General features: G+C 33.9%; 56 protein-coding genes and 1 other RNA gene (2 of these 57 cut by a window edge). 23 read left to right on the forward strand and 34 right to left on the reverse strand.

The window, feature by feature from the left end; translation table 11 throughout:
• The 7 genes in view from miaA to ACRHOC_RS05120 are tightly spaced (at most 36 nt apart) and all read right to left on the reverse strand, a layout consistent with a single transcriptional unit that may run on beyond the window.
• A protein-coding gene (gene miaA / locus ACRHOC_RS05090; RefSeq protein ID WP_431157511.1) for a tRNA (adenosine(37)-N6)-dimethylallyltransferase MiaA crosses the window boundary here: on the reverse strand, nucleotides 1–850 show its 5' portion. 71 nt of this gene lie to the left of the window's left edge; the window shows 850 of its 921 coding nt (coding positions 1–850); the start codon lies at nucleotides 848–850; the stop codon falls past the left edge of the window.
• A complete protein-coding gene (locus tag ACRHOC_RS05095; RefSeq protein ID WP_431157512.1) occupies nucleotides 843–1712 on the reverse strand; it encodes an ion transporter in 870 nt (289 codons plus the stop codon). The genes miaA and ACRHOC_RS05095 overlap by 8 nt, the downstream gene beginning before the upstream one ends.
• 23 nt (nucleotides 1713–1735) lie before the next feature.
• Complete coding sequence (locus tag ACRHOC_RS05100) at nucleotides 1736–3103, reverse strand: exonuclease domain-containing protein (protein ID WP_431157952.1); 1368 nt, start codon at nucleotides 3101–3103, stop codon at nucleotides 1736–1738.
• Between the two features lie 24 nt (nucleotides 3104–3127).
• On the reverse strand, nucleotides 3128–3793 hold the full coding sequence (locus ACRHOC_RS05105; RefSeq protein ID WP_431157953.1) for a YggS family pyridoxal phosphate-dependent enzyme: 666 nt from the start codon (nucleotides 3791–3793) through the stop codon (nucleotides 3128–3130).
• Complete coding sequence (locus ACRHOC_RS05110) at nucleotides 3783–5021, reverse strand: DUF1015 domain-containing protein (RefSeq protein WP_431157513.1); 1239 nt, start codon at nucleotides 5019–5021, stop codon at nucleotides 3783–3785. Before ACRHOC_RS05110 ends, ACRHOC_RS05105 begins: the two co-directional genes overlap by 11 nt.
• Nucleotides 5022–5026: 5 nt before the next feature.
• On the reverse strand, nucleotides 5027–5914 hold the full coding sequence (locus ACRHOC_RS05115; RefSeq protein ID WP_431157514.1) for a 3-hydroxybutyryl-CoA dehydrogenase: 888 nt from the start codon (nucleotides 5912–5914) through the stop codon (nucleotides 5027–5029).
• A 36-nt stretch (nucleotides 5915–5950) separates the two neighbouring features.
• Complete coding sequence (locus tag ACRHOC_RS05120) at nucleotides 5951–6910, reverse strand: Gfo/Idh/MocA family protein (protein WP_431157954.1); 960 nt, start codon at nucleotides 6908–6910, stop codon at nucleotides 5951–5953.
• Between the two features lie 151 nt (nucleotides 6911–7061).
• Between ACRHOC_RS05120 and ACRHOC_RS05125 the strand changes: the two genes are divergently transcribed.
• Nucleotides 7062–7703 (forward strand): protein-L-isoaspartate(D-aspartate) O-methyltransferase, encoded by a 642-nt coding sequence (locus ACRHOC_RS05125; protein WP_431157515.1) that lies wholly within the window; start codon nucleotides 7062–7064, stop codon nucleotides 7701–7703.
• Here ACRHOC_RS05125 and ACRHOC_RS05130 read toward each other — a convergent pair.
• The 3 genes from ACRHOC_RS05130 to smpB form a co-directional block, all read right to left on the reverse strand.
• The gene (locus ACRHOC_RS05130) at nucleotides 7700–8224 is read right to left on the reverse strand and encodes a hypothetical protein (protein WP_431157516.1); all 525 of its coding nucleotides are present in this window, start codon (nucleotides 8222–8224) and stop codon (nucleotides 7700–7702) included. The genes ACRHOC_RS05125 and ACRHOC_RS05130 overlap by 4 nt on opposite strands.
• A gap of 9 nt (nucleotides 8225–8233) precedes the next feature.
• Complete coding sequence (locus tag ACRHOC_RS05135; protein WP_431157517.1) at nucleotides 8234–10699, reverse strand: DUF5686 and carboxypeptidase regulatory-like domain-containing protein; 2466 nt, start codon at nucleotides 10697–10699, stop codon at nucleotides 8234–8236.
• A gap of 114 nt (nucleotides 10700–10813) precedes the next feature.
• The gene (smpB, locus tag ACRHOC_RS05140) at nucleotides 10814–11272 is read right to left on the reverse strand and encodes an SsrA-binding protein SmpB (RefSeq protein ID WP_431157518.1); all 459 of its coding nucleotides are present in this window, start codon (nucleotides 11270–11272) and stop codon (nucleotides 10814–10816) included.
• A gap of 109 nt (nucleotides 11273–11381) precedes the next feature.
• Between smpB and ACRHOC_RS05145 the strand changes: the two genes are divergently transcribed.
• On the forward strand, nucleotides 11382–12131 hold the full coding sequence (locus ACRHOC_RS05145) for a DUF6503 family protein (protein ID WP_431157519.1): 750 nt from the start codon (nucleotides 11382–11384) through the stop codon (nucleotides 12129–12131).
• Here ACRHOC_RS05145 and ACRHOC_RS05150 read toward each other — a convergent pair whose 3' ends face one another.
• The 10 genes from ACRHOC_RS05150 to clpB all read right to left on the reverse strand — a co-directional run bounded on the left by ACRHOC_RS05150 (nucleotide 12132) and on the right by clpB (nucleotide 23564).
• The gene (locus ACRHOC_RS05150; protein ID WP_431157520.1) at nucleotides 12132–12905 is read right to left on the reverse strand and encodes an SDR family oxidoreductase; all 774 of its coding nucleotides are present in this window, start codon (nucleotides 12903–12905) and stop codon (nucleotides 12132–12134) included.
• Between the two features lie 77 nt (nucleotides 12906–12982).
• Nucleotides 12983–14278, reverse strand: a complete 1296-nt coding sequence (locus ACRHOC_RS05155) for an ATP-grasp domain-containing protein (protein WP_431157521.1) — start codon at nucleotides 14276–14278, stop codon at nucleotides 12983–12985.
• A 12-nt stretch (nucleotides 14279–14290) separates the two neighbouring features.
• A complete protein-coding gene (locus ACRHOC_RS05160) occupies nucleotides 14291–15538 on the reverse strand; it encodes a glycosyltransferase family 2 protein (RefSeq protein ID WP_431157522.1) in 1248 nt (415 codons plus the stop codon).
• The gene (locus ACRHOC_RS05165) at nucleotides 15535–16362 is read right to left on the reverse strand and encodes an SMP-30/gluconolactonase/LRE family protein (RefSeq protein ID WP_431157523.1); all 828 of its coding nucleotides are present in this window, start codon (nucleotides 16360–16362) and stop codon (nucleotides 15535–15537) included. Before ACRHOC_RS05165 ends, ACRHOC_RS05160 begins: the two co-directional genes overlap by 4 nt.
• A gap of 4 nt (nucleotides 16363–16366) precedes the next feature.
• Nucleotides 16367–17113, reverse strand: coding sequence for an SDR family NAD(P)-dependent oxidoreductase (locus ACRHOC_RS05170; protein ID WP_431157524.1), 747 nt, complete (start codon nucleotides 17111–17113; stop codon nucleotides 16367–16369).
• A gap of 166 nt (nucleotides 17114–17279) precedes the next feature.
• Complete coding sequence (locus tag ACRHOC_RS05175; RefSeq protein ID WP_431157525.1) at nucleotides 17280–18167, reverse strand: histidine phosphatase family protein; 888 nt, start codon at nucleotides 18165–18167, stop codon at nucleotides 17280–17282.
• Between the two features lie 64 nt (nucleotides 18168–18231).
• Nucleotides 18232–18930 (reverse strand): purine-nucleoside phosphorylase, encoded by a 699-nt coding sequence (gene deoD / locus ACRHOC_RS05180; RefSeq protein ID WP_431157526.1) that lies wholly within the window; start codon nucleotides 18928–18930, stop codon nucleotides 18232–18234.
• A gap of 30 nt (nucleotides 18931–18960) precedes the next feature.
• Entirely contained in the window at nucleotides 18961–19623 is a 663-nt protein-coding gene (gene deoC, locus ACRHOC_RS05185) for a deoxyribose-phosphate aldolase (RefSeq protein WP_431157527.1), read from the reverse strand.
• A gap of 295 nt (nucleotides 19624–19918) precedes the next feature.
• The gene (locus ACRHOC_RS05190; protein ID WP_431157528.1) at nucleotides 19919–20791 is read right to left on the reverse strand and encodes a TraB/GumN family protein; all 873 of its coding nucleotides are present in this window, start codon (nucleotides 20789–20791) and stop codon (nucleotides 19919–19921) included.
• A gap of 166 nt (nucleotides 20792–20957) precedes the next feature.
• Complete coding sequence (clpB, locus tag ACRHOC_RS05195) at nucleotides 20958–23564, reverse strand: ATP-dependent chaperone ClpB (RefSeq protein ID WP_431157529.1); 2607 nt, start codon at nucleotides 23562–23564, stop codon at nucleotides 20958–20960.
• Between the two features lie 172 nt (nucleotides 23565–23736).
• On the opposite strand from clpB, the gene ytxJ reads away from it, so the two are divergent.
• Nucleotides 23737–24120 (forward strand): bacillithiol system redox-active protein YtxJ, encoded by a 384-nt coding sequence (ytxJ, locus tag ACRHOC_RS05200; RefSeq protein ID WP_431157530.1) that lies wholly within the window; start codon nucleotides 23737–23739, stop codon nucleotides 24118–24120.
• 29 nt (nucleotides 24121–24149) lie between these two features.
• Here ytxJ and ACRHOC_RS05205 read toward each other — a convergent pair whose 3' ends face one another.
• Nucleotides 24150–25334: a hypothetical protein gene (locus ACRHOC_RS05205; protein ID WP_431157531.1), complete on the reverse strand. Its 1185-nt coding sequence runs from the start codon at nucleotides 25332–25334 to the stop codon at nucleotides 24150–24152.
• A gap of 105 nt (nucleotides 25335–25439) precedes the next feature.
• Here ACRHOC_RS05205 and ACRHOC_RS05210 point away from each other — a divergent pair, with 105 nt between their 5' ends.
• A complete protein-coding gene (locus ACRHOC_RS05210; protein WP_431157532.1) occupies nucleotides 25440–27125 on the forward strand; it encodes a pseudouridine synthase in 1686 nt (561 codons plus the stop codon).
• A gap of 8 nt (nucleotides 27126–27133) precedes the next feature.
• On the opposite strand, the gene fahA is transcribed toward ACRHOC_RS05210, so the two are convergent.
• Nucleotides 27134–28426 (reverse strand): fumarylacetoacetase, encoded by a 1293-nt coding sequence (fahA, locus tag ACRHOC_RS05215; protein ID WP_431157533.1) that lies wholly within the window; start codon nucleotides 28424–28426, stop codon nucleotides 27134–27136.
• Between the two features lie 113 nt (nucleotides 28427–28539).
• On the opposite strand from fahA, the gene glyA reads away from it, so the two are divergent.
• Nucleotides 28540–29814 carry a serine hydroxymethyltransferase gene (gene glyA / locus ACRHOC_RS05220; protein WP_431157534.1) on the forward strand — a complete coding sequence of 425 codons (1275 nt, stop codon included), beginning with the start codon at nucleotides 28540–28542 and terminating at the stop codon, nucleotides 29812–29814.
• A gap of 52 nt (nucleotides 29815–29866) precedes the next feature.
• Here glyA and ACRHOC_RS05225 read toward each other — a convergent pair whose 3' ends face one another.
• The 4 genes from ACRHOC_RS05225 to ACRHOC_RS05240 form a co-directional block, all read right to left on the reverse strand.
• Nucleotides 29867–31441: a hypothetical protein gene (locus ACRHOC_RS05225; protein WP_431157535.1), complete on the reverse strand. Its 1575-nt coding sequence runs from the start codon at nucleotides 31439–31441 to the stop codon at nucleotides 29867–29869.
• A gap of 77 nt (nucleotides 31442–31518) precedes the next feature.
• The gene (locus ACRHOC_RS05230; RefSeq protein ID WP_431157536.1) at nucleotides 31519–32289 is read right to left on the reverse strand and encodes a hypothetical protein; all 771 of its coding nucleotides are present in this window, start codon (nucleotides 32287–32289) and stop codon (nucleotides 31519–31521) included.
• An 81-nt stretch (nucleotides 32290–32370) separates the two neighbouring features.
• Nucleotides 32371–32760, reverse strand: a complete 390-nt coding sequence (locus tag ACRHOC_RS05235) for an acyl-CoA thioesterase (protein ID WP_431157537.1) — start codon at nucleotides 32758–32760, stop codon at nucleotides 32371–32373.
• Between the two features lie 17 nt (nucleotides 32761–32777).
• Nucleotides 32778–33809, reverse strand: a complete 1032-nt coding sequence (locus tag ACRHOC_RS05240; RefSeq protein ID WP_431157538.1) for a glutaminyl-peptide cyclotransferase — start codon at nucleotides 33807–33809, stop codon at nucleotides 32778–32780.
• Nucleotides 33810–33897: 88 nt separating this feature from the next.
• Here ACRHOC_RS05240 and ffs point away from each other — a divergent pair.
• The 4 genes from ffs (at nucleotide 33898) to fsa (ending at nucleotide 36080) form a co-directional block, all read left to right on the forward strand.
• Nucleotides 33898–33996: signal recognition particle sRNA small type (ffs, locus tag ACRHOC_RS05245), an RNA gene on the forward strand.
• A gap of 60 nt (nucleotides 33997–34056) precedes the next feature.
• Complete coding sequence (locus ACRHOC_RS05250) at nucleotides 34057–34860, forward strand: SDR family oxidoreductase (RefSeq protein WP_431157539.1); 804 nt, start codon at nucleotides 34057–34059, stop codon at nucleotides 34858–34860.
• Between the two features lie 45 nt (nucleotides 34861–34905).
• Nucleotides 34906–35313 carry a hypothetical protein gene (locus ACRHOC_RS05255; protein ID WP_431157540.1) on the forward strand — a complete coding sequence of 136 codons (408 nt, stop codon included), beginning with the start codon at nucleotides 34906–34908 and terminating at the stop codon, nucleotides 35311–35313.
• A gap of 113 nt (nucleotides 35314–35426) precedes the next feature.
• Nucleotides 35427–36080, forward strand: coding sequence for a fructose-6-phosphate aldolase (fsa, locus tag ACRHOC_RS05260; protein ID WP_431157541.1), 654 nt, complete (start codon nucleotides 35427–35429; stop codon nucleotides 36078–36080).
• A 35-nt stretch (nucleotides 36081–36115) separates the two neighbouring features.
• Here the strand turns inward: fsa and ACRHOC_RS05265 are convergent, their stop codons facing one another.
• A complete protein-coding gene (locus ACRHOC_RS05265) occupies nucleotides 36116–37576 on the reverse strand; it encodes a TlpA family protein disulfide reductase (RefSeq protein WP_431157542.1) in 1461 nt (486 codons plus the stop codon).
• A 133-nt stretch (nucleotides 37577–37709) separates the two neighbouring features.
• Between ACRHOC_RS05265 and ACRHOC_RS05270 the strand changes: the two genes are divergently transcribed.
• Entirely contained in the window at nucleotides 37710–39335 is a 1626-nt protein-coding gene (locus tag ACRHOC_RS05270; RefSeq protein WP_431157543.1) for an ABC-F family ATP-binding cassette domain-containing protein, read from the forward strand.
• A 28-nt stretch (nucleotides 39336–39363) separates the two neighbouring features.
• On the opposite strand, the gene ACRHOC_RS05275 is transcribed toward ACRHOC_RS05270, so the two are convergent.
• Together ACRHOC_RS05275 and ACRHOC_RS05280 are read right to left on the reverse strand one after the other, a co-directional pair.
• Nucleotides 39364–39606 carry a putative signal transducing protein gene (locus tag ACRHOC_RS05275; protein ID WP_431157544.1) on the reverse strand — a complete coding sequence of 81 codons (243 nt, stop codon included), beginning with the start codon at nucleotides 39604–39606 and terminating at the stop codon, nucleotides 39364–39366.
• A 65-nt stretch (nucleotides 39607–39671) separates the two neighbouring features.
• Nucleotides 39672–40391, reverse strand: coding sequence for a hypothetical protein (locus tag ACRHOC_RS05280; RefSeq protein ID WP_431157545.1), 720 nt, complete (start codon nucleotides 40389–40391; stop codon nucleotides 39672–39674).
• Nucleotides 40392–40665: 274 nt separating this feature from the next.
• On the opposite strand from ACRHOC_RS05280, the gene katG reads away from it, so the two are divergent.
• On the forward strand, nucleotides 40666–42867 hold the full coding sequence (gene katG, locus ACRHOC_RS05285) for a catalase/peroxidase HPI (RefSeq protein ID WP_431157546.1): 2202 nt from the start codon (nucleotides 40666–40668) through the stop codon (nucleotides 42865–42867).
• Between the two features lie 77 nt (nucleotides 42868–42944).
• Nucleotides 42945–43418, forward strand: a complete 474-nt coding sequence (locus ACRHOC_RS05290) for an ankyrin repeat domain-containing protein (RefSeq protein WP_431157547.1) — start codon at nucleotides 42945–42947, stop codon at nucleotides 43416–43418.
• Here ACRHOC_RS05290 and nhaC read toward each other — a convergent pair.
• Nucleotides 43415–44908, reverse strand: coding sequence for a Na+/H+ antiporter NhaC (gene nhaC / locus ACRHOC_RS05295; RefSeq protein WP_431157548.1), 1494 nt, complete (start codon nucleotides 44906–44908; stop codon nucleotides 43415–43417). The genes ACRHOC_RS05290 and nhaC overlap by 4 nt on opposite strands.
• Before the next feature lie 83 nt (nucleotides 44909–44991).
• Here nhaC and ACRHOC_RS05300 point away from each other — a divergent pair, with 83 nt between their 5' ends.
• Nucleotides 44992–46026: a metal-dependent hydrolase gene (locus tag ACRHOC_RS05300; RefSeq protein ID WP_431157549.1), complete on the forward strand. Its 1035-nt coding sequence runs from the start codon at nucleotides 44992–44994 to the stop codon at nucleotides 46024–46026.
• 45 nt (nucleotides 46027–46071) lie between these two features.
• Here the strand turns inward: ACRHOC_RS05300 and ACRHOC_RS05305 are convergent, their stop codons facing one another.
• Entirely contained in the window at nucleotides 46072–47286 is a 1215-nt protein-coding gene (locus ACRHOC_RS05305; protein WP_431157550.1) for an aminotransferase class I/II-fold pyridoxal phosphate-dependent enzyme, read from the reverse strand.
• 159 nt (nucleotides 47287–47445) lie between these two features.
• Between ACRHOC_RS05305 and ACRHOC_RS05310 the strand changes: the two genes are divergently transcribed.
• The 5 genes from ACRHOC_RS05310 (at nucleotide 47446) to ACRHOC_RS05330 (ending at nucleotide 51875) form a co-directional block, all read left to right on the forward strand.
• The gene (locus ACRHOC_RS05310) at nucleotides 47446–47901 is read left to right on the forward strand and encodes an Lrp/AsnC family transcriptional regulator (RefSeq protein WP_431157551.1); all 456 of its coding nucleotides are present in this window, start codon (nucleotides 47446–47448) and stop codon (nucleotides 47899–47901) included.
• A 1-nt stretch (nucleotide 47902) separates the two neighbouring features.
• The gene (locus ACRHOC_RS05315) at nucleotides 47903–48532 is read left to right on the forward strand and encodes a CPBP family intramembrane glutamic endopeptidase (protein ID WP_431157552.1); all 630 of its coding nucleotides are present in this window, start codon (nucleotides 47903–47905) and stop codon (nucleotides 48530–48532) included.
• A gap of 31 nt (nucleotides 48533–48563) precedes the next feature.
• A complete protein-coding gene (locus tag ACRHOC_RS05320; protein WP_431157553.1) occupies nucleotides 48564–49334 on the forward strand; it encodes a LuxR C-terminal-related transcriptional regulator in 771 nt (256 codons plus the stop codon).
• Nucleotides 49335–49583: 249 nt separating this feature from the next.
• Entirely contained in the window at nucleotides 49584–50984 is a 1401-nt protein-coding gene (lpdA, locus tag ACRHOC_RS05325; RefSeq protein WP_431157554.1) for a dihydrolipoyl dehydrogenase, read from the forward strand.
• A 57-nt stretch (nucleotides 50985–51041) separates the two neighbouring features.
• Nucleotides 51042–51875 carry a DUF922 domain-containing protein gene (locus tag ACRHOC_RS05330; protein ID WP_431157555.1) on the forward strand — a complete coding sequence of 278 codons (834 nt, stop codon included), beginning with the start codon at nucleotides 51042–51044 and terminating at the stop codon, nucleotides 51873–51875.
• A 2-nt stretch (nucleotides 51876–51877) separates the two neighbouring features.
• Here the strand turns inward: ACRHOC_RS05330 and ACRHOC_RS05335 are convergent, their stop codons facing one another.
• The gene (locus ACRHOC_RS05335; protein WP_431157556.1) at nucleotides 51878–52474 is read right to left on the reverse strand and encodes a hypothetical protein; all 597 of its coding nucleotides are present in this window, start codon (nucleotides 52472–52474) and stop codon (nucleotides 51878–51880) included.
• A 239-nt stretch (nucleotides 52475–52713) separates the two neighbouring features.
• On the opposite strand from ACRHOC_RS05335, the gene ACRHOC_RS05340 reads away from it, so the two are divergent.
• The 4 genes from ACRHOC_RS05340 to ACRHOC_RS05355 all read left to right on the forward strand — a co-directional run bounded on the left by ACRHOC_RS05340 (nucleotide 52714) and on the right by ACRHOC_RS05355 (nucleotide 54803).
• Entirely contained in the window at nucleotides 52714–53118 is a 405-nt protein-coding gene (locus ACRHOC_RS05340) for a DUF2721 domain-containing protein (protein WP_431157557.1), read from the forward strand.
• A 79-nt stretch (nucleotides 53119–53197) separates the two neighbouring features.
• Nucleotides 53198–53776: an RNA polymerase sigma factor gene (locus ACRHOC_RS05345; protein WP_431157558.1), complete on the forward strand. Its 579-nt coding sequence runs from the start codon at nucleotides 53198–53200 to the stop codon at nucleotides 53774–53776.
• Entirely contained in the window at nucleotides 53769–53942 is a 174-nt protein-coding gene (locus ACRHOC_RS05350; RefSeq protein ID WP_431157559.1) for a hypothetical protein, read from the forward strand. The genes ACRHOC_RS05345 and ACRHOC_RS05350 overlap by 8 nt, the downstream gene beginning before the upstream one ends.
• A gap of 33 nt (nucleotides 53943–53975) precedes the next feature.
• The gene (locus ACRHOC_RS05355; protein ID WP_431157560.1) at nucleotides 53976–54803 is read left to right on the forward strand and encodes a mechanosensitive ion channel family protein; all 828 of its coding nucleotides are present in this window, start codon (nucleotides 53976–53978) and stop codon (nucleotides 54801–54803) included.
• Between the two features lie 94 nt (nucleotides 54804–54897).
• Here ACRHOC_RS05355 and ACRHOC_RS05360 read toward each other — a convergent pair whose 3' ends face one another.
• Nucleotides 54898–56253: a DEAD/DEAH box helicase gene (locus tag ACRHOC_RS05360; protein ID WP_431157561.1), complete on the reverse strand. Its 1356-nt coding sequence runs from the start codon at nucleotides 56251–56253 to the stop codon at nucleotides 54898–54900.
• A 45-nt stretch (nucleotides 56254–56298) separates the two neighbouring features.
• Complete coding sequence (locus tag ACRHOC_RS05365; protein ID WP_431157562.1) at nucleotides 56299–57189, reverse strand: aldose 1-epimerase family protein; 891 nt, start codon at nucleotides 57187–57189, stop codon at nucleotides 56299–56301.
• Between the two features lie 69 nt (nucleotides 57190–57258).
• Here ACRHOC_RS05365 and ACRHOC_RS05370 point away from each other — a divergent pair, with 69 nt between their 5' ends.
• A protein-coding gene (locus tag ACRHOC_RS05370; protein ID WP_431157563.1) for an anthranilate synthase component I family protein crosses the window boundary here: on the forward strand, nucleotides 57259–57671 show its start. It continues 880 nt past the right edge of the window; the window shows 413 of its 1293 coding nt (coding positions 1–413); its start codon is at nucleotides 57259–57261; its stop codon lies beyond the right edge, outside the window.

Consider the following 57671-nt stretch of genomic DNA (forward strand, 5'->3'; position numbering starts at 1 on the left):
ACCAATGAATACCTTTGTCTTTTCTGAACCAAGTTAGTTGACGCTTGGCAAAGCGTCTTGTATTTTTCTTTATTTCTGAAATTGCAAAATCAAGACTTATTTCACCATCAAAGAATCGAAAAAGTTCTTTGTAACCAACCGTATTTAGTGCATTAAAGGTTCTGAAAGGGTAGAGTGTCTTAGCTTCTTGCACTAGACCATCATTTATCATTATATCTACGCGTTGATTTATTCTATCATAGATAATTTCTCTTTCAGCTATTAGTCCTATTGATATAGTTCTAAAAAAACGTTGTTCTTTGTCTTTCTTTAGATAGGAGCTGTATGGATTACCAGTACCTAAGCATATTTCTAGTGCTCTTATAACTCTATGCGGATTGTCAATAGAGATTGTTGAATAGGCTACTGGGTCTAATACTTTTAATTGGTCTTGTAAGATCTCTAAACCTTCATCATTTAATTTTGTATTCAATGATTCCCTTATCTGTGGATCTACATTAGGAAATTCATCAAGACCTTTGACTAGTGCATCGACATATAGACCAGAACCACCTACTAATACAGCAATATCTTTTTTAGAAAATAGATTTTTCAATGTTTTAAGTGCTTTTTTTTCAAAGTCACCAACACTAAAATTTTGTTTAATGGATATATCTTGAATCAAATGATGCTTTGCAGAGGCCAATTCAGATTCTGTAGGCACTGCCGTGCCAATACTCATTTCTTTATAGAATTGTCGAGAATCAGCAGATAATATTTCTGTATTGAAATGGTTGGCAAGTTTAACACTTAAAGAGGTCTTTCCAATACCTGTCGGACCTACAATAGATATTAAGATTGGCTTATTCATACTTCAACTCACAACCACACTTATGGCAATATTTTGCACCATCTTGATGATATTCGGTGAGGCAATTAACACAACATTGTGTGTTTAAGTTCAAATTTGATAATTGCTCTAATTCTTCGTCACTGTATTTTTTCTTTCCTCCACTAGCTTTTGTATATTCTGCAGATACGATTCCTGTAGGAACAGCTATAATACCATATCCCAATATCATAATAAATGTCGCGATTAATTGACCTAAAGGTGTCGCTGGAGCTATATCACCAAATCCTACCGTAGTTAAAGTAACAATACACCAATACACACTTTTTGGGATATTGGTAAAGCCATTTTCTTCACCTTCTACGAGATACATAATGGTTCCAAATATCACAGAAGCAATAAGTACAGCAAAAAGGAAAACAGCAATTTTTGCTCTACTCGCTTTAATAGCATTTGCCAATTGGTTGGACGCACCTAAATATCTCGCAAGTTTTAATATTCTAAAAACACGTAGCAGTCTCAAGGCACGAAGTGCGGCTAATGCTTGTGCACCACCTAACATTAGAGAAATATATTTTGGAATTGTAGATAATAGATCAACAATACCATAGAAACTAAGTATATACTTAACAGGTCGTTTTACAGATATTATTCTTGCTATATATTCAATAGAAAATAAAATAGTTATAACCCACTCAGAAACATCTAAAAAGGTGTGGTATTTATCATCAAAACTCTTGACGCTTTCCAACATTACAAGAACTATACTGGCTAATATGGCAATAAGAAGGATTACATCAAATAACTTACCAGCAGGTGTATCTGCCTCATAAATCACTTCATGTAATTTTGTACGCCAAGTATGTTTTGTAGTAGGTTCCATTATTCAAATCTACAAAAAGGAAATTATTTAGTCAGTTGAACGACTTTAAGTCTCTTGTTTCTGCGCATGTAGCTTTGAATAATGTGTTGTGTATCACGATTATTTTGCATTGGTGTAATTAGAGAGGAGAGGATTTCTCTATTGTTTATCTGATGATTCAAGTCAAAAAAACCAATGCCCCGGAAAGTTCCGTTTTCAATTAAAACAACACTTTTTTCATCTATATATCGACCACGATCAATTAAGATCATATCCTTTTTATCATAGCTGTTTAAATCAATTACGGCCTGGGCTCTTTCATTATAAGTTTCGACCTCTTCTTCGTTTATACAGGCACCCTCACATTCTTTAATTCCATATCTAAAACAGCTAGACTCTGATTTTTCGAGACCTGTAAGCTTCTCGCATAAATTGAACTTTTCTACCATTCTGTTCATAAAAGATATACCACTTTGTCTATTGGTAAAGGTGGTTATTGGTTTTTCATCTTTTTTGATCTGACTAATTCTAAGATTGATATAACCATTACTGTCGACATGACTATAAAGACCCTGTGAGAACCGGTTTTGCTTTAAAGCTCTGTTTAAAATTGGTCTATTAGTTTTTATTTCTTCACTTTCCTTCAACAACGCAACTAGCTCGCTCCCTGTACGTTCATAAGTAACTGAGGCGACCTGAATTTGAATCTTTTTAGATTTTGAATTACCATTTGTAAAGTGTTGCGTAATGCGTTTCTTTATATTATTACTCTTTCCAATATAGATAATTACACCTTCTGAATTATGGATATAATACACACCAGTTTCGCTTGGCAATTCTTCAATTATCGCTCTTAAATTTGAGGCTAATTTTGATTTCTTTTCGACGCGAACCGTACTTTTTATAATCTGCTTTTTTGAATCCTTGCTTAGTAGTAGTTTAAATAATTTAAGCGTCGCAAGTGCATCACCATTAGCACGATGTCTCTCACTTATTGGGATACCAAGTGACCTTGTGAGTTTACCTAAGCTGTAAGATTCCATATCTGGAATTAATTGCTTTGATAGTTCTACAGTACAAAGAGATTTTCTTTTAAATTTAAATCCAAGTCTATTGAATTCTGTTTTTAAAATACGATAATCAAACTCTGCATTATGAGCAACTATGATACAGTCTTCTGTGATTTCTACTATACGCTTTGCAACCTCATAAAACTTTGGTGCATTTCTTAGCATTTTAGAGTTAATCCCAGTAAGGTTAACTACAAAAGGTTGAATTTCGCGCTCTGGATTTACTAAAGAAATGAACTGGTCTACTACCTCATGACCATCATATTTATAGATGGCAATTTCAGTTATACCTTCTTCATTATACTTGCCACCAGTGGTCTCTATGTCTAGAATTGCGTAAATCTGCTCAGTTTAATGGGACTGTTATTAATTCGACGTGTAATTTCTGGCTCCAAATATACTACTTCCAACTCTAACCATGTTGCTACCACAATCAATGGCTAATTTGTAATCACCACTCATTCCCATTGAAAGTGTATTAAAGATTGGGTTTGTAGTTTTAAATTCGTCGTAGCATGTTTTTAAATATTCAAATTCAGATTTTAATTGGGTTTGGTTATCTGTAAAAGTAGCCATTCCCATTAATCCTACTATATTAACATGACTGCATTCGGAATAGGATTTAGAATTTAAGAGTGTTAAGGCGTCGCTTTTACTCATACCAAATTTAGAATCTTCTTTTGCAATTTTAATCTGTAGTAAACAATCTATTACACGATTGTGTTTCATAGCTTGTTTGTTAATCTCTTCCATAAGCTTGATGCTATCTAAAGCATGTATCATACTCACAAAGGGTGCCATATATTTTACCTTATTCCGCTGTACGTGCCCAATCATATGCCATTTTATATCTTTTGGCATAACTTGATGTTTTTCAGCCATTTCCTGGATTTTGTTCTCGCCAAAAATACGTTGTCCAGAGTTATAGGCTTCCATAAGGTCATCTACTGGTTTAGTCTTAGAAACCGCCACCAGAGTCACATCTTCAGGTAAAGAAGACTTTATTTGTTTTAAGTTGTTACTAATACTCATAAATGGTAATGCCACTTCTTAATTTAGGTAATATATATGTACTTTTAGGAGGCATAGTAAGGCCTTCATCAGCTATCTCCTTCATTTGGTTTATGGTAGCAGGACACATTCCAAATCCTACTCTAAAATCGCCACTGTCAACACTAGATTTGATAGTAATCATTTCGTGTCTTCCGTGTTGATATTCTATTCTGCTATCATTTCTTAAATCCTCAATTCCTAAAATAGGTTTCAAAATGGTTTGGTAGAGAAGTTGTGCATCGAGTTTGTCTAATGCCGTTTTAAATTTGAAATTGGCCTTTCTTAGATATAGTGAATAAAACTCACCATCTAAATACATACTGAAATGATGAGGTTTTGAGGGTGTATAAGGAATAGCACCTCTATTTTCAATGCGATACATAGCATCGAGCTTTATCAAAAACTGCTCTTTGGTTAAACCATTTAAATCCTTAACCAATCTATTAAACTCTTGAATGACCAAATCAGATTCTGGGATGAGATAGGACATAAAGAAATTATAAGATTCCTCACCAGTATGTTCAGGATTTCTAGCTTTCTCTTCCTTATACAACAAATAGGAGGAAGCAGACCTGTGATGACCATCTGCTATATAAATGGTTTCTATATTTTCAAATTCACGACGAATAGTTTCGATATGATCTGGATTGTCAATTTTCCACAAATAATGTGTATCTCTATAGGTCATGGTGAATTCAAACTCCGCATGATTTTTCTGAGTTTCTGATATAATTTGAGCAATTACATCATTGTCAGGATACGTTAAAAGAACAGGCTCGGCATTAAAGCCTACTGTTTTTAAATAAGACTTAAAAGTTTGTTCGCGTTTTTCTAAAGTATCCTCATGTTTTTTGATTATGTCTTTTTCATAATCCTCAGCACTTGTTGCGGCGATTATGCCATTGAATTCTTGCTTATGCCTATTTACAATTTTATAAGCATAGTAGACGGGTTGTTGGTCAGTTTGAAATACACCATCCTCCTTAAATTCCGAATACCTGTTTTTTACCAATTTATAGCGTTCAGTACCTGTTATAATCTGATCGTACTTATAACCAGGATTAACAATATGTAAAAAGCTATAAGGATTGTAATCCATACGAGACTCACGCTCATCGATGGTGTAACTCTGATACGGACGCGAAGCCACAAGGCCTACAATGGCTCGAGTGGGTTTAACAGCTTTAAATGGAATTACCTTAGCCATTAATTTTATAGAAATTGATTGGCAACTTTTTCAGCTTTTCGACTTTCAGAATAATCATAAAATCCTTCACCAGACTTAACGCCTAACTTACCAGCTCTAACCATGTTTACAAGTAATGGACATGGTGCATATTTAGGATTTTTAAATCCTTCATACATTACATTAAGTATAGACAAACAAACATCTAATCCAATAAAATCAGCCAATTGTAGAGGTCCCATTGGGTGCGCCATACCGAGCTTCATTACCGTGTCAATTTGGGTAACACCTGCAACACCATTATACAATGTTTCTATGGATTCGTTAATCATTGGCATTAGGATACGGTTGGCAACAAACCCTGGATAATCATTAACTTCAGTTGGCACTTTACCTAAGGTTTTAGATAACTCCATAATAATATTAGTGACTTCATCACTTGTATTATAACCTCTTATTATTTCAACCAATTTCATAATTGGTACGGGATTCATAAAGTGCATACCAATCACCATCTCTGGTCTTGAAGTTACCGAAGCAATTTGAGTGATCGAGATGGATGATGTATTTGTAGCTAGTATAGTATCTTCAGGGCAATCGTTATCTAATTGCTTAAAAATTTTAAGTTTTAAATCAACATTTTCAGTTGCAGCCTCAACAACTAGACTTGCATATTCAACACCTGAGGTAATGTCAGTATATGTTGTAATATTATTTAATGTTTCTGTTTTTTCAGCTTCTGTGATTTTTTCTTTGGATACCATTCTATCCAAATTTCTAGAAATGGTTTCAATTCCTTTTTTTAATGAAGCTTCATTAATATCTATAAGTTGTACTTTAAAACCTGATTGCGCAAAAGTATGGGCTATTCCGTTACCCATTGTTCCTGCACCAATTACTGCTACATTCTTCATTATATTTTATTGTAAATTTTAATATTAGTTGTTCAGTTAAAACTGATTGATAATCATAGTCGCTACACGTAAGGCTTCTGTTCCGTCATGGAGTGTAACGACTGGTTTGGTATCATTATTAATAGCATCCGCAAAAGTTTCTAGTTCGTCTAGAATAGCGTTATTATTTTCTATAGTAGGATTATCAAAATAGATTTGTTTTTTGACACCTTCGGCATTTTGTAGGATCATATCGAAATCACCAGGATTTTCTGGAGCATCTTTCATCTTAACTACTTCACATTTCTTCTCTAAAAAATCTACCGAGATGTAGGCATCCTTTTGAAAGAATCTAGACTTTCGCATATTTTTTAGTGAAATTCGACTTGCTGTAAGATTAGCTACGCAACCGTTCTTAAATTCAATTCGTGCATTGGCAATATCAGGTGTCTCACTAACCACCGAAACGCCACTTGCAGAAATATGCTTAATAGGAGATTTAACAACACTTAATATAATATCTATATCATGAATCATTAAGTCCAACACAACAGGGACATCTGTACCACGAGGATTAAATTCTGCTAAACGATGGGTCTCAATAAACATAGGATGGTCTATTTGGTTCTTTACACCAATAAATGCAGGATTAAAGCGCTCTACATGGCCAACTTGTCCTTTAACACCATGTTCGGCAACGAGAGTTCTTATAGCTTCGGCTTCTTCTACGGTCTTAGTGATAGGCTTTTCTATAAAAATATGCTTCCCTTTTTTTATGGCTTGTTTTGCACAATCGTAATGAGAAAGGGTAGGTGTAACTATATCAACTACATCAACAGCATCTATAAGTGCATCGATAGTATCGAAGTATTTATAGCCAAATTCGTCAACAACGCGCTTTGCATTGTTTGGGTCTGCATCATAAAATCCAACAAGCTCGTATTTTTTAGATTGGTTAAGTAGTCTAAGATGAATTTTACCAAGGTGACCTGCACCTAAAACACCAGCTTTTAGCATATCTTTAGTTTTTAGCAAAAATAATCGTTTTCACTGAAAAATTTAATAAAGAAAGTCTAAAAAACTGCGATAATAGCAATAAAATAAACTTCAATTTCTTCCTTTGAACTTGTTCATGTTATCAGTAATTTTGACTGTAAACAAATCTGAATTGAAGGATACATTTAAGCACAAAGGCATGCGTCAGCAATTAGTTGACGTTTTAGTAAAAAAGGGAATAAAAGATCAAAAGGTATTAGGTGCTATTGGGAAAATTCCGAGGCATTTATTTATGGATTCAGGATTTATAGACCATGCTTACGTGGATAAGGCATTTCCCATTGCTGCAGACCAAACCATCTCTCAGCCCTACACCGTGGCTTTTCAGACAGAATTACTTCAACTTAAACCTGGAGATAAAGTCTTGGAAATTGGTACAGGAAGTGGCTATCAATGTGCAGTTTTGTTAGAACTAGGCGCAAAAGTTTATAGTATTGAGCGTCAGCAAGAACTTTTTAAAAAAACATCAAAGTTTCTTCCTAAAATAGGGTACAGAGCTAAAAAATTAATATTTGGTGATGGTTATAAAGGTCTACCAGAAGAAGCACCTTTTGATGGTGTAATTGTCACCGCTGGAGCACCTTTTGTTCCAAAGCCATTATTATCTCAGTTAAAAGTAGGAGGTAGATTAGTGATTCCTGTTGGAGAAAATGTCCAAACTATGACACTTTTTATTCGAAAAGGCGAAAAGGAATTTGAAAAACACGAATTGGGAGAATTCCGATTTGTGCCACTTCTAGAGGATAAAAACTAGCTCTTTGGCAAGTATTTGTCAGGTATTGGATTTTCCTCAGTTTCTTGCATCCAATAGATATTTATAATCCACCAGCGTTCACCATCATGCATAAGTTGAATGCTATTAACGCCTCTCATAAATGGCTTTTCGTCACTTTTAGTTTTAAAAGACTCATAGGTACTAAAGACATGCGAGATATTTCCAAAAGACTCAACAACTCTATTTAATTCTACCTCATGGAAACCATTTTCTAAGAGCCATTTGCCAGAGGTGTTAACGTAATCATCTGGCGTCATATAACGTGCGAGGTGTTGGCCTTCGTTATTTTTACCTGTTGGTATAAGCTTTGCGTTTTTATAGAAGAGATGCTTAAATAAGTCCCAATCGCGTTCAACACCAGCATCTCCAGAAATTACAGTATATAAGGTTTTAATTGTACTGTCTAGGGTAGCAACATTATCAGAGTAATCTTTTTCCTCAACTTCTTGGGCCTGAATGCACACTGTAAAGAGCGCAAAAAACAAAACTATTTTTTTCATACTCTAAAATTAAAAGAATTTAAGACCAAATAAAAGGGCATCGCTTTGAAAACCGCTCTGGTAAGACCTAACATAATCAAAACGTAAAAATCTAAATTTACCCCATCCTATGTTATCAATACCAATAGTGAATTCTTGATATGGTTTACTATCTGGTGTCGCTAAATTATGTGCACCTATAATTAAATTAAAATTTAGTTTGTTTAAACCTGGTATTTTTCCAAGTATAAACCCATTGAAGTCATGTTCAGCATGCATTTCTAGGTAGCTGTCATTGGTACTTAAGTCATAGTAGCCCAGATTATTAAAAACATCTGTATAATTACCACGTCTACTCACATTAATTTGATTGCCATTAAAGTGCTGATAATCCATAAACGCAATATTTTCAGCATTAAAGAATTTTCCTGCCCGCATATTATAACTAAAACGTCCTTTGTCTTTTATATTAAAAGATTGATATAACCTAGCTTTGATTTGATCAAAATTATAGTCCTTATTTGTAGCACCCAATCCTTTTTCATAACCTAAGACGAGTGTTGGATATTTATCAGTCGAAATATTAAACTTACTGTCTGGATAGTTGAGATATTTTTGTCCAAAATTAAAGCGTCCAGTTAAATTAAGCTTAACGATATTATGATTCTCAAAAGGAGCATTATTAAAATCGCTTGGGTCTAATGGATTGTTGCTAATATATACCTTGTCATCTTGTGGATAGAAAACCTGATCGGTTGTGTTGAAAAGCGCGGTTCTGTTTTCATAAGATATACTAGAATAAAATCTAAACCCATTAAACAACTCCTCCGAATAATTAAATTGAATAAAACGTCGTTCATAAAGTTTCATATAGTTTTCTTCGAAGAATAGTGAAGCGATAGTGTTTCCAAAGGCAGTAATTGGGTTTGTTGCGTTGAACTGGGCAACCTGTACGCCTCCAGATAAGGTAATGAAGGACTTAGTTCTGTCATTAAACTTATAAGTTAATGAACCTGTGGCACGAAGTCTGTCATCTGAGAAACCATATTGAAATCCTGCGTTTGCACTAAAATAACGTCTGAACTCATCAAAATTTTTAGTGTAGAATAAATTTCCATTTGCAGTATAGCCTTGAACCGTATTAAACTGTATACCTCCTAGAGGAATGTTAAAACCAAGTCTGAAATCCTTAAATGAATTTTGATAAGTATATCCTAAAATATTATTGAGTTTGAAAGTATTATTTACACGGTCTAATGAATCTAAATATGGTTTGGACTCGCGTACCTCTTGAATGCTATCTTTAATACCGTAGTCTAGGCTTTCTTCTTCGGTTAAGGGAACAGGTCGTATTTTGTTCCAAAATAAAGAATCTTTCTTGTTAGCATTACTCTCAAACGATACTAATTCTGGCCCAAAATCTACTTTAGTTAAGCCTTTATTAAATTCATAGTTACTGTATACTGCTGTAAATCTTCCATCACCTTTAATTCCAAAAAATTTGTATTTAAAGTCAATACTCTGCGAAAAAACAGCCCATATATCTTCTTTTTCTGAGTAGGAAAAGCTTTGTTTTAACGAGATGATATCCACTGCAGGAATTCTTGCTTGTACACCAGTTATATCTAATTCTATAGCATATAGTGTCCATTGGTCTTCAACGATATAAACATAACCTGAGAAAATAGGATCATTCTCGCGCTTTGGAATTGCTTTAATTTTATTAATTAAATTTCCCCTCTCATCATAAAATACACCTTCCAGTTTATAATTGTAGTAGCTAAATGCGTTGTTGGCAATAGGTGAAATAATTTCATTACCAAACTCTACAGTGTTATTATAGAAATTAAAATCAACATCTATAGCATTATTGAAACTAAACCCACTATTATCACCACTAACCTTAGACGCTTTTATTTTTTCTTTTAAGTTGTCTGGCCTGAGAAACTGAATTTTTGAAATAGTCTCTGACAGGTATATAATCCCACTTCTTGTTGAATCTAATCCTCCGCCTAGATCACCTACTTCCTGACCTAATATTTTTTCTGGAGCATCTTTTATTCGGATTAAGCCTCTAGAATAGAAATCAGCCTTATAGGAGTTGATTTTCTCAAGGTTTTCTTTTCTTTTGGCTATAGTGTTTCTTATTATAGCATTGGCCGGATTATCTTCAGCATTTACGACAACTTCATTAAGTGATAAAGAACTTTCTTGAAGCGTAATTTCTAGGTTAAATGGAAATTCTTCAATATTGATTTTTTCCTTTTTTGTTTTAAATCCGAGATAGCTAAAAACAATAGTGTAGTTACCTTTTTCAGAGATGTTGAGCTCATAATAGCCGTCATCATTTGTGGTTGTTCCTTTGTACGTATTCTCAATAATTACGTTTACAAATGGTAAAGGTTGGTTATTGGTATCCTTAACGGTTCCTGTAATCTGAGCCGATAGATTTAAGGATAGGAATAAAAAAATGGATAAGCGTAAAATTCTGTTCATTAAATTAGATTGATGGTTATGTTATTATAGACGCAACTTTTAGACGAATGGTTGCCTATAATGTTTCAAACATATTTAATTTAAGTACGCTCTAAGGTTATAGTAATCTTAAAGTTATCGAAAACTTTTCTTAATACGGTCGAGGTTTCTTTTATTGTCGCGATCTTTTATAGTTTCGCGTTTGTCATATAATTTCTTACCCTTTGCTAGCGCGATATCTAATTTTGCAAGTCCTTTTTCATTAATAAATAACTTTAAAGGAATAATAGCCATACCCTTTACGTTTACTTCTTTCTGAAGCTTTTTAAGTTCTCTTTTATTTAAAAGTAATTTACGTTCTGCTTTTGGTTTGTGATTGTAGTAATTGCCAAAGGCATATTCTTCTATGGTCATATTAATAACAAAAAGCTCACCATGATCATTAAATTCACAAAAGCTTTCTGCTATAGAAGCTTTGCTCGCTCTAATGGATTTTATCTCTGTACCTGTTAAGACAATTCCAGCAGTATATCTATCGATAATTTCATATTGAAATTTCGCTTTTTTATTTAAGATGTTGACTGATTTCTGCATGGATGTCAAAGGTAATTCTAAATGTGATAAGTTAAAAGTAATATGACTAAAGTAAAGTCATTATGTTAATAATCGTTTAGTTTTACGACTTCTTAGTAAAATTAGAATAATGAAATACAGTATTGTTTTATGTTTTTCGCTTGTGATCATTTCATGTCAAAAGAATGAAAATAAACTAAATAGTGATGCGCAAGCTATAATTGATCAAAGCATTAAGGTTTCTGGAGCTGATAAATATGAAAAGTCTACTATAAGATTTAATTTTCGTGATAAAAGTTATTTTGCCAATCGCGACAATGGAATTTTTGAGTTAGGACGAGAGTTTATGCAAGACAATGATACCATAATAGATTCATTTACAAATTCAAAATTTACACGCTTATTAAATAATAAACCTGTTGAGGTTGCCGATAGTATGGCATCTAAGTATACAGCTTCAATAAATTCGGTGCATTACTTTTCAAAAATACCAAATGGTCTAAATGATACCGCTGTGAATAAGGAATTATTAGAAGAAGAAGCTATAAGTGGTGAAGACTATTACAAGATCAAAATTTCATTTACAGAAGATGGAGGAGGAGAAGATTTTGAAGATGTGTTTATTTACTGGATTGATAAGGAAACTTATAAGATAAAATATCTAGCATATTCTTATGATGAAGATGATGGTAAAGGGATGCGTTTTAGAGAGGCCTATAATGAGCGCTATGTTAATGGAATTCGATTTGTAGATTATAATAACTATAAGACGGATGATAGTATGGTGCCTATCTATTCACTTGCCAAGGAATTTGAAAAAAATAAGCTCAATTTACTTTCGAAAATTGAGCTTAATAATATTGAAGTTATTTTAAATTAATTATCTACCTAAGTAACCACCATCTACTGGGATGATAGTACCAGTAATATAATCACTAGCGGCAGAAGCTAAAAATACGGTTAAACCTTTAAGGTCGTCTCCAGTTCCCCATCGCTTCATCGGTACACGCATAAAAACTTCTTCAGTTCGTTTTTTGTCATTAATTAAAGCCGTGTTTAGTTGTGTATCCATATAACCTGGTGCAATCGCATTTACACAGATACCTTTAGCAGCCAAGTCATTCGATAAAGCCTTTGTTAATTGGCCAACACCTCCTTTTGAAGCGGCATAGGCAGGTATTGTAATACCACCAAGGAAGCTCATTAGAGAGGCTATATTTATAATTTTACCACCACCATGCTCTAGCATTGTATTAATGGCATACTTACAATAGTAAAATGTCGCATCTAGATTAATAGCAATGACTTTACTCCATTCTTCTTCCGGAAAATCTTCACTAGGATAACGTCTTTGTATTCCTGCAGAATTAACCATAATGTCTACACGACCTCCAAGTATCTCTAAAGCCTTACTGTAAGAACTCTTAACTTCTTCGAGTTTACTTACATCTGCTTTTACAGCATCAACTTCAAGATTATTTTCTCGAAGGGACTTAGCCTGATCAAACATTCTGTCATCAAGGTCAATAATTACTACTTGTGCACCAGCTTCGGCAAGGCCTTCTACCATTGCTATACCTAAGTCGCCTGCACCACCTACAACAATGGCTTTCTTTCCCGCTAAATTAAAGGCGTCTAAAATATTGTTTTTCATAATTTTGAATTTTTCAATTTTGATTCTTCTAATTACTTAGAAGTATCACTGTTAAGGATTTAATTTAATAGCATAAGTTATTCATATAGATGCGTATATTCTTCCGCATTCCATAGAGGTGTCCATTCAATGATCATATCTTCTCCAGACTCATTTTTCACCTCAAGGACTTCTTTAATATCTTCAATGGTTTGATTTGTCTCTTCAACGTTATCACTCACTGTATATATTCTGTATAATACTTGTCTTTCTGTTCCTACCCATTCAGGTTTCACTGTATCACCTTGTTTAAAGCGTTCTACCACGAAAATCACATTTTTATGTGCTTTTATTTTTTCTATGCCTTTGAGTGTTTCAATCTTACCTTCATTTAATAAGATCCAAACTGAAGATGCACTTTTACCACGTAACATGTAATCATTACGTTCTTCAAAGTCATCTTCTCCAAATTTTCCTGTTAGAGCAAAATTAAGAAGCATATTTCTATGGTCAAACCCGTTGATATGTGCTAAATGAATATGAGGTGCCTCACCTTGTAATCTAAAGCCTGGGTCATAGCTGTAAAATACGCCGTTTTCTACAAAGAATTGTAAGTTTAATACGCCACTTTGAACGTTCGTAGCTTTGAATAATTCACACAGTTTAGGATGCACATCTCTAACAAACTCTTTTGTCAACTTAGAAGGATATTTAGTTGCTAGACCAATTGGACTAGAATCACCTTGAATTCGTGTTAATGCTCTATCATAAGTTGCTGATAAATGAGGCACACCATCTTTAAACGTATAGTAAACAGCCATGTCATCACAAGAGCTATCCATATATTTTTCAACTAAGACAATGCCCTTTTTAGAAAATTTAAGGACGTTTTTTACGGTCTCTTGATAGTCTTCTTCATTTCTACATATCTTCATTCCAACACCGCCACCACTATCTACAGGTTTTACCATTAATGGTAATTCTACATTTTTTGGTTTTGTTATCGGTTCACCAGCTTTTAGATATATACCTGGGATATCCTGAACATCATGTTCTGCACAGTATCTTTTGTAACCATCCTTACTGCAAAATGCTTCTATTGTGCCATTTGTAGCATAACACGGTAAGCCCAATCTTTCACATACTTCTTTGTATGGTTTTACAAGGATATCGGCTACACCTACTAAGACGCCATCTACATTCTTCTCTTTCGCTACTTTTACAATACCATCAATATCAAATCCATCGATATCATAAGTTTCTTTTGCAAATTTCTTAGCTGGAGCATTTGGATTTGGATCTATAACTATTGTATATAGACCAAGACTATTTGCTACTTCTACAAGGACACCTGTTTCTGGATTTCCTCCTAGAATTATTATTTTTTTAGACATACGAGTTAATAATTAGTTTAGTTCTTTAATATTTTGTTTGTACAGGAAATTTTCGTCAAAGCCCATCTTTTGAATTAAATCACTGATTGTATTTTCTTCAGTTTTAAATTGAGCCATATGGTCGTCGTGAATTCCCATTAATAGTAATTCACTTTTGATGAGTTTATGTGTCGATGGATTAATAGTTGCTATAATTAGATAATCGAAATCTTCTTCATTAACTGAACTGATTGGTTCTACTGAAACATCACCTATATTTAAATCGTGAAAATCAACATCTACCCATTTCACTATTTTAAAGTAGCCAGTTTTGAGATTAGTTGATAAGATATGCTGTCCAAAGGACCCTGAACTATAAACTACAATCTTAGCGCCTTTTGGAACGTTAGCAAATGGGTTGAAAAGTTCTACACCATTATTAATTTGAATTATTCCACCAGATCTAACTAAGATTTGAGAGTATAAGTAGTAATTAAGTTGGGTAGTTAGGACCTTATCATTAAGAACATCAGACAATTTTGTTTTCAGATGATTCATTAAAAGTCCTAATCTATAATACTCTTTGTTTGGATCTTCTATCGATTTTACTATTGAGTCATGTCTTTGCCTATAATAGTAAAGTGGAATCTTACTTATAACAAGGCTTTGTGCAATCGCTAAATATGAATAAGTAATAGCGGCATCTTCACCCATTAGAATGTCATTATGTACATCATAAAGAACAGACTTTAGGATGTCCTTCTTAAATAGTTTATTCCAAACATAAGTGGTCATTCCATGTTCACAAAATTGACCATTAAAAATAGCGTTTGGTAAAATGGATGACTTTATTTCAAATTCATTATAAATGCCAGGATTAGACGGTTTAACGGTTTCAATTTTACCATTAAATTCTCTAAAATGACCGGTTACTGTTAAATCGGCATTATTTGTAATTGCTAATTTATAAAGTGTATCAAGGTAATATTTATCAACCCAATCATCGCCATCTACATAAGAAATATAGTCTCCGTTTGCGGCTTCTAGTCCAGCCTTTCGAGCGGACAACAAACCACCATTTACTTTATGGATTACATTTATTCTAGAATCTTTTTCTGCATAAGTATCGCATATTTCGGGACAATTATCAGGACTGCCATCATCAACTAAAATTAATTCAAAGTCTTTAAATGACTGGTCAAGTATACTTTCTATACACTTGGGTAAGTACTTTTCGATCCCGTAAATGGGTACAATAACACTTATTTTTATAGAATTCATAGGTTAGATTTGGTTAATTCAACATAATAAAGACTACTTCCAGTTTGAGGGTCTTTCTCGTCTTTGGCGCTTGTAATATATAGATTCTTGTCGCTGTCAAAGCAACAAGAGGTAATATTTTTATTAGGTAATTTTATTTCATTCAACTTTTCACCAGTAATTGGATTCCACTGCGACACACAATTACCACCCCATTCGGCAATCCAGAGCATATCATTCTTGTCAATGCACATGCCGTCAGGACTACTCCCATTTGTGAATTCGATAACATAAGAATCAAATTCTAAACCTCCATTATTGATGTCATATTTGTATTTGGCCACCTTTTGTGTAGGTGTATCGATGAAATAAAGTGTACTATTATCATGTGTAAATGCAAGTCCGTTTGAAATGGTCGTACCCTTAATTAATATCTTCGATACTCCATTTTCATAAGAATACACATTGCCAATACCGTGTTTCACTTCAGGGAATCCCATGGTTCCGATAATGATGCGACCAACAGAATCGTGTATTCCGTCATTATACCTTACTGAAGAATCTATGTCTATTTGAAATTGAAATTTCTTGGATAATGCGTTAAAGTCTAGTTCGTAAAATCCATTTTTAGATGCTACTAAAACGACTTTCTTCTGTTTTGTTAAATAAACATTACTTGTTGGAGAATCTAAACCAATACTCAGTATCTCTTTAGTTACTGGAGAATAGCAATAAGTAAGCCCATCTAATATTGAAACATAATAAAGGATATTATTTATTGTATCAAATATGGGACCTTCAAATAGTTCGGCCTCTTGAGAATGATGTATTAAGGATATATTCATGTTTTTAAATATATTCTCCACCAGTTATTCTAATTACTGAGCCAGTTGTCATGGCTGATTCGTCAGAAATGAGATGCATAACCGCTGGTACAGGATCGTTTGGGTTTAACATTCTACCCATTGGAATAATCCCTTTTGCTCTCTCTTTTAATGCGTTCTCATTCTCACCTTCAGCTTCACGAAGCTTAATTTCCCCTTCTGTATTTGTCCATCCCATAACAACATAATTTGATCTAATACCATACTTGGCATAATGTCGCGCAAGATGTGTAGACAATGTATGGAGTGTGCTTTTGGTTAGGGCGTAAGCTGTACGATCTTCTTGACCATAATCCATATGAGCAGAACCAAAAAAGATAACAGACCCATTTTGATTATCCTTCATATGCTTTACCACATGTTTCAGTAGGAAATATGGTGCTTTTAGATTAACGTTAAAGACACTATCAAAAAGTGCCTCATCGGTATCTACAAGTGATGCCACTGGTGTAATACCAGAATAAATGACTACAGCATCAATTTTTCCAAATCGATTTATAGTTTCATTGTAGTATGCTTGGATCCCTTCGATGGCGTTAAGATCAATTTTATGAAAATAGAGCTGATCTTTATGCTTGGAGTTTACGATAATAGATTGTCCACGTTCTTCATCTCTACCACAAAATGAAACATTATAACCTTTTGTGAGACAGGAATTAAGGATTTCATTCCCAACACCTTTAGTGCCACCTAAGAGCATTACTGTCTTCATTAGAATATTGTAGTTAAGTTTATTTTAATTTTGGACTCAAATCTAAATATTTAATATTTAAATTCTGTTTTTTATCCATATAAGGGTATGTTCTTCGATTAAACTAATCAAAACCCATAAATCCTTCAGTTTAACTGTGTTTTATTGAATTTAATCTTTGATTTATTTAGTCAATTCGTAATAGGGAAGAGGATGATTTATCGTTTGTAATGGTAACGATGTAAAGATTACCATTATTAGATTCGTCTATCATTTCATATTTCTTTTCTTCAAGGAGTTGATTTGTAATATAAGGTGTCGTATTACTATGACCTACAATTAATACTGTTTTGCCATGTGTTTCGGATTTAAACTTTTCGATATCAAAATTTCTAGGGTCATAGAGTGAAACGTCTAGATTATTGAAATTGGCAGTAGGTTTAGCTGTTTCTAATGTTCTATGGTAATTTGTAGAATAGATTTTATCAAATTTTACATTCGCCAAAATTTTCGACCAATTCTCTGCGCGCTTAAGCCCTTCATCGGTTAGATGAGGATTTCTATTGGACTTATCAGATTGGTCCTTTTCTGCATGTCTAATTAGGTAGTACGTTGTACTATTTTCTTTTTTATATTTTTCTAAAAAAGGTCCTTCCCATATAACTTCTTCGATCATCCATTTGCCATTGTCTTTAGACAGTAGTACATAATCAATTCCCCAAGCTGCTGTTACTTTGGCAGCAGCAATATGATTTGCAACTTCTAAAACCTTAACACTTCGCATTTTTGTTTCGGTTCGCAATCTACCTTCATCCTTAAAACGTTGTGCTAGCTTAAGTGCATTATCAAAACTGAGATGTTGATAATAGTTGTATGATCCTGTTTGCTTGTCTTTGAGATACCCAAATTTGTATAGCCTTGGTTTTAAGGCTTTTTTTAATTTTAGAGTATCACCTTCATAAAAACCATCTATATAATTGTTTAAGGTGATTTTGATTTCCTCTTTATCATTGGTGGTCTGTGCCAATAAAAAACAAGAAAAAAGTAATATGCACGTTTGCAGAATATTTTTCATTTTGGATAATTAATTAATGTTAAACAAAGCTGTTTGTATTTTGTGGCACTTAACTGAAATTTTTTTAGGCTAATTCTAAGGCTATTTCAATCATGCTTTTAAAAGTTGATTCACGTTCTTGGCTCGTTGTACGTTCACCAGTAACTAAAGAATCTGAAATCGTCAAGATGGTTAATGCACTAACATTATGTTTTGCAGCAACAGTGTACAAACCTGCAGCTTCCATTTCTACACATAAAACACCAAATTTTGACCATTTTTTGTAGGACTCAGTATCATCTTCGTAAAATTCATCAGAGGAAAGGACATTGCCTGCTTTAATCGGAATATTTTTCTTGCGGGCTATGTCTACAGCTTTAATAAATAGTTCAAAATCAGCAGTTGGCGCGTAGTCGGCACCTCCAAATCGTAATTCATTAACACCAGAGGTAGAGGAGGCAGCCATGGCTAATACCACATCTCGAATTTTCACATCTTTTTGATAGGAGCCAGCACTGCCCACACGAATTAAATTTTTTACATCAAACTCTGTGATTAATTCATTGGCATAAATTGATATACTCGGAACACCCATACCAGTTCCCATCGTAGATATCCTTTTGCCTTTATACAGTCCTGTGAATCCAAGCATTCCTCGAATTTCATTGAAACACACTGGATTTTCAAAAAATGTTTCTGCAATCCATTTAGCACGAAGCGGATCACCTGGTAGTAGAATAGTTTCCGCAATATCGCCTTTGTTAGCACCTATATGTACACTCATGCCATAAAGTTACACAAAGTCGAAGAAATTTTAATAAGAAGAGAGCACTGTTTGATTAGTCATCATACCAACGCCAGAAGAAGTACCTATTCTATCAACACCAGCTTCGATATATTTTAAAGCAGTCTCAGTGTCTCTTATGCCACCAGAAGCTTTAATTTTTAAAATATCCTTAACTGATTTACGCATAATTTTAACTGCTGTTAGCGTTGCGCCACTCTTTGAGAAGCCTGTAGAGGTCTTAACAAAGTCTGCTTTGGCATCAATACAGATTTCACAGGCTTTTACAATTTCATTTTTAGAAAGTTCACTAATCTCAAGAATTACTTTTAAAGGAATGTGGCCAATAGCTCTTTTCACTGCAGAAATATCTTTTAATACCTCCACGTGGTTTTTACTTTTTAGGCGACCTATGTTTATGACCATATCAATTTCAGAAGCACCATGCTCAATTGCTTTTTTAGCCTCAAAAACTTTGGCTTCTGTAGACATAGCGCCAAGTGGAAATCCAATAACAGAACATACTTTTACTTGTGAGCTTCCTAAAGCTTGTCTCGCAAAGGTTACATAATTACTATTTACGCAAACTGAGTAAAATTTATATTTAAGTGCTTCTTCACAAAGATTAAGAATTTCGGCTTCAGTAGCGTCGGCACGTAACAAAGTATGATCTATGAATTTATTTAACTCCATGTATTTATTTCGTAGGTTTAAAATTAAAAAGGCTATGGTAATTCACTCTAAATTGAGAGGGATTTACTAGACTTAATTGAGGGGTTCTTAAGCGTTGTGGAATTAAATAGCTCGATAAAAGTAGTAATTTATCCGTTAAAAGGACTGTTAAATCTTAGAAATTATTATGCATTTCATCGAAAACTTAAATACGTATTTATTAAGATGTTGATAATGAGCTTTTTATTTATAAAGATGTTTGAAATAAAAAAAGACCTTAGAAATAAGGTCTTTTTTCATATTGTAATATATGTCATTAATCTTCCTCTGCTCTCACTGCAGTTACCGTATAACCTGCATCTCTCAATAACTGAATCACTCCATTTTCTCCTGCTAAATGACCAGCTCCAACTCCAAAAAATGTAGCTTGATCTTCAGCAAATTCTTTAATTTTTGGAATCCAGTTTTTATTTCTATTATCCAAAAGAATGTCTTGATAATCAGCAACGCTAGAATAATTGTCGTCATTCATAAAATCTTGCATGGCTGTAATATTCTCGTTTTTATAAATCTCCAGTAACTTTGCAAAGTTCGCCTTGTCATAAGCGAGATTATCCTTAGCTGTTCTTACCAAATCTTTAATCTGTTCTTCGTATGGAATAATTTCAAAAACTTCTATTTGGTCCTCTATAGTTTCTAGTCCAAGAACTTCCTCGTTTTGCTCAGTTGCAATTTTCATTAATTCAGTTTCAAAAGACTGCATTGGGCAATCTATGAATTTAGGATAAAGCATAGAGGAAAGAAAGAAGGGTTTCACATTCTGCATTAATTTAACAGACATGCCGACATTATTAATAAATAAGGAATCAATAGCAGCGAAGTCTTCTTCATTAACTAAGTCATTAAGAGTTTTTCCTTCTTTCATATAAATACCCTTCATCATCTTGGTTTGCATTTCTGGGTCATCCATATCAATTTCTAAAACAACTTGTGTTGTTTCGTCAAGTGCCTTCATTACATCATTTTCTAAAGTAGCATCACATGTGATATGGATAGTTCCAAAGAGGTAGGAGGCTTTATCAAGACCATTTCCTTCAATTTTCCATAATGTTGAATTTTCTAAATCTTGAGCATTAATTGAAGTAAATGATAATAATACTCCGGCTAATAAAAATTGTAGTTTTCTCATGAATAATTTTTTGTTTGTACCATTGGTAGCATTTAATGTTAAATTGTTACAAAATAGGAAAGCAACATCGCCTTCTACCGAGTGCGACTCGGCTTGAATTTGATGTTGCTTTTAACCAACCAATCACTATAAAGACTGTTTTAAGCCCATATTGTTACATATTAGATTAGATTTCTTCTATAACAAGATCACCTTGATTTCTAAAAACAAGTTTGTCGTCAAATTCATCAAGTAGAATAATACTCTCTGTAGTTACTTTTCCAGAAAGAATTTCTTTACTTAACTGATTTAAAACTTCTTTTTGAATCACACGTTTAACAGGTCTTGCACCATATTCTGGATTGTATCCTTTCTCTGCTAGATAAGCTTTAGCTTCTGCTGTAGCGTCAAATGTGATACCTTGCTCAGCAATCATTTTTGTAACATTCTTTAATTGAAGATCTACAATATCAACAATATTTTCTTTAGAGAGTGGTGTAAACATTATTGTATCGTCAATTCTATTCAAGAATTCTGGTCGCACCGTTTGTTTTAGTAAACCAAGAACATCTAATTTTGCACCTTCTATCGCAGTTTGAACGTCTTTGGTTGCTTCAAATCGTTCTTGAATAATTTGACTTCCCATATTTGAGGTCATAATTATTATGGTGTTCTTAAAGTCTGCAACGCGTCCTTTGTTGTCTGTTAATCGTCCTTCATCTAACACCTGTAATAAGATATTAAAGGTATCTGGATGCGCTTTTTCAATCTCATCTAACAATACGACAGAATATGGTTTACGTCTAACAGCTTCAGTTAATTGCCCTCCTTCATCGTAACCTACATATCCTGGAGGTGCACCAACTAATCTGCTTACAGCATGTCGCTCTTGATATTCGCTCATATCAATCCGTGTCATTGCATTTTCATCGTCGAAGAGATATTCTGCTAAAGCTTTTGCTAATTCTGTTTTTCCGACACCTGTTGTACCTAAGAATAAGAATGTGCCTATTGGCTTCTGTGGGTTTTGTAAACCTGCTCTTGAGCGTCTTACAGCATCGCTTACAGCTTCAATTGCCTCCTCTTGTCCAACAACGCGCTTATGCAATTCATCCTCGAGTTTCAGTAACTTCTCGCGTTCGCTTTGAATCATCTTCGTTACAGGGATTCCAGTCCATTTGGCAACAACATCTGCGATGTCTTCATAAGTGACTTCTTCTTTTATAAGGGCAGTTTCCTGTTGTGCGAGCAACTGTTTTTGAAATGCTTCAAGCTTTTCGGTAGCCTCCTTAATTTTACCATATCTAATTTCTGCTACTTTTCCGTAATCGCCTTCGCGTTCTGCACGTTCTGCTTCGAGTTTATAATTTTCGATTTCTTGTTTTATATTCTGAACACTTTCAACAGTTTCTTTTTCGCTTTTCCATTTAGCATTGAGCTCATTGCGCTCTTCCTTTAGATTTGCTAACTCAGCTTTTAATACCTTAAGTTTTGCCTCATCTTTTTCGCGCTTTATAGCTTCATGCTCAATTTCGAGTTGCATTATTTTACGGTCTAATACGTCAAGCTCTTCTGGTTTAGAATTAATCTCCATTCTTAATTTGGAGGCCGCTTCATCCATAAGATCGATTGCTTTGTCCGGTAAAAATCTATTAGTGATATATCGATTAGACAATTCAACAGCACCTATAATGGCCTCATCCTTAATACGGACCTTATGGTGCGTTTCGTATTTTTCCTTTATACCGCGTAAAATAGAAATAGCACTTTCTGTATCAGGTTCATTAACAGTTACCTTTTGAAATCTTCGTTCTAAGGCTTTGTCTTGTTCAAAATATTTTTGATACTCATCTAAGGTCGTTGCACCAATTGCTCTTAGTTCACCTCTTGCTAATGCTGGTTTTAAAATGTTTGCGGCATCCATAGCACCCTGTCCACCACCTGCACCAACGAGTGTGTGTATTTCATCAATAAAAAGAACAATGTCACCTTCACTAGTAGTAACCTCTTTAATTACTGCTTTAAGGCGTTCCTCAAATTCGCCTTTGAACTTTGCACCAGCGATAAGCGCACCCATGTCCAATGCATAGATTTGTTTATCCTTTAGATTTTCAGGAATATCGCCATCTATAATTCTGTGAGCTAATCCTTCAGCAATCGCTGTTTTACCTGTACCAGGTTCGCCAACAAGGATGGGATTATTTTTAGTTCTTCTTGAAAGAATCTGAAGAATTCGTCGAATTTCTTCATCGCGACCGATTACTGGATCTAATTTTCCATCCCTTGCCAATTGATTAAGATTCTTAGCATATTTATTTAGAGAATTATATGTATCCTCTTGACTTTGAGAGGTTACACGATCTCCTTTTCTCAATTCTTCAATGCTAGATTTTAAGGCGCTTTCCGTAACACCTTGGTCTTTTAATATTTGAGCAATCTTACTCTTAGATTTGAAAATGGCAAGTATTAAATGCTCAATGGAAACAAAATCATCGTTCATTTTTTTTGCAATGATAGATGCCTCGTTTAAACTTTTACCTGCCTCTCTGGAGAGCATAATATCTCCACCAGAAACTTTTGAAAAGCTATCTAATTCTCTGTCTAGTACCTGCTGTAATATTGAAATATTTACATTGAGTTTTTTTAGTAAAAAGGGCATCACATTTTCATCAACATTAAAAATGGCCTTAAAAAGATGTTCATTTTCAATTTGCTGATGCCCTAAGCTTTGAGCGAGCTGTTGTGCTTGCTGTATAGCTTCTTGTGACTTAATTGTATAGTTGTTAAAATTCATTTTTTAATTCAATTTTTCTTGTTGTGTTTGGTTATCTTTATTCAATAATCTTACCAAGTAAAATTTGTAAGAATAAAATGACAAAATGTCTGTTATTTCCATTGACTTTATGACGTTTTGTCAATATTTAAGGATTTAGTCGTCATTCGACTCTTATCAATAAAGTTTATAAATGGGTTTATTCAAAAACATGTTTGGTTCTTCCGAGCCAAAAGAAGTAAAAGTACTACCATGGATACCGCTTGATAGTATTAATCAGTTAGAAATAATTGCTGAAAAATCAAAAACAAAGCCACAGTTTATTTTTAAGCACTCGACACGTTGTGGGATCAGTAGAATGGTTATGAATCAATTTATTAATCAATATGACTTAGATAGTAATGTTGATTTGTATTATTTAGATCTTTTGTCTTACAGAGATGTGTCTAATGAGGTTGGTTATAAATTTCAGGTTATTCATCAATCACCTCAATTACTTATTATAAAGAATGGAGAAGCGGTAGCTCATGAGTCGCATGGTGCTATTAATGAAATGAATATATCAAAATGGATATAAGAAAAACCTCCCAATTTTGGGAGGTTTTTTTAGAGGCTTGCTAATTGATATGATCTAATAACTTCTTTTAATTGTAGTTTTAAATCCTCTCCAGAATCATAAACCATTTGTTCATCTGATGGAAACACTAATTGGTTTTTTCTTAATAATTGTCTGTCATTTCTGTTTAATGCTCTTCGGTCTCCTCTAAATCTTCCGAAGATATTCTCAAATGTAAATCCACTGTCTAACGTAAATGTATCTACTACTTGGTTTTGTTTTAAATCGGTATAGATAACATCTGCAATAACTTGAGCAGATTTTGTTTGCAATACTTCATAAAATCTAGCTCTTGCCGTAATGATTCTATCTATCTTAATGTCATTACCGAGACTGTCCTTAGCAACATTACCATCTTGATCTAGAAGATATTCCCATCCATCTACAATAGATCTTTCTCTTAGGAATTGTCTCTCGTTTACACGTTCTGGTGACACATTTATCTGTCTCAACTTTAATTCCATTGCGTAATCATAGTCTAATGAATCATCTGCAATTGCGTGGTATGTTGTCCAGAACTGATTTAATCCATAGGTATTAAAATCCAAAAGCTCGCTTTCAAGTCTTTGTGGTATTAATTGATGTGTGTTATTCGTAATGGAAACATACACATAGTTTATACCTGCCTCATGAGCTTCATGCATCAATGATACAACTTCTTCAAAGTTTGGATTGATGGTATTCACATAGTCAAATAAACTATATGCTTTTCTTGCATTAGGCTTAGTTCCAGAATCTAAGAGATCTAGACCTTTATCCATCAAATAATCTGATGTTTTATATCTGTAAGAAACAAGATTATCACAATAATCATTGTATTCGAATCTTATAAGTTTCCCATCTATATATAAGGGCGAAATGCGCTTTATTGCATTTTGTCTAGCTTCTAAATCCACATAGCTTTCGTAAATCGTCTTGTATAATTCAGGATTGCCATCTTTTTTAAGCTGAGAGATTTTTGCCAAATCTTGTGTTAAGACTTTATGATAAGCATCTTTCAACATAATGACATATGCTTGCTTACGTTTTTTGTCTTTGTTGTTTTCAAGTTTTCTTAAAGCCTCGGAAATTGCATGATCGTAATTGCCATGGCTAATTGCTTGTTCAATTTGTTTTTTGGCACTACAAGATACGAGTACCGAAACAAGTGCTGTAAATAGTAATAATCGTTTCATGATCTTGTATTTTAAAGGTTATTAAAATTGATATCCAACCTTCGTGCCAAACTTTATTCGTAAAATCTCTTTTCGATATAAAGTATAACCTCTTACCTTTGCCCAATGTTTAAAACAGATGGTTCATATTTCCATAATTTAGAGATAGAGGATAGGTCAGAGTTACCGAATTTATTCACTTTTCCTTTTTACTATGAACCTCATAAATTTTGTGTTTTAGCCGCACGAGAAATTCAGAATTACTTAGAGTTTCAAGAAAATTTTGAACATAATTTTGGTTTAAACGATTCACAGAATGGTTTGGTTATAGGTAAAATGTTCGGTGTTATGATCGTTGAAGATTCAGCTAAGAATTTAGGATATATAGCCGCATTTTCTGGTAAACTTGCTGAACAGAATTTTATAAGAGGATTTGTTCCGCCTATATATGACACCCTTAATCCATCAGGATTTTATAAAAGGGGAGAAGCACAGCTAAACCAAATAAATGCTCAACTAGAAGATTTAGAGAACGCTTCTCAATATTTAAAATTAAAGATAGATTTAGAAGAGTTAAAAAATCAGTTTGATAAGGAATTAAAAGATTTTAAAACACTTATTAAAAGTGAAAAAGCGAAACGCAAAGCACAACGGGAAGTACGTAAATTAAAATTAAACGACATAGCTTATAAATCATTATTAGAAGATTTAAAAAAGCAGAGTATTTATTATCATTTTAGACTTAAGGATTTAAAAACCCAGTGGCAATTAAAAATTGAAACCAAGACCCAAGAATTAGATAAGTTTCAACAGCAAATAGATCGCCTTAAGGACAAGCGTAAAGTTAAATCTGCAAAGCTTCAAAAAGAAATTCACCAGCAGTATCATTTTTTGAATTCTAAAGGGGAGCAAAGAGATTTAATATCAATTTTTGAGCATACACAATTGGGTCAACCACCAGCAGGTTCAGGAGAATGTGCTGCGCCAAAGTTATTTCAGTTTGCTTATCAAAATAACTATAAACCTATTGCAATGGCCGAGTTTTGGTGGGGCGCCTCACCCAAATCTGAAGTCAGACGTCACAAAGAATTTTATCCTTCTTGTCGTGGCAAATGTGAACCGATTCTGGGGCATATGATGAAAGGGCTTAGCATAGAGCCGAATCCAATGGAAAAGCCAATTAAAACAGTAGATAAGCTCGAGATTATTTATGAAGATGAATTCTTGTTACTCATAAACAAACCACATGAATTTTTATCGGTTCCTGGAAAGACCATTTTAGATTCTGTAGAGACAAGGATGAAGGCTTACTTGCCTAATGCGAAAGGTCCATTATTAGTGCATCGATTAGATATGTCAACCTCAGGATTGTTACTGGTAGCAAAAAATGAGAAGACACATAAGAACCTTCAAAAACAGTTTATAGAGCGTACAGTCAAAAAACGCTATGTAGCTTTACTTGATGGTTATTTAAAAAATGATAAAGGATCTATTGACTTACCATTAAGAGTAGATTTAAATAACAGACCGAGACAACTTGTGTGTCAAAGTCATGGTAAACCTGCTCATACAAACTATAAAGTTATTGCTTCACATAACAACTGCACTCGAATTTACTTTTATCCTGTTACAGGAAGGACACATCAGCTTAGAGTACATGCGGCCCACCATCGTGGTCTAAATACACCAATAATTGGTGATGATCTTTATGGGAAAAGGGCAAATCGCCTTTATTTACATGCAGAGCAGATATCATTTGAACACCCTGTGACAAAAAAAAGGCTCACTTTTAATAGTGAGCCAGACTTTTAATTCTTAGTTTATTTAGTCTTTTTTGGATTAAAAACGGGTAGTAGTTGCGTTTTAACTTGCCCAAAACCAATTCTTACATCATCATTCTCACAATGCGCTCTCATGACTACAGTATCATAATCGTTAATGAACTTACGTTCAGAGCCATCCTTAAGTTTGATAGGTTTAGTGCCTTTCCAAGTTAGTTCTAACATACTTCCAAAAGAATCTTCTGTTGGTCCCGAAATTGTTCCACTTCCCATCATATCACCAGAATTTACTGGACAACCGTTCACGGTATGATGTGCAAGTTGTTGTGCCATATTCCAGTACATATATTTGAAATTGGTTCTACATAATATATTTTCATTTCCACCCTTAGGAATTATACCAGCCTCAATCTGAATATCAAAACTGTGTTTTCCTTTGGTTTGTAGATATGATAATGGTTTAGGATCTTGCTTAGGACTTTCTACTCTAAATGGTTCGAGCGCATCTAGAGTCACAATCCATGGAGACATAGATGACGCAAAGTTCTTTCCTAAAAATGGTCCAAGCGGTACATATTCCCATTTTTGAATATCACGTGCAGACCAGTCGTTAAACACTACTAATCCGAAGATATATTCCTCAGCTTCTTCAACTGGTATAGGTTCGCCAAGATCATTAGCATCTGTTGTTATGAAGGCCATCTCTACTTCAAAGTCTACCAATTTACTCGGTCCAAAGACTGGTTTATCAGCACCCTCAGGTAAGGTTTGACCTTGTGGTCTATGTATTGGAATATGGGTTGTGATAATTGAAGAGCTTCTTCCGTGATATCCCACTGGCATATGAACCCAATTTGGCATTAAAGCATTTTCTGGGTCTCTAAACATAGAACCCACATTTGTAGCGTGTTCTTTACTGGCATAAAAATCTGTGTAGTCACCAACTAAAATTGGCATTTGCATTTCGATTTCATCTAATCGAAAACAAATAATTTCTTTATGCTTTGTGTTATTTTTTAAAGTTTCGTTTTCAGAGTCAAAAACTTCTGCAACCCTATTTCTAACAGCTCTCCAAGTTTTTCTTCCATCAGCTATAAAATCATTTAAGGAATCCTGAAGAAAAATATCATCAGTTAATGGAATACCATCAAAATAACCCAATTGATGCATTGCACCAAGATCGATTGCTGTATCACCAATTCTAGTTCCAATGGTAATAATGTCTTCTCTGGTTAAGAAAACACCAAATGGAATATTTTGGATAGGAAAATCGGAGTATTTATTGACATAAAGCCAAGATTTTCTATTTGGGTCATTTGCAGCTATTGGCATAGTAACTTTTGTTGATTAAATGTTCATTAATTTCTATTCAAACCTACATAATTTTTAATATTAAAACTAATGTTTTACTATTTTTGATTTTCATTTTAATATAGACAAAATTTATGCAACGCGACGAACAGATTTTTGAGCTTATTCAAGCAGAGAGAGAACGACAAACCGATGGAATTGAACTAATTGCTTCTGAGAATTTTGTCAGTGATCAGGTGATGCAAGCCACGGGTTCTGTGCTTACGAATAAGTATGCTGAGGGTTACCCAGGTAAACGTTATTATGGTGGATGTGAAATTGTAGATGAAGTAGAGCAAATTGCTATAGAACGCGCTAAAACTTTATTTGGAGCGGCATATGCTAATGTGCAACCGCATTCAGGAAGTCAAGCAAATACTGCAGTATTCCATGCATGTTTAAAGCCAGGCGATACGATATTAGGATTTGATTTGGCACATGGAGGTCACTTAACACATGGATCACCAGTAAACTTTTCAGGAAGACTTTATAAACCAACCTTTTATGGTGTAAAAAAAGATACTGGCTACATCGATTATGATATGCTTTCTGATGTTGCAGAGAAAGAAAAACCAAAATTAATTATTGCAGGTGCATCAGCCTATTCTCGTGATATGGACTTTGCAAAATTTAGGGAAGTTGCCGACCATGTAGGTGCTGTGTTGTTAGCAGATATATCTCATCCTTCAGGTTTGATTGCAAAAGGTATTTTAAATGATCCTATGCCTCATTGCCATGTTGTAACAACGACGACGCATAAAACCTTAAGAGGTCCAAGAGGAGGGATGATTATGATGGGTGAAAACATAGATAATCCATTTGGTATTACACTTAAGAGTGGAAAGCTAAGAAAGATGTCTGGGCTTTTAGATTCTGGAGTATTTCCTGGGAATCAAGGTGGTCCTCTAGAACATGTTATTGCTGCTAAAGCTATTGCATTTGGAGAGGCCTTGAGCGATGAGTTTTTACACTACATGCTTCAGGTTAAAAAGAACGCCGATGCTATGGCTAAAGCTTTTGTAGCCAAAGATTATAATTTAATTTCTGGAGGTACAGATAACCATATGATGTTAATTGACTTAAGGAATAAAAATATAACAGGTAAAGATGCTGAAAATGCTTTAGTACGAGCAGATATTACGGTTAATAAGAATATGGTACCATTCGATACAGAGTCTCCATTTGTAACTTCTGGGATTAGAGTAGGAACTCCAGCCATTACGACACGAGGTCTTAAAGAAGATGATATGGCTTATGTGGTCGATTTAATCGATGAGGTTATAACAAATCATGAAAATGAGACGGTGCTAGAAGGTGTGGCAGAAAAGGTGAATGCACTGATGAGCGATAGACCATTATTTAGTGCCTAAAACGCATTTCAGAAATAAACTTAAGAGCCTTTCATAAAAGTGAGAGGCTTTTTTAATCTTCAAAAACGATACTTTCAATGGCACCTGCATCTGGAGTTGCTCCTCTTGCAATCCCTAAGATATCGTTTGGTATTTGACTTGAAAATACTGTTGATCCAATACCATTAGCACCAGATTCTTCGCTGATAAACATTAAGTTTTCAAACGGATCTTGAAAATCTGGTTCTACATTAAAGATATTACCTTCATAGAAATTTATGTCGCTAAAGACATAGTTCCCAGTATTTAAAAGATTATCATTATCAAAACGCAATAAACAGTTGTTGAATTTAAAATTAAATACACTTCCACGATCATCTAAGAAAAATTCTGGGTTATCGTTTCCATAGATGATACAATTATTAAAATTAGCTTCAACCAGATCATTCGTAATTGTAGCTCCGTTTTCGTCTTCAATATAATCGTTCAGCAAGAGCGCTGGGAATTGTCTAAAACTACTATTCCAATAATTAGCAATGGTACAGTGTGTAAAATTATACTTCCCACCAAGACTTCCTGCAAAAGAAGACTGACCAGAATTGTTTATAATAGTATTTTGTGCTGTAATAGAAGTCGCTCTACCCAAAAGACCAAAAGCACTAGAATTATAAATCTGTGAATTCGTAATTGTGAGCTTATCATTCATTTCTGCTTGATTTCCTTCTGATAATACACCTATGGTAGCATTTTTAATTGTAGCATAATTAATAGAATTATTAATACTGCCATTAAATAACCAAATAGTTCCCCATTGTCCTGGTACATCGCCAAAAAGAGGCTCGAGACGGTCGCCTTCAAGAATAACTTCATTTTCTAATACCTCTTGATCTGAACTTAAAGCACCATTAATGTTTAAGGAGGCTCCATTTGTTACAATAATCCCTGAATCAGTATGAAAATGAACGCGTGTACCAGGTTCCATAGTAAGAACATCGCCTTCATCCACACCTGCATATCCATAAATTACATATGGCTTTTCATTAGTAAAGGTTAATTCACTGTCCTCTAAAAATCGTCCTTGTAACGTGGTTTCATCTGCGTTACCATCTCCATCAACATCAAAAGTTAGGGTTTCAATAATCCCAGTGGTTTCGTCTCTATTTGGATAAATAAAAACAGCATCTTTTACTAAAGTAACCAAATCAACGTCTTGTTGATTAGCACCAGAATCGAATAAGATTCGATCTGTATATAAAAATTGAAAATCTGAACTCGTTAATGACTCAATGTCTATGGTTGTTTCAATAAAAATGAATAAACTGTCATTGGCGAGTAACTCAACATTTTCGAAAAATTTTCCTTCTTGTGCGCCTTCTAATCCTGTTGTGCCGTCAACATTCATTCTGTAAAATGAACTTGTGCCATTCTCTAATTGGATTGTTGGGATAACAATATCTTCATCACTTCGGTTATAAACTTTAAGGTTATAGGTACTGGAACCAATATTGGTAAAAACAGTGTCTAAATAAACGGTATCTCTCGCAAATTCTAAGCCACCAGTGCTCGGAGAGAACTCAAAATCATTTCTACAGGAGCTCCAAAAGAGAATTATACCAAGCAGTAAAAAAAATGAAAGCAATCGCTTCATGTAAATATGGGAATTTATTTTGCTAAAAATATAACTTTTGAAGTAATGAATTATTATGAAATGAAAGTTTTTGAGACTTAATTTTTATTGTTTAGACCTTTTTCATACGCGTCTAATATGTCTAAAAACAGCTTACTGTTTTCAACAAAAATATCTAGTAGCTCCATTTGTTTAGATTCTTTCAGATATTCTGAACTTATTCCTTTTGCATCACAGAAATCAAAAAACATTTTCACCTTACTTGGAGGAATTTTCAAATCTACAGTCAAAAACTTCTCATTAAACAAATTGCTTTCTGCAAATAAGGAGTCTATTTGATGATACTTTAAGGGTTGATAGACAGGTGCCCTATATTTATTATTCTTTTTAAATAATTTAGCCACTAAGGTTAAAATACCCAGAATATTTGCACCACCACTGTAGGCCTCCTCAGGTAAATATAAATGAGGATTATTTTTAATATCTTCTAATATTATTTGCTGTAGTTCGTAGTTATAAGTTTCTTGTTCAAAAACTGGTTGTTCAGGATCTGCAATAATTTCAACTTCCTCTAGGGTGTTTACAATCTTTTTAAGCTCAAAAATGGTAGTGTCGCTAAAATGAAACTCTTTTAAAACTACAGTTTTTGGATGATGAAAAAGCGATTCGAATGTTAAGGAGTCATTTATTTTAGCCTGTATTGTAAAATTACCATTCTCATCTGTTGCAGTAATTCTATTTTGAGTGAGATTATAGACTTTGATACCTTTTACTGTTGATAGTGAATCGTAAACCTTACCCTTTAGTACCTGTCCAGTCACAACTTGAGTTGATATAACAAATAGGAGGAAAAGAACAATTTTTTGCATTTCTTTTGATTGATGCTTTAAATTAAAAGCATTTCAATGAAAGTGCACTAAAGCTTTAAAAAAGATTAACTTAAATAAGTGTTAATTGAATAGTGTGCCGACCTCCTCTGTGATACGTGTTGGGCGATGTGTGGCTATATCCATAAAGCACCATTTTGTTTCAGACTTTACTATAAGTTTATCAGTGGAGGCGTTATAAATTTCTACAATTCGAACCGAAGTAACACCTTCTGATTTTAAGACATAGGTTTTGAGTTTAAGGATGTCATCTAAGAGTGCCTGACCCTTGTAATCGATAGTATGCTTTACTAATACCCAATAGTACTTATTTATAATATTAATATTAGCATTCTGTGTCCAGTGTGCCTCGGCTATATCTTGTACCCATTGTACATAACGAACATTATTAACGTGATTTAGTTGGTCTAGATCAGATTTTACAACAGTAATGGTTTTTTCGAAAATTTGCATGCAATAGATGAATCTGGTTATTGCTTTTTGGAGATGGTAACTTCAAACAACTTGTCCCAGTTTTTGCCTGTTACAAAAAGAGTCTTACGTTCTGGGTGATAGGCAATTCCATTGAGAACATCAAGTTCGTCATGTTGTGTCACTAATTTTCTCAATGGTTTAAAGTCTATTACACCTTCGACACCACCATTTGCTGGATTAATTATAGCAACACCATTGCGTTGATAAATATTCGCATATATTTTGCCTTCTATCCATTCGAGTTCATTAAGACTTGGAATTTTACCTTTATCGGTATAGACTTCGATATGATCATCTTCAATAAAATTAGAAGTATTTAAAACCCAGATTTTTTCTGTACCGTCAGACTTGAATAGATTTTTTCCATCGTTGCACAAGCCCCATCCTTCTTTGCTTTTTCCGTAGTTGAATAAACCTATTCTGTCAAAGGTATTGACATCATAAATAAAACCACGTTTACTTTGCCATGTTAACTGATAAATACTATCGTTAAGAATGGTAAGACCTTCCCCAAAAAATGAATCTGCCAAATCAATATTCTTAGTCACTTCGCCTGATTCAAAATTTACCTTGCGTAATTTGGATTCACCGCGTTGGCCTGTACTTTCATATAATGTACCATTATAAAACTCAAGGCCTTGCGTATAAGAAGTTATATCATGTGGAAATGTGTTTACTATCTCATAAGTATAAATATCAGGCCTTTTATTGTTATAAACATCAATAGCCTTGTTTAGTGTTTCAGACTTTCCATTATAAGCAATTGTCGCACTTATATTGTTTTTGCCCAGTTTAATTGAGTTAAGTGTTTGGTCAGAGCTAATTTCTTGACCATTCAACATATAGGTTATGGATTCAATATTTAATTTTTTTGGATTATTAATACTGAGATTCAATTGATCTCCAAGAGCAAAAGACTTTGCATTTGTATTTATAGAAAGACCACTTTGTTTAGAGGTATTGGTGTCGCCACAATTAAATACAATAAAACATAAAATTAGGGCTATAACACAATTATTAATTCGCATTTTTCTGTGCATTTTTGAGGCAAGTTATTAAATAAAAATTCAGTTTAAAAATCATTGTGAAAGTATTAAAAGGTTGTATCTTTGCAGTCGGCAAGTCCTACACAACCAGCTCCTGCTTAATCCTCCAGGGCGGGAACGCAGCAAAGGTACGCGGTCGTAGCGGTGTGATGTAGGTAGCTTGCCTTTTTTTTATGCGCTATAGTCTCCTTTAAATTCGTATTTTCGAAACGATTTTAATTTAATATTTATGTCTAAGGTTGTATTAATTACAGGTGGTTCTTCTGGAATAGGAAAGGCAATAGGCGAATATCTTCAATCCAAAGGGTTTGTAGTTTATGGGACTAGCAGAAATCCATCACTTTATAAGGACAGTAAAATTCCATTAGTTGCCTTAGATGTTACGCAACCTGAAACTATTACCACTTGTATTAATTCTGTATTAAAGGAGACTTCGAAAATCGATGTACTAATAAATAATGCAGGAGCTGGAATTACGGGTCCTATTGAAGAGATTCCAGAAGAAGAAATGAAGCGTAATTTTGAAACTAATTTCTTCGGGCCCATTAATGTTATAAAAGCCATATTACCTTCTATGAGAAATCATGGTTCTGGACTAGTAATAAATATAACTTCTATTGCTGGTTACATGGGTCTGCCATATCGAGGCATCTATAGTGCAAGTAAAGGTGCTTTAGAGTTAATCACGGAGGCATTTCGTATGGAGCTTAAAGCATTTAATATAGATATGGTGAACGTTGCTCCAGGCGATTTTGCTACAAATATTGCAGCAGGGCGTTATCATGCTCCAGTAAAAGACAATAGCCCATATAAAGAACAATATGGTAAGTCCTTAGATATGATGGATGCACACGTAGATGAAGGAAACGATCCTCTAGAAATGGCAAAATCTATTTTAAAAATTATCAATACAAGAAATCCAAAAATTCATTACAAAGTCGGAGCGTTTATGCAAAAGTTCTCAATTGTCTTGAAACGTATTTTACCAGATAAAGTTTACGAGAAATTATTGATGAATCATTATAAGATTTAGTCGAGATTGGTACGCTGTTTGATACATGTAATTTAAACAGCTATCATGAAAACTTTTAGAACAATTACCCTCATTTTATTCTCAGTCTTATTTCTCAATTGCGAAGACCTTTTAGACTGTGTTATTCCACGTGAACCCGAACTGCAAAATAAAACCTTTCCTATTGGAACGGTAGATGAATATTACTATGCAGACCTTAGGGCAGAAATAAATAACGAACCTCGAGATCAGGATTATGATTATTATTTTGAGGTCATCGGTTTACCTCTAGGTATGGACTATTTCGTTAATTTCAGAACTATTAGTATTGAAGGGACTCCACTAGAGACAGGGACCTTTGATATACGGATTTTTGTTGACGTTGATGGTCCTTTTAGAAACGACGGTAACAATGAACGCTTATGTAATTACTCTGCATCAAAAACGTATACGCTCATCATCGAAGGGGAATAGTATATACTCTTAGTAACTTGTTAATATATTTTGTTATTCGTTCTAATGAAGAACTGCGTTTAAATTGTAAATTCGCGACAAATTAAAACCACAACGAATCAAAATTTTAAAACATGAAGTTTTTTATTGATACTGCAAATCTAGAGCAGATAAAAGAAGCTCAGGATATGGGTATTTTAGATGGAGTGACTACAAACCCATCATTAATGGCAAAGGAAGGTATTACTGGTACCGACAATATTCTAAAGCATTATGTTGATATATGTAATATTGTCGATGGTGATGTTTCGGCAGAGGTAATTTCAACTGATTTTGCAGGTATGGTAAGAGAAGGTGAAGCTTTAGCTGAACTTCATGATCAAATAGTGATTAAGCTCCCGATGATAAAGGATGGTGTTAAAGCTTGTAAATATTTTTCTGATAGAGGTATTAAAACTAATGTAACATTAGTATTTTCTCCAGGACAGGCTTTATTGGCAGCCAAAGCAGGAGCTACATATGTATCACCATTTATTGGAAGACTAGATGATATATCTACTGATGGTCTAAATTTAATTGCTGAAATTCGTCATATTTATGATAATTACGCCTTTGACACTGAAATCCTTGCAGCGTCGGTGAGACATACAATGCATGTTATAGATTGTGCTAAACTAGGTGCAGATGTAATGACCGGTCCACTGAGTTCTATAGTAGGTCTATTAAAACATCCTTTAACAGATATAGGATTAGAAAAATTCTTAGCAGATTATAAAAAAGGAAATTAAGTTAGAACAACTTTATTTATAGTATAAAAAGCATCTTATTTAATAAGGTGCTTTTCTTTTAATAGTTCTTCTAAAGCCTCTGCAAAATCAGAACTAAATATATTGACATTTGGGTGCAGTATTGTGCCCTTACTGTCGACAATTATAGCTTTATTAAGGTAGTTAACAGCTAATGTTTTACGTGCTTTATCCGAATCTTTGAACTTATATTCATTAACGGTAGAAAAGTCATAATTCTCGATAATCTTTTTCCAGTATTTATCGTCATTGTCATTTACATTTATGGAGATAAAATCCATAAAGTCAAATTGGTTTTTTAATGACCTTACTTTGTAGTGACTGTTTCTATATTGTGACTTTGAATTTGAGGACCAAAAATAAATTATTGTTGGTCTTTTAATCATCGAGTTCAAGTTATAATCTTTATCATCATAACTTACAACTTGAAGATCTGGTAAAGGATTTCCTTGCCTCAATAACTTGAGTGATGACACCAATTCCCTTAAATAAGCCTTGTCTTCTTCATTGGTACTTTTATTAAGGTAATAATTTAATAGTTCCTCAGCCTCAGCTTCTGTATGATTGTGGCTAATAAAATCTCTAGCCTTATATTTTAATAGATTGTTTTTAATAGTCTCGTCAGTGATAATGCTATCGATTAGGTCTAGTTTTGTTTTATTGTAGCACATGGAGTGACGGTCAAACTTACTATGATATTCATTATCCTCGTAATAAGAGTCAATTGCTAAATTATCTATATGAGAGAATAGAAACCTATTGTAAGAGAAAAATCGACTTAAATGCTCCGCATTATAATCGATATCTTTTCTATGTGCATAAAACCTCTCTGGAAGATCCTTAACATGTACTAATTTGTTGTTTCCAAAATATGCGAAGGGGTAAATCTCCTTATCCGCAAAATTGTTATAATTAATATTGGCTTCAAGAATAGATCTGAAGAAGTCAGATTGCGTATTATGTTCTAGAAAAGTATTTAGTTCATCCAAATGGCGCTGTCTGCGTTCCTCAATAAAATCATGGAAGGCTTCAGGCTCCATTTTTGAGTATTCAACTAATTTGTCTGCTTCTTTTTCGTTAGACAAATATGTTTTTATTAAGTAGTTATTTTTTTTAGCACCGTTGCCAGTAAATACAAGGGATTCATCAAAATCATAAGTATTCAATCTAAACATTACACTATCATTGGGTTCTAAAAGCACCAATTGATATTCACCACCATGAGTTATAGTGTAAAGGCCAGAATTAAGGTCTGTCATTTTATGACTAAAACGATTATTAGCATCCAATACGAAAGAATCTACAACTTCACCGTTGGTATGATACAGTATAACATTCTTGTTTTTTGGATTAACAATTTCACCACCAATATAAGCGATATCACCAACGGAAGCATCTTTAGAATTGCAACCAATTGTTATTACCAAGACGCCTATTAGGAGACTTATGGATCGTATGTAGATAAGGACCTTAGTCATTGTTAGTCAAACAAAAATATAAGTTCATGTATTTACCTGTTGTTAATGGGTCGTTAAATCTTGTTATAGTGTGTGAATATTTCGTCTAATGGCTTTAATTTTCTACTTTTGTCGCGAATTTAAAAATAGTAAAATGTTATCAGTTTCTAATCTATCAGTTCAATTTGGTAAACGTGTATTGTTCGATGAAGTAAATACCACATTTAACAGCGGAAATTGTTATGGAATAATAGGTGCAAATGGTGCGGGAAAATCTACTTTTTTAAAGATTCTTTCTGGTAAAATGGACCCTACTTCTGGTCATGTGCATTTAGAGCCAGGAAAGCGCATGTCTGTTTTAGAGCAGAATCACAATAAGCATGATGAAGATACGGTTTTAGAAACCGTACTAAAAGGTAATAAACCTTTATATGATTTAAAATCTCAAATAGACGCGCTCTATGCCGATTATACTGATGAAAACGCAGAGAAAATTGGAGAGCTCCAGGTTCAGTTTGAAGAAATGAACGGCTGGAATGCAGACAGTGACGCAGCAGCAATGCTTTCTAATTTAGGAATTAAGGAGGAGCTTCATTATAGTCTCATGGCCGATTTAGATGGTAAGCAAAAAGTTAGGGTTTTACTAGCGCAAGCTTTGTTTGGTAATCCAGATGTATTAATCATGGATGAGCCTACCAATGATTTAGATTATGAAACTATTAATTGGTTAGAAAACTTTTTAGCAAACTATGATAATTGTGTAATCGTCGTTTCTCACGACAGACATTTCTTAGATGCCGTTTGTACACATATATCAGATATAGATTTTGGTAAAATTAATCACTACTCTGGTAACTACACATTTTGGTATGAATCTTCACAGTTAGCAGCGAAACAAAGAGCTCAACAGAATAAAAAGGCAGAGGAGAAAAAGAAAGAATTAGAAGAGTTTATCCGTCGATTTTCAGCAAACGTTGCTAAATCAAAGCAAGCAACAAGTAGAAAGAAGATGATAGACAAACTTAATATTGCAGATATAAAACCTTCAAGTAGACGTTATCCTGCCATTATTTTTGAACGTGAACGTGAAGCTGGAGACCAGATTTTAAATGTTGAAGGACTTTCGGCAAGTTTAGATGGTGAAGTTCTTTTCAACGGAGTAGATATCAATTTAGCTAAGGGTGATAAAGTTGTTGTTTATTCAAAAGATTCGAGAGCAACTACTGCATTTTATCAGATTATAAATGGGAAGGAACAACCAGATGCAGGCAAGTATGCATGGGGTGTAACAACAGCTCAAAGTTATTTACCATTAGATAATAGCGATTATTTTACGAACAAACTTACATTAGTAGATTGGCTTAGGCAATGGGCGACTACTGAGGAAGAACGCGAGGAAGTTTACATTAGAGGATTTTTGGGTAAAATGATTTTTAGTGGTGAAGAAGCATTAAAAACAGCAGATGTTTTATCTGGAGGAGAAAAAGTACGATGTATGTTAAGTAGAATGATGATGATAAGAGCCAACGTTTTAATGCTAGATGAACCAACAAATCACCTCGATTTAGAGAGTATTACAGCTTTTAATAATTCATTAAAGAATTTTAAAGGAACTGTTTTACTTACAACACATGATCATGAATTCGCTCAGACCGTTGGTAATAGAATAATAGAGCTAACACCAAATGGAGTTATTGATCGCTACATGACATTCGATGAATATATGAGTGACAAGAAAATTAAGGAGCAACGTGAAAAAATGTATGCTCAAACGGTTTAATAAACCTAAATTAGATAAATACTAAATATTAGGCCGAAGCTTCCATTTCGGCCTTTACTTTATCCACAATTTTAGTTGCCTCTTCTAGTTCATTATGATGGACAAAGACCTCTTGAAATCCTTGATTCATAGAACCATATCCAGCAAGACGCTGAGATTCGCCTTCATCTTTAATAATAGGAATGATATTAGCTTGTTCGAGCGCGTTCTTAACACGCGTAACTAATATAAAATTGCCAAAATATATTCTTGTGTATTCTGAATCGCTCATAACGTGATGGTATTAATATTATACCTATAAGTTACGAAATTCTCAGAAATGTTACATGACGAATATCATGCATTAAAATACTTACTGTCCCAGATTGCTGTATTAAAGTTTTTTCCAGCAGCAAATCCATAATAGATTACGATTGCGGCAATCGATTTAAATATGAAGAAAAATATCATACCAGCTTGTGTGGAATTCGGCTCGTTAGAAAAAACACCCTCAGGAAATAAACCAGTTGCCAATAAGCTTATCAATATAGTTGTAATTATTAAGTTTCCAAAACTCTTATATGGCCACATTAATAGTTTTCTAAAAGGACTTAGATCATTACCCCATTTATGAATTAAGTAATAATATCCATTACCAATAGGAGCAAACAATAAAGGATCGTCTGCATTTTCTAATTTAAACAATTTTGAAGGTGCAATTATTTTAAAGCCGTTTAGAGTTGTAGAATGGCTTTTCTCCAGCGCTTTAATTTTAGAAATCGCCTCGTAAGGCAATTCACCTTTAAAATATTTAGAATCAAGAAAGCGTAATCTGTAATTAATACAAATCTCTTTTATTTGATCGATGCGATAAATATGTTCTGTTTCGAGTAAATCAAAAACAAAATCATTGCTCGTTGTATAATTACTTTTAGAAAGTGTTTCTAAAACTAGATCATCTTTTCGGTTATCCGCATCTAATAGTTTATGAACAGCTTGTAGAATATCCTGCTCGTTTGTTTGTTTCGTTTTTAAATGCTGCAGTCTCTCTTCAATATTTGTCTTTTTCAGTAACATAAGCGCAATTTTTTATAAAAATAATATCCAAAGCGACAAGGCGCAAGTCTTTAACAATAGTGTTTAAGATTTTTATCGTAAAGTTCGTAGAATATGGTCAATACTTAAACAAAAGAATGAAAGTTGCTATTGTTTAAAACAATTCTAAATAATAAAGCGATAGACAAGAGCTATTGTAAAATAAGAATTAAAAATCTTCAAAATTAAATACGCGGTTTTGATTGGTTAATTTTACAATGAACGAAATGTATTTAAATCAAAAAAAATAAAAACAATGAATCACGCACAAGGAGATCCTAGTAATTGCCCTTTTTTAGCTGGTAATCAGCAAGAAGCGGCAGGTAATGGAACCAAGAATAGAGATTGGTGGCCTAATGAACTTAAATTAAATATTTTAAGACAGCATGCGGAAAGAAATAATCCTTATGGACAGGATTTTAATTATACTGAGGCATTCAAAAGTATTAATTACGATGAATTAAAAAAGGATCTTACCGATTTAATGACGGATTCTCAAGATTGGTGGCCTGCAGATTATGGTCATTATGGTGGATTAATGATTCGCATGGCATGGCACAGTGCTGGTACATATAGAGTAGGAGATGGCCGTGGAGGTGCAGGAACAGGTAACCAAAGATTTGCGCCAATTAATAGCTGGCCAGACAACGGTAACTTAGACAAGGCAAGATTATTACTATGGCCGATAAAACAAAAGTATGGTAGCAAACTGTCTTGGGCTGATCTTATGATTTTAGCAGGTAATGTGGCATTAGAATCTATGGGATTCCCAACTTTTGGTTTTGCAGGTGGTCGTGAAGATATTTATGAGCCAGAGCAAGATGTGTATTGGGGAAGCGAAACCGAATGGGGAGAAAACGCTGCACGTTATGATGGTGAAAAAGATCCTACAAAAAGAGATTTAGAGGATCCATTGGCTGCCGTAATGATGGGATGGATTTATGTCAATCCAGAAGGACCGGATGGAAATCCTGATCCATTGGCTTCTGCACATGATGTAAGAGTTACATTTGGGCGTATGGCAATGAATGACGAAGAAACTGTAGCGTTGGTTGCAGGTGGTCACACGTTTGGTAAGGCACACGGTGCAGCTGATCCTGGACAATACGTTGGGGCAGAACCACATGGTGCAACTATGGCAGAAATGAGTACAGGTTGGAAAAACACTTATAAAAGTGGAGTTTTAGAAGATACTATCACATCTGGAATAGAAGGTGCATGGACACCAAACCCAACAACTTGGGATGCTGACTATTTCGATGTGTTATTAAACTATGATTGGCAACTCACAAAAAGCCCAGCAGGTGCGCATCAGTGGACACCAACTGCAGAATCCCAAGCGCGAATGGCACCAAAAGCAGGTGGAGAAGGTCAACAAGCATTAATGATGACTACTGCAGATATAGCATTAAAAACGGATCCTGCATATCTTGAAATATCAAAACGTTTCCTTGCAGACCATAAAGCGTTTGAAGATGCTTTTGCTAGAGCTTGGTTTAAATTAACTCACCGTGACATGGGACCTAAGGCTAGATACGTTGGCCCAGAAGTGCCAGCTGAGGAATTAATTTGGCAAGACCCAATTCCACACGTAAGCTATAATTTAAGCGATGCCGATATTACTTCATTAAAGAAAATGATTTTAGCATCTGGTTTAACAGTCTCTGAGATGGTTAAAACAGCATGGGCATCTGCTTCAACATATAGAGATTCGGATAAGCGTGGTGGTGCTAACGGTGCACGTATTGCCTTAGAACCTCAGAGAAGCTGGAAGGTGAATAATCCTACTGAATTAGATAAAGTATTAAATGTATATCGTGGTATTCAAGCCGAATTTAGTGGTGATGTGTCACTTGCAGATCTAATTGTTTTAGCTGGTAATGCTGGTATCGAAGAAGCTGCAAGAAACGCTGGTCATGATATCTCAGTTCCATTTACTCAAGGTAGAGGAGATGCTTCTCAAGAGATGACAGACATTGAGCAGTTTAATTATCTTAAACCAGTAGGTGATGGATTTAGAAATTATCAAAACTCAAATGCAGATGTCAAAGCAGAAGACTTATTGGTTGATAAAGCCAACCTTCTAACCTTGACAATTCCAGAAATGACTGTATTAGTTGGTGGAATGCGAGTATTGGGTACTAATTTCGACAATTCTGAATATGGTGTATTTACAGACAATATTGGTAGTCTTTCTAACGATTTCTTCAAGAATATTCTAGATATGACATACACTTGGAGTGAGACATCTGAAGATGAAACACATTTCGAAGGTCGTGATAGACGTACAGGAGCAGTTAAGTTTAAAGGTACTAGAGCAGATTTAATATTTGGTTCTAATACTGAGCTTAGAGCAATTTGTGAAGTTTATGCAGCGGGAGATGCAGAATCTAAGTTTGTACAGGACTTTGTTGCCGCATGGACAAAAGTGATGAATCTAGATCGATTTGACATATAATATTTATTGATTAGTAGCAAATCAAAATCAAAGGAATGCGTATTGATTGCGCATTCCTTTTTTAATCATTATAAACTATGAATGCTCAAGAATTATTTTTTCAAACGATCCAAGCAGGTAATGTTGAGAATGTAAAAGCACAACTGCTCAATAACCCACATTTAGTTAATAGTGAGGATACTCGAGGATTTACGCCTCTAATTTTTGCAACTTATTTTGATAAGGAAGACATCGCAAAACTTTTAATTGAGCATAAGGCTAATATTAATGGTAGAGATGCTTCAGGTAATACAGCATTAATAGGTGTTAGTTTTAAGGGGAATTTAAAACTCGCAGAGCTTTTGTTAAATAATGGCGCTAACATAAATGCGCAAAACCACAAGGGAACTACGGCATTAAGTTTTGCAACCCAGTACAACCAAGTTGAGGTTGTTAAATTGTTGATTGCCCAAGGTGCTGATATTAACATATTAGATCAAGACAATAAGGTTGCCTTGGATTATGCAAAAGAAAAGGACTTAGGAGAAGTTATTGCTTTACTCGAAAATTAAGTCGTTTGCCTTAGTTGCTTTATTTTAATTTGAAAAGCTGCGAACAATAGTGTCATAAACGGACTTATGATACTAAAAAAGGCATAGGGTATGTATGCTGTGGCACCAGCATATCCAAATAATACTTTAGAATGGTACGCACCGCATGTATTCCAAGGTATTAGTACTGACGTTACTGTACCAGAATCTTCAAGAGTTCTACTCAGATTTTCAGGAGCAAGCCCTCTATCCTCATAAGCTTTCTTAAACATTTTACCAGGAACTACAAGCGCTAAGTATTGGTCCGAAGCCGTTAAATTTAATGCTAAACAACTCGCTACTGTACTTGCAAATAATCCAAATACTGAAGTTGCCATTTTCAATAGGGCATCAGTAATTTTTGAAAGCGCTCCAATAGCATCCATTACACCTCCAAATACCATTGCACAAACAATTAACCAAATTGTTCCTAACATACCCTTCATTCCACCAGAAGTAAAAAGATCATTTAATTCTGCACTTGTGGTTGATACTGCAGTATCTACAGTAAGGGCATTCATCACACCTTGATAAGCGGATTGAAAGGTTAGAGATTCTGCTCCGGCAATGCTAACAATAATTTCAGGTTGCGCAATAATTGCTGTAATACCACCAAGTAATGCTCCAATCAATAAGGCGATTAATGGAGGGGTTTTTTTAACGATCATAAAGATTACTACAACAGGAACGACGAATAACAAAGGGCTAATATTAAAGGCTTCATCAATAGCATTTAACTTATCAGAAATTTGAGGTGTACCAGTAGTATCCAAATTAAAGCCAATAATTATGAAAATGATTAAGGTTAGGACAATAGTAGGAATGGTCGTATAGGCCATGTATTTAATATGACTGAAGAGCTCTCCTCCAGCCATTGCAGGCGCCAGGTTAGTTGTATCGCTTAAAGGAGACATTTTATCACCAAAATATGCACCTGATAAAACTGCTCCAGCTGTCATACCCATTGAAATACCTAAGGTTTCACCTATTCCTACAAGAGCAATACCAACAGTAGCAGAAGTTGTCCAACTACTACCAGTGGCAATAGAAATTATTGCACAAATAATAACACAGGCTGTTAAGAAAATAGTCGGATTAAGAATTTGAAGACCATAGTAAATCATTGTTGGTATAATACCACTTACTAACCAGGTGCCAGCAAGTGCTCCAACCATAAGTAATATTAATAATGCACCTGTTGTTGATTTTACATTTTCAGCAACCTCCTCTAACATACGCTTATATTTTACTTTATTTAAAAAGCCAACAACGGCCGCAACAGCGGCTCCTAGCAAAAGAATAAACTGGTTACTGCCACTTAAAGCATCATCTCCATAAACATAGATGTTATATGCTAGCATACCAATTAATGCAAATACAGGAATAAGGGCTTCCCAAATATTCAATTCTGTATTTTGAATTATTTTTTGATCTTCGATTTCGACTTCCTTAATATTTTTATCGTCTTGCATTTATAAATTCTTTATGACGTAATGTTACGATTTTGTAAGGCTATTTGCAAATGGATAGAGTTATGTAATTTTGCAACAGATTTATGGATTCAATTACTCAGATAGTTTTAGGTGCCACTTGTGGTGAGGCGGTACTAGGTAAAAAAATAGGAAATAAAGCCTTGTTATTTGGCGCAATTGGCGGAACTATACCAGATTTAGATGTTTTTGTAGGTTCGTTATTGTATGACAATCAAATTCAGGCAATGGCATTTCATAGAGGGTTTATGCATTCTGCTGTTTTTGCAATTCTTGGGGCTTTTGGAATTGGCTGGCTAGTCTTTAAATTATATGATAAAGGAAAACGAAAATCGTCAACAAACTTAAACGATTGGAGGAAGCTTTTCTTTTGGTCCTTATTAACACACCCTTTATTAGATTGTTTTACACCCTATGGAACACAATTATTTTATCCGTTTTCAGATCATAGGGTAGCCTTAAACAACATAGCTGTTGCAGACCCTTTATATACTCTGCCTTTTTTAATCTGTATTATAGTTTTAATGTTCTACAGAAGACAAAGTAGGAGAAGACAATTATGGTTGCGAATAGGAATTTTTGTAAGCTCTACTTACATGCTCCTTACTTTAGGGAATAAGATTTATGTAGATAAGGTTTTTAATGATTCGTTGGCGAAACAAGGAATTAAGGCTAAAAGATTTAGAACACAACCAACAATCTTAAATAACATTCTATGGTATGGTGTGGCTGAAACTGAAGATAATTATTATCTAGGTTTTTACTCTTTATTTGATTCAGAGGCTACAGTTAACGATTGGAAAATAATTTCAAAGTCACCAACTATTATTGATGTGCAGAACGAAGATTTAAAAACACTTGCATGGTTCAGTGATGATTATTTTAAAGTTTTTAAAACAGCTCAAAAAGGCGTGTACAAATACAATGATCTTAGGTATGCCTTATTAAATCCTAATGATGCTCAATCTTCCTTATTTAGTTTTAGAATTTATAATAATAACGGAAGATGGGACATGCAAAACAGTAGACCAGATTTTGATGAAAACCAATCCTTTGAGGACGTTTTTGGTCCTATGATTAATCGGTTAAAAGGTAAATGAAGCACAGCATTAAAGGGATGATTTTAATGCTGTACTTCCTTGTATTTATACAAATTCTGGTTGTAAGATGTTAAGTTCAACCATACAATTCTTCATCATTTCATAAGTGCGTTCAATATCTGCGTCGAGTCCAATTGAAAATCTTATTAGACCATCACTTAATCCCATTTCCTTTTGCTCGTCTTCAGGAATTTCAGAAGATGTTGAGGTGCCAGGTGCACTAAATAATGTTTTATAAAAACCAAGACTCACCGCTAAATAACCAAGATTGCGTTCTTGCATAAGTTCCATTAATGCATTGGCATTTTCTAGTGTACCAACATCTATAGTTAGCATACCTCCAAAACCATAAGTGTCATTCATCATAGATTTAAACAATTGATGAGAAGGATGAGAGCTTAACCCTGGATACACCGTTTTTAAACCATCCTTTTCAAATTGTTGTGCCAAATACAGTGCATTTTTACTATGCTGTTGCATTCTAATATGCAAGGTTCTCAGGTTTTTTAATACTGAAGCGGACCTTAAACTGTCCATTGTTGAACCTAGCAACATCGCAGCGCCATTATTGACATTTCTTAATTGATTTATAAAGTCTTGCGTACCACAAACAACACCACCAACAGTATCTGAAGAGCCATTGATAAATTTTGTTAAGCTATGAATAACGACATCAGCACCAAGTTTAATAGGTGATATGGATAAAGGTGAAAAGGTGTTATCAACAACAAGTTTGAGATTGTGTTTTTTAGCAAGTTTTGATAGTGCTACTATATCAGCAACTTCGAGTAATGGATTACTTACAGATTCACAATAAAGTACCTTGGTGTTTTTTGTAATTGAAGCTTCAATGGCAGGTAAATCAGTAATGTCAACAAATGAAGTGTAAATACCTAAACGTGGTGCAAAATTTTTAAGAAATGCATAAGTACCTCCATATATGGTTCTGCTACTAAGAATATGGTCGCCTGCATCACACAATTGAAGCAATACTGGCGTAATAGCTCCCATTCCAGAGGCTGTAACTGTTGCTGTTTCTGTACCTTCCATTGCTGCCAATGCTTCTCCTAGATATAAATTTGAAGGAGAGGAATGTCTAGAATAAAGGTAACATCCATCTGCATTACCTTCAAAGGTATCGAACATTGTTTTGGCCGATAAGAAGGTATAAGTAGATGAATCTGAAATTGAAGGATTGACGCCTCCAAATTCCCCAAAATATTGTAGGTCCTGTATATTATTTGCGGGTTTAAATTTCATAATATTAGATTTATATCCAACAAAGGTTTAACAAAATAGATAATTAAACAATGATAATTGTTGTAAATAGATTATTTTTCTATAATTAATATTTTAAACAATAAATTTTTCTATTTTAGCGTAAAAATAATCGCTTTTACAGAAAAATATTAAGTATTTATGTTTGATGATATTGACAAAGCGCTTTTGAGCTTAATTCAAACAGATAGTAAGCAAACTACTAAAGCCTTATCTATTAAGTTAGGGCTCTCAGTAACTGCTGTTTATGAACGTATAAAGAAGCTTGAATCTCATGGTGTCATAAAAAAGTATGTAGCTTTGATAGACAAAAAGAAAGTCAAAAAAGGCTTTGTTACTTTTTGTCATATTAAACTCGTTAAACATTCTCAGGAGTTTGTAATGAAGTTTGAGCGTGAAGTTGCAAAATTAGAAGAGGTCTTAGAATGCTATCATATTAGTGGAGATTATGATTATCTTCTAAAAGTATTAGTGGAGGATATGGAGGCTTTTAGAGAGTTTATGGTAAAAAAATTGACCAAGATAGATCATATTGGGAGCACACATAGTATGTTTATGATTAACGAAGTAAAACACACAACAGAGATAAAAGTTTAACATGTCTACTACAAACAAGCGCCTCATAGAATTATTCTTACTCTTTATTCTTGTACCAATAATAATGGCAATAAGTTCTGTTCCAATTGCTATTAAAATGGCGATGGGTTCTGCTGGTTTTGTTTACGTTATTTGGGTATTACTTAAGGTTGAAAAAAAGAAGTTCAAAGTATCAAAAACAATTAAATGGCCAGAGTTCTGGAAACAGACACTTATTAAGTTTGTATTGATAGTGCTTATAACAACAACTTATATGATCCTAGTAGATCCTATTAATTTGTTTGTTGTTATATTGAACAAACCGATGGTTTGGGTTGTTATTTTATTTATTTATTCATTCTTCTCCGTTTATCCTCAAGAATTAATTTACAGGACCTTTTTCTTTCAACGTTATGAAGCTATAATTAAGAGTAAAAAGCTTCTTGTTTACATCAATGCAATTGTATTTGCACTGGCTCACTTATTTTTCAGAAATACACTGGTTATATTTCTAACTTTTATTGGAGGAGTCATTTTTGCATATACCTATACCAAAACAGAATCTACACTATTGGTATCGATCGAACATGCCATTTATGGATGTTGGTTATTTACAGTTGGTATGGGTAATATGCTCGGCTTTCTAAGTTAATTTCATTAACTTTACAGTAATTACTGAAAAGATGGATTACAAACATATTAAAGATTTTTATAAGTCTATATTCCGATCTTACGATAAGCCTTCCTTAGAAACACATATTAGAAAAATCATTGAACTCGATAAGTTTTTGCCTTACAGTTCAACCTTCTTCTGTGTTACAAATACACAGTCTTTAAGCTTTGAGTATGTGAGTAAAAACTATTTTACATGTACAGGGCTTAGCGGAAACGAATTGATGGAAAAGGGTATGCGTTTTTTTTGGAGTAGAATTCACCCTGATGATTTAGAAAGTTGGTTGCAAGCTTTAAATGAGCTTATGGTTTTTACTATGGGTACAATTGAAGAAACTGATAGGCAAAACGCAAATTACACTTGGAATTACAGGTTTAAAAATGGTAAAGACAACTACGTAAATATCATTCAAAACACAACACCCTTAGCTTTCGATACAAATGGTAAACCCATAATAGGACTCGCACATTACACGGTGTTAGATTCCAATATGAAAATGGATGTAACAGCCTCAGCCAAACTTTTGAACGATAAGAATGAGTATGAGACTATTTATTTCAATACCTTTTCTCAAAAGCTTCTTAGCGGTGGAATAAGTAATAGAGAACGAGACATTATTAGGTTGCTAATACAAGGTAAGAGCAGTAAAGAAATATCGGAACGATTAAATATTTCACCGCATACTGTAGATACGCACCGTCGTAATATTTTAAAGAAGCTAAACATCTCTTCAACGGGCGAACTCATTGGTATGTTACGCCAAAATCAAAACTTAATTTAGAAAAATCTCATCATTGAGTACTAAATTACTCAATTTGAGTATTGCTCATTACTAGAATTTGTGAGAAATTTGATATGCTATTAGTTTATTCTTAGGGGAATTAAAAAAAGTGCTGTTGATTAATTTCATTAAGCACTTTTTTGATAAACCAATCTTTTCTTTCAGTTGCTAAAAAACACAATTCTTCTTTCAAGGTTTTTAATCTAAGTTGTACTTTTGTATCCGTTTATAAATTGAAATTTTTTTCTTATGAATTCATATGATGTAGCAGTAATTGGATCGGGTCCTGGTGGGTACGTGGCAGCAATAAGATGTGCGCAATTAGGAATGAAAACTGCATTAATCGAAAAATACTCAACCTTAGGTGGTACATGCTTAAATGTAGGTTGTATACCAAGTAAGGCCTTATTAAGTTCTTCACACCATTATGAGGAGGCTACAAAGCATTTTGAGGAGCATGGTATAGAGGTTCCTGGAGAAGTAAAAGTGAATTTAGAGAAAATGATTGCTCGTAAACAAGCCGTTGTTGACCAGACTACGGGTGGTATTGACTTCTTAATGAAGAAGAATAATATAGACGTTTATGAAGGTTTAGGATCGTTTGTTGATGCCACACATATTAAGATAGAAGGAAAAGATTCAGGTGAAATTGAAGCTAAAAATATAATCATTGCCACAGGAAGTAAGCCTAGTAATCTACCATTTATTGAGTTAGATAAAGAGCGTATTATCACTTCTACAGAAGCTTTAAAATTAAAAGAAGTACCAAAACATATGATTGTTATTGGTGGTGGAGTAATAGGTCTAGAACTCGGGCAGGTCTATTACAGACTTGGAGCTGAAGTTACTGTTGTAGAATATATGGATAGAATATTACCTACGATGGATGCAGGTTTATCAAAAGAACTCAATAAAGTCTTTAAGAAAGCCAAGTGCAAAATGATGATGTCTCACAAAGTTCAATCTGTCGAAAGAAAAGGAGATGAAGTCATTGTAAAGGCAGAGAATAAGAAAGGGGAGTTGGTTGAGTTTAAAGGTGATTATTGTTTAGTATCAGTAGGTCGTCGACCATATACAGATGGGCTAAATGCTGAGGCAGCTGGTGTTAAAATTAACGATAGAGGACAGGTAGAAGTTAATGAGCATCTACAAACATCTACACCAAATATATATGCTATTGGAGATGTCGTAAGAGGTGCAATGCTTGCGCATAAAGCAGAAGAGGAAGGTGTATTTGTGGCTGAGACTATTGCTGGTCAGAAACCACATATCGATTACAATTTAATTCCAGGTGTTGTTTACACATGGCCAGAAGTTGCCGCTGTAGGTAAAACGGAAGAAGAGTTAAAAGCAGAAAATAAAGAATATAAAGTTGGCCAATTTCCATTTAGAGCCTTAGGTAGAGCAAGAGCAAGCGGAGATATTGATGGTTTTGTAAAAATACTTGCAGATAAAACTACAGATGAGGTTCTAGGTGTACATATGATTGGTGCACGTTGTGCCGATTTAATAGCAGAAGCAGTAACAGCAATGGAGTTTAGAGCATCTGCTGAAGATATTTCTAGATATTCACATGCACATCCAACATTTGCAGAAGCTGTAAAAGAAGCAGCGCTTGCAGCTACAGATGATAGAGCATTGCATGTTTAATCTCAATAATCTTAAAAAAAGCGGACAGAATTGTTCGCTTTTTTTATATCTAATTTTATGAAGTTTCGAATTGTCATCTTACTGAGCATCTTAGTTTGGTCTTGTGCGCCAAAACTAAAAAGCAGTATTGTTACAAGCTTTAATCCTCTCAATGAAGATGCGCTTATCGTTGTTTTAAAAATAGCTGATGATCAAACAATAGAAGGAGATTTGGTTGGTTCTGTAAAGGCCATTGATGGAGGCCTTTCTGTAAATTGCACATACTACGAAAATGTAAATAACCTCAAATCTATAGCAAGACAAAAAGGAGCTAATCTTCTAAAAATAACAAAAGAAAAACTACCTGATAAATGGAGTACTTGTACCAGATTATGGGCTAATTTATATAGGGTAGAGGATCCAAAATTTTATGAGAATCAGATAGAATGGAGCGCAGATCGAAAATTAACCTGGGATGATTTTAAAGGAGTACCAGATTTACAAAACTATCCAGATGCTTTGGCATTAACGAATTCTGGTTTTGGTTATGAATCTGGAATTAATATGTTTAAGGAGGGTAAAGTATTTGTACAAAGTACATTTAATACTAGAAGTAGTTGGGTTTTACCAGAAGGTAGAACGGACTATATCCTTAAACATGAGCAGATACATTTTGATATTACTGAAATATATTCAAGAAAACTAAGGAAGGAATTTGCAGATGCCAACATAAAGAATACTGACGTCAATAGAGCGAAAATAATTTTTGATAAGGTGTTTATGGAAATGCAAAAACGACAAGAAAAATACGATCGGGAAACAGCGCGTGGTGACAAAAAGGAAACTCAAGAAAATTGGGAAGCTATCGTAGAAATAGAGTTAGCTAAATACGCGTTTTACAAAAGTAATTAGCTTTAGTTAATCTCGCTTATAAGGTCATTTATCCGCAGCCGTTTGCTATAATCCTCTTCATTGACATCTCTAACAAAACAGTAGGCCGAAATTTCTTCATTCTTTACTTTTTGGGATAATTCTTCAACCTTAAAAGGACCAAATTCTTCAGAGTTTTCAATATAATAGAATTCGTGATTAACTATAACGTTACTGGCCTTCTTTTTATACTTCTCTTTTAAATAATCTTGTACATCCTCTACCGAGTTGACCTCATTTTCATAATTGGTAGTATTAATATACACAGCAAATTCTTGCTTGTCCTGGTGATTTAAGACTAATATATCATTATCCTCCTTAAAGTAGGCCTTTACATTAATTAAACCATCCTCAGTTTCTATTGAAAATACATTTTCTATATCTAAGACCCAAGATGTCGTTATAACTTGATTTTTTCTGGTGATTTCTAGAATATTGTCGTCCTTGAAAGTGTAGACAGATTTTTTATTGGATATACCATTAACCAATACCCATTTTTGATTAATAAAATGTGTATCGTGATGAATTTCGAAATCAAATGGTTTTAAATTGGGAATCGTTCTGTGCAGGTAATCTTCCATAATTAGGGCAAAATTGGGCTTACAATATGTTATTAGGGTCTCATTAAAGGTACTAATATTATGTTAGTCTTAATAGATTAACCACTATTCTTCGATAAATTACAGCATCTTTTCTTTCAGAGGAATTTCAAAATACCTTTAGTCTAAAAATATTAACACTTGTCGTTAATAACAATTTTAACATTTGTTAACTTTATATAAGATTGAAGATTAATTTGCAGTGTTATATCGAATGATTAATGGAAGAATTAACACTAACGACTCCAGCACTTTTATTTTCTGCAATTTCCCTAATAATGTTGGCCTATACCAATAGGTTTTTGGCGTATGCTGCCGTAATTAGAAATCTAAGTGAAAGGTACCTAGAAAAGCAAGAAGCTTCCTTAATCAGGCAAATTAATAATTTAAAATTACGCCTTCAACTAACGCGTTGGATGCAGATTTTTGGTATTGCAAGTTTACTTCTTTGTGTTTTGACTATGTTCTTAATTTACATAGATCAACATGTTATTGCTGTTTGGGTTTTTGGAGTGGCTTTGTTACTGTTAATCATGTCCTTAGCGTTTTTAATTTGGGAAATTCAAATTTCAACAAATGCATTGAAACATCACCTTGGTGATATAGAAAGTCAATATAAAGGGTAATTTTTTTAATTTTTTTTGTGACGGTTTAAAACAAAGTGTGTCTTAAATACAACGAACCAAAAATGCTAATAGACCAATTTTGACACCAACGGATGTTCATAACCTAACTGATGAAGCACTCGTAGAGGCCATTGTAAAAACCAATGACACATTGTTGTTTGAGGTGCTTTACGATAGATATGCCACTATGGTGTATAATAAGTGTTATGGATTTGCTAATGGTGTTGATGAAGCTAAAGATCTAACACAAGATGTATTTTTAAGAGTCTTCGTAAAACTTGGTAGTTTTAAAGGGAGATCAAAATTTTCTACTTGGTTGTATGCTTTTACATATAATCATTGTGTTAATTATGTGACCCGAAATACCGCCAAGAAAATTGAGAAGAAATCTGTAAGTTCTGATAGTATTGAAAACATTGGTGAAGATATTGATTCCACAAGAGAGTTTCAAAGCATGCGTGTTGAGAAGCTCAAAAAGGTTATGGATTTAATTTCGCCAGATGAGAAGATGATACTACTACTAAAGTATCAAGATAATTTAACGATTAAGGAATTATCTGATGCCTTAGATATTGGTGAGAGCGCAGTTAAAATGCGATTAAAGAGAGCAAAAGAAAAACTAGTACATAAGTACGATAACTATACGGCGAATGGATAATCCATTTAAACATATAAATCAGCCTTTAAAGGAAGTACCTGCAGAGCTTAAGAGTAAAGTAATGCACGATATTGCTATGGCAAAATTATTGATGGAGTTGGCAGAACTGTTTTCGTATAATCTTGGTTATATAATTGACAGTGTAAGTAAAAATAGAAAAGAATAATACCTAATAAACCCTGACTTAAATCTTATTAGTATGGAAAAAATGACAGAATTTAAAGATGTAATGCTAAAATCCTTAACCTCTATGTGGATGGAAATAACTAATGTGTTTCCTAACATTATTGGTGCATTAGTTGTTTTTATTGTTGGCTGGATTGTGACCAAAATAGTGGTGAGAGTTATTAAGAAAGTCCTTAAAGTAGCCAAGGTTGATAAGTTAGACGACAAACTCAACGAAATTGAAATTGTAGAAGGAAAAGAATTAAACTTCGATACCATTAAAATCGTTTCAAACTTTGTGAAATGGTTAATGTATATTGTTATTTTAATAACCGCCTCAGACATTTTAGGTTTAGAAATTATTTCGACTCAGATAAGTGAATTGTTAAGTTACTTACCACACTTATTCGCTGCCTTATTGATTTTTATCCTTGGTCTATTATTTGCAAATTTTGTAAAGAATGGTTTAAAGTCCTTGTTTGAGTCAATGGATCTATCAGGTGGTAAGATGATAAGCCAAGTTGTATTTTTTCTAATCTTAACTTTTATATCAATTACGGCACTTAATCAAGCAGGTATTGACACTTCAATAATCACGAATAATATTAATATGATTATTGCAGCCTTCTTACTAGCATTTGCTATTGCTTTTGGTCTTGGTGCTAAAGAAGTTGTTGGAAAGTTGCTTAAATCATTCTATGCACGTAAAACATACGAGGTAGGTCAAAAAATTGAATTTAATGATAAGATGTATACGGTAGAAGCTGTTGAAAGCATCTCTATTAAATTGAAAAATGATAACGGTATCTTAATTGTCCCGATAAACGATATTGTTGAAAATCAAGTGCAATTGCAGGACTAACTATAAGGTTAGGGTTATAGATTTTATGTTACATAAAATGCGGTCCTGCAGCACTTGGGATATAAGAATCTCTTCCGATTGGAAGAGATTTTTTTTATCTACGCTTTTTGTTACGTCGATTAAAATTTTTATCCCCTCGTGTTTTAGGCTTTTTATATTTCTTGGATATTTGGCGCTTGTAGGATCCTCCTAGATTAACCTTTTTGTTTTTGTCTTTCTTCTCATGAAAAGCTGGTCCAGGTTCGTCTTCTTGACTGCGTTTTATGGGATTATAGCGCTCTTTAATAACAGGACGTTCCTCTTTAATTAATTCATCTGAAATCGCAATACTACTTGGAAGTTCTTCATAATCAATTTCCAATTGCATTAGGGCTTCAATATTTTCTCTGAATTCTTGTTCTTTTTCTGTTGACAGTAAAATGGAGTGACCTTCCTTTTCAGCTCTACCAGTTCGTCCAATTCTATGCATATAGTTTTCTGGATATTCTGGTGTGTCAAAATTTATAACATGTGAAACATCATCAATATCTAGTCCACGTGCCATAACATCTGTTGCTACTAAAATTCTATGTTCTCCTTCGCTAAACTGTTCAATACTTCGTAAACGGTAGTTTTGTGTTTTATTAGAGTGAATAACACAGCACTCACCAGGAAAAAGCTCTTCCAGTTTATCAAATAGCAGATCTGCTAATCGTTTATAGCCTATAAAGATTAGAACTCTCGAAAAATTCTCACTGTCCTGTAGCAGATGCTCAAGGAGATTAATTTTTGTGTAAAAATTCGGTACGTCGTAACGTGTTTGGCTAATTTTTTCTAACGGTGTTCCAGAAACAGCAATCTGTATTTTTTCAGGTGAAATAAAGAAATCTCTAATAAGGTCATCAACCTCAGTGGTCATGGTAGCTGAAAACATAATATTCTGTCGGCGTTCTGGCAAAATATCAAAGATATTCATCAGTTGATGTCTAAAACCAAGATCTAGCATCACATCGACTTCGTCAATAACTAATTTTTGTATTGACTTTAATTGTAAAACTCGGCTAACAGCTAAATCATAAAGTCGGCCAGGAGTAGCAACAATAATATCCAAACCCTGTGCTACGGCCTGCTTTTGTGTATTGATATTGGTACCACCATATACACCAAGTACACGATTATTAATGTATTTTGAAAGTTTTTCAATTTCTTCAACAACCTGTACAACAAGCTCACGTGTTGGGACTAATACAAGAACTCTTGGGTTTTCTTGTCGTGAATATTTCAAATGACGTAAAATAGGCAACATGTAAGCAAAGGTCTTACCAGTACCAGTTTGAGCAATTCCGACGATATCCTTACCAGAGGCTACAACATTAAATGCTTCTTGCTGAATAGTAGTAGGAGCTACAAAGCCTAAATCATTTAATGCATTATATAGTGGTGTGTTAAGATTTAAGTCTCTAAAAGTCATGGAAGTCATCTCCGATTTTGTGCAAAACTACCATTTAAAATTCACCTAGACTAAATGACCTTTGTCAATTTCAATACTGTAAGTCGCTTTGTAAGTTGATTTTGGTGCTAATTCAATGATTCCTTCCTTTTCAGTAAGTTCTTGTGTTGTATGAATAGAATCAGCAATACCTTGCCATGGTTCTATACATACATAGGGAGCATTTGGTTTGGCCCAAATTCCTAAATAGTCAAACCCATCAAATTTAAGGGTGAGGACTGTGCCTTTTGAACTATGCTTTAGAAACACACTCTTAGAATTTAAGTCTTTAAATACTAAGGCATCCTCATTAAATAAATCTGGTCTAAGCTTAATGGTATTGACAGAAGAAAATACTGGTTTTGTATTGTCTGTAACGAGACCAGAAGTAAGATCTAAAAGGTATGATTCGCTTTGTTCGGGTTTTTCAAATTCCAGACTATAATCCGAATAATTTTCCTCATGAGGTAAAGGACAATTAAAGGCAGGATGTCCACCAAGTGAAAAATAGATATTGTCAGTATCTAAATTTTCAACCTCATGATGAACAATTAGCGTATCATCCTTTAGTTCGTATGATATTTTAAACCGAAAATCAAAAGGATATATTTCTTTTAATTCTGCGTTAGAATTTAATATGAATTCAATTCGAGTATCAGATAATTTATTGACTTCAAAATCTTCGTTATGTCTTACAAATCCATGTTTTGGCATGTTATAACTTTTACCTTTATAGTTATAACGTCCTGCTTTCATCATACCAATAATTGGAAATAAATTAGGTGCGTGGCTACCCCAAACTGATGGATCTGCTTGCCACATAAATTCCTTATCAGAGTGAATGGATTTTATACTGCACAATTCGGCACCTTTGTGCTTAATCCCTATTTTTAGCCTATCATTTTCTAAGTGATACATCGTCATTTTTTTTATGAAATATACAATGGAATAAGTATTCTCATTATTTTTACAATAATTATTTGTCTATTGAGAACAACCCATACTTATGCCCTTGCTGATCCAGTTCAATTTAAGCAAAATCTTTTATTTTGGAGCCAACAATATTATGAGATCGTATGGCTAGATTCTAATAACTACAAGGATAAATATGGTAAATATGATGCTGTTTTAGCAGTAGATGCCTTTACAAGTTTACAGACAGATCATTTTAACGCTTTTAACGATCTACAAGAGTATCAATCTCGAGTAAATGACTGGATTTTTGGCTACCTCACTTATGATTTAAAAAATAGCTTGGAGGATTTAAAATCTGAAAATTATGATGGTCTAGGATTTCCTGATTTGTATTTTTTTCAACCGAAAAAACTATTTCTACTCAAAGATGATAAGATTACGATCTCTTATTTAAAAATGGTCGATGACGAATTGGAGTTTGATTA

Source organism: Winogradskyella poriferorum (assembly GCF_050618035.1).
GTDB classification, from domain to species: Bacteria; Bacteroidota; Bacteroidia; order Flavobacteriales; family Flavobacteriaceae; genus Winogradskyella; species Winogradskyella poriferorum_A.

Bases quoted from the DNA above. Each gene is read 5' to 3' on its own strand.
- ACRHOC_RS05205 (WP_431157531.1), bottom strand. From the start codon at position 25,334: ATGAAACGATTATTACTATTTACAGCACTTGTTTCGGTACTCGTATCT.
- ACRHOC_RS05225 (WP_431157535.1), bottom strand. From the start codon at position 31,441: ATGAAGCGATTGCTTTCATTTTTTTTACTGCTTGGTATAATTCTCTTT.
- clpB (WP_431157529.1), bottom strand. From the start codon at position 23,564: ATGAATTTTAACAACTATACAATTAAGTCACAAGAAGCTATACAGCAA.
- deoD (WP_431157526.1), bottom strand. From the start codon at position 18,930: ATGAGTGTACATATAGGTGCTAACAAAGGCGATATTGCGGAAACTATT.
- ACRHOC_RS05110 (WP_431157513.1), bottom strand. From the start codon at position 5,021: ATGGCTAAGGTAATTCCATTTAAAGCTGTTAAACCCACTCGAGCCATT.
- lpdA (WP_431157554.1), top strand. From the start codon at position 49,584: ATGAATTCATATGATGTAGCAGTAATTGGATCGGGTCCTGGTGGGTAC.
- ACRHOC_RS05350 (WP_431157559.1), top strand. From the start codon at position 53,769: ATGGATAATCCATTTAAACATATAAATCAGCCTTTAAAGGAAGTACCT.
- ACRHOC_RS05160 (WP_431157522.1), bottom strand. From the start codon at position 15,538: ATGAATTCTATAAAAATAAGTGTTATTGTACCCATTTACGGGATCGAA.
- ACRHOC_RS05270 (WP_431157543.1), top strand. From the start codon at position 37,710: ATGTTATCAGTTTCTAATCTATCAGTTCAATTTGGTAAACGTGTATTG.
- ACRHOC_RS05230 (WP_431157536.1), bottom strand. From the start codon at position 32,289: ATGCAAAAAATTGTTCTTTTCCTCCTATTTGTTATATCAACTCAAGTT.
- ACRHOC_RS05190 (WP_431157528.1), bottom strand. From the start codon at position 20,791: ATGAGAAAACTACAATTTTTATTAGCCGGAGTATTATTATCATTTACT.
- ACRHOC_RS05255 (WP_431157540.1), top strand. From the start codon at position 34,906: ATGAAAACTTTTAGAACAATTACCCTCATTTTATTCTCAGTCTTATTT.
- ACRHOC_RS05265 (WP_431157542.1), bottom strand. From the start codon at position 37,576: ATGACTAAGGTCCTTATCTACATACGATCCATAAGTCTCCTAATAGGC.
- smpB (WP_431157518.1), bottom strand. From the start codon at position 11,272: ATGCAGAAATCAGTCAACATCTTAAATAAAAAAGCGAAATTTCAATAT.
- ACRHOC_RS05250 (WP_431157539.1), top strand. From the start codon at position 34,057: ATGTCTAAGGTTGTATTAATTACAGGTGGTTCTTCTGGAATAGGAAAG.
- ACRHOC_RS05170 (WP_431157524.1), bottom strand. From the start codon at position 17,113: ATGAAGACAGTAATGCTCTTAGGTGGCACTAAAGGTGTTGGGAATGAA.
- ACRHOC_RS05155 (WP_431157521.1), bottom strand. From the start codon at position 14,278: ATGTCTAAAAAAATAATAATTCTAGGAGGAAATCCAGAAACAGGTGTC.
- ACRHOC_RS05210 (WP_431157532.1), top strand. From the start codon at position 25,440: ATGTTTAAAACAGATGGTTCATATTTCCATAATTTAGAGATAGAGGAT.
- ytxJ (WP_431157530.1), top strand. From the start codon at position 23,737: ATGGGTTTATTCAAAAACATGTTTGGTTCTTCCGAGCCAAAAGAAGTA.
- ACRHOC_RS05150 (WP_431157520.1), bottom strand. From the start codon at position 12,905: ATGAAAAACAATATTTTAGACGCCTTTAATTTAGCGGGAAAGAAAGCC.
- ACRHOC_RS05145 (WP_431157519.1), top strand. From the start codon at position 11,382: ATGAAATACAGTATTGTTTTATGTTTTTCGCTTGTGATCATTTCATGT.
- ACRHOC_RS05355 (WP_431157560.1), top strand. From the start codon at position 53,976: ATGGAAAAAATGACAGAATTTAAAGATGTAATGCTAAAATCCTTAACC.
- ACRHOC_RS05320 (WP_431157553.1), top strand. From the start codon at position 48,564: ATGGATTACAAACATATTAAAGATTTTTATAAGTCTATATTCCGATCT.
- ACRHOC_RS05365 (WP_431157562.1), bottom strand. From the start codon at position 57,189: ATGTATCACTTAGAAAATGATAGGCTAAAAATAGGGATTAAGCACAAA.
- ACRHOC_RS05115 (WP_431157514.1), bottom strand. From the start codon at position 5,914: ATGAAGAATGTAGCAGTAATTGGTGCAGGAACAATGGGTAACGGAATA.
- ACRHOC_RS05310 (WP_431157551.1), top strand. From the start codon at position 47,446: ATGTTTGATGATATTGACAAAGCGCTTTTGAGCTTAATTCAAACAGAT.
- fahA (WP_431157533.1), bottom strand. From the start codon at position 28,426: ATGCCAATAGCTGCAAATGACCCAAATAGAAAATCTTGGCTTTATGTC.
- ACRHOC_RS05335 (WP_431157556.1), bottom strand. From the start codon at position 52,474: ATGGAAGATTACCTGCACAGAACGATTCCCAATTTAAAACCATTTGAT.
- ACRHOC_RS05300 (WP_431157549.1), top strand. From the start codon at position 44,992: ATGGATTCAATTACTCAGATAGTTTTAGGTGCCACTTGTGGTGAGGCG.
- ACRHOC_RS05130 (WP_431157516.1), bottom strand. From the start codon at position 8,224: ATGAAAAAAATAGTTTTGTTTTTTGCGCTCTTTACAGTGTGCATTCAG.
- deoC (WP_431157527.1), bottom strand. From the start codon at position 19,623: ATGGAGTTAAATAAATTCATAGATCATACTTTGTTACGTGCCGACGCT.
- ACRHOC_RS05340 (WP_431157557.1), top strand. From the start codon at position 52,714: ATGGAAGAATTAACACTAACGACTCCAGCACTTTTATTTTCTGCAATT.
- ACRHOC_RS05240 (WP_431157538.1), bottom strand. From the start codon at position 33,809: ATGCGAATTAATAATTGTGTTATAGCCCTAATTTTATGTTTTATTGTA.
- ACRHOC_RS05280 (WP_431157545.1), bottom strand. From the start codon at position 40,391: ATGTTACTGAAAAAGACAAATATTGAAGAGAGACTGCAGCATTTAAAA.
- katG (WP_431157546.1), top strand. From the start codon at position 40,666: ATGAATCACGCACAAGGAGATCCTAGTAATTGCCCTTTTTTAGCTGGT.
- ACRHOC_RS05165 (WP_431157523.1), bottom strand. From the start codon at position 16,362: ATGAATATATCCTTAATACATCATTCTCAAGAGGCCGAACTATTTGAA.
- ACRHOC_RS05235 (WP_431157537.1), bottom strand. From the start codon at position 32,760: ATGCAAATTTTCGAAAAAACCATTACTGTTGTAAAATCTGATCTAGAC.
- ACRHOC_RS05360 (WP_431157561.1), bottom strand. From the start codon at position 56,253: ATGACTTTTAGAGACTTAAATCTTAACACACCACTATATAATGCATTA.
- ACRHOC_RS05175 (WP_431157525.1), bottom strand. From the start codon at position 18,167: ATGAAAAATATTCTGCAAACGTGCATATTACTTTTTTCTTGTTTTTTA.
- ACRHOC_RS05105 (WP_431157953.1), bottom strand. From the start codon at position 3,793: ATGAGTATTAGTAACAACTTAAAACAAATAAAGTCTTCTTTACCTGAA.
- ACRHOC_RS05315 (WP_431157552.1), top strand. From the start codon at position 47,903: ATGTCTACTACAAACAAGCGCCTCATAGAATTATTCTTACTCTTTATT.
- ACRHOC_RS05120 (WP_431157954.1), bottom strand. From the start codon at position 6,910: ATGCTAAAAGCTGGTGTTTTAGGTGCAGGTCACCTTGGTAAAATTCAT.
- fsa (WP_431157541.1), top strand. From the start codon at position 35,427: ATGAAGTTTTTTATTGATACTGCAAATCTAGAGCAGATAAAAGAAGCT.
- ACRHOC_RS05275 (WP_431157544.1), bottom strand. From the start codon at position 39,606: ATGAGCGATTCAGAATACACAAGAATATATTTTGGCAATTTTATATTA.
- glyA (WP_431157534.1), top strand. From the start codon at position 28,540: ATGCAACGCGACGAACAGATTTTTGAGCTTATTCAAGCAGAGAGAGAA.
- ACRHOC_RS05095 (WP_431157512.1), bottom strand. From the start codon at position 1,712: ATGGAACCTACTACAAAACATACTTGGCGTACAAAATTACATGAAGTG.
- ACRHOC_RS05290 (WP_431157547.1), top strand. From the start codon at position 42,945: ATGAATGCTCAAGAATTATTTTTTCAAACGATCCAAGCAGGTAATGTT.
- ACRHOC_RS05135 (WP_431157517.1), bottom strand. From the start codon at position 10,699: ATGAACAGAATTTTACGCTTATCCATTTTTTTATTCCTATCCTTAAAT.
- ACRHOC_RS05305 (WP_431157550.1), bottom strand. From the start codon at position 47,286: ATGAAATTTAAACCCGCAAATAATATACAGGACCTACAATATTTTGGG.
- nhaC (WP_431157548.1), bottom strand. From the start codon at position 44,908: ATGCAAGACGATAAAAATATTAAGGAAGTCGAAATCGAAGATCAAAAA.
- ACRHOC_RS05330 (WP_431157555.1), top strand. From the start codon at position 51,042: ATGAAGTTTCGAATTGTCATCTTACTGAGCATCTTAGTTTGGTCTTGT.